This window comes from Nitrobacter winogradskyi (assembly GCF_006539545.1).
In the GTDB taxonomy this organism is placed as follows: domain Bacteria; phylum Pseudomonadota; class Alphaproteobacteria; order Rhizobiales; family Xanthobacteraceae; genus Nitrobacter; species Nitrobacter winogradskyi_A.
In genome coordinates, this window is record NZ_BJNF01000006.1 from 1 (window position 1) to 57,671 (window position 57,671).

Here is a 57,671-nt window from a genome sequence, read left to right on the forward strand (position 1 = left end):
GCTCTAATCGAGCGCGCTGACGATGCGATCGGTGATATCTTTTATGGTCGCGTCGATGTCGACAACAATAGGCCGCTCATCCTCGGTCGGCTCCTCCAGTATTGCGAACTGGCTCGCGAGCAGTCCCTGCGGCATGAAATGTTCGCCTCTCGCCTTGAGACGGCTCCCGATCAGGTCCTTGTCGCCACGCAGGTAGACGATGCGAGTGTCGCTGTGGCCCTGTACGAGAATATTACGATAGGCGCGCTTGAGCGCGGAGCAGGCCATGATCACGCTCGTGCCGTCTGCGCGCCTGCGGCCGATCTCCGCGGCGACGGCGCGCAGCCACGGCCGCCTGTCGTCATCGGTCAACGCAATGCCGGCGCGCATTTTATCGATGCTGCTCTTGGCATGGAAACGGTCGCCATCCTCGACGATCCATCCCAGCCGCCGGCCCAGCGCGCCCGCGATGATGCTTTTACCAGATCCCGACACACCCATGACGATCAGCGCGCAAAAGGCGGCGCTTCCGCCGGCATTCATGCCGTCGATCCTGCGGCCGCGGTATCGGTCAACCAGGTGGTGACGCCGTTGGAACGCGCGCGCGCGCCGGGCAGATCGGCGCCGGCCCTGATCTTCGAGAGGACGCCGTGCTTGGTTTCACCGCTGACGAGAAACAGCATCTCGCGTGAGGAAGCCAGCGCCGGAAGCGTCAGGGTGACACGGGGCACGAGAGGCTCGACGGGCGCGCGGTCTACGCCGACAACCCATCGATCGGTTTCGTCGAGCGCTCGATCTCCGGGAAACAACGAGGCGGTATGCCCGTCCGGTCCAAGCCCCATCAGAACAAGATCGAAAAGCGGTTTGGCTGGATCAAGTCGATCCGCTCCGTAAAACGCTTGCAGTTCGTGCTCGTAAAGCCGTGCCGCCGCATCCGGATCGGATGCGTCCGTTGGCATCGGATGGATATTGCCCGGTGGTGCGCAACGGTTCAGAAAAATCTCTCTGGCCATCGTCATATTGTTGCGTTCGTCGCTTGCGCTCACGAAACGCTCGTCTCCGATGAACCAGTGAACGCGATCCCAGGCGATGCGCGAACGATAGTCCGGGCTGCCCAGCAGCGCATAAAGCGCTTTCGGGCCGGAGCCGCCGGTCAGGCATATCGCAGGCCGCGTCGCATTTTCCGCAATCCGAAGGATGATACGTTCAGCGGCTTCGGTTGCGATCGTCTCGGCGTCCGGCAGCACGTGAAAGCCGCGGTCGGATGCAGCGGAGGTCATGTCAGCTCGCGCCATTGGTTGCCGTCCCGCGCCAGCAGGTCGTCGGCCTCACTTGGGCCTTCGCTGCCCGCCTCGTAGCCGACCAGCCCGTCGGCGCCGGCCTTCTTCCAGGCATCCAGGAAAGGCTGCACCGCCTGCCAGCCGGCCTCCACGCCATCCGCGCGCTGAAACAGGATGTTGTCTCCGGTCATGCAATCGTAGATCAGGGTTTCGTAGCCGGTGCTCGGCGCGGCGTGGAAGTAATCCTTGTAGCGGAACTTCATCTCGACGCCGTCGATCGAGATCGAGGGACCGGGCACCTTGGTGTTGAACTGCATGGTGATGCCCTCGGCCGGCTCGATGCCGATGACCAGATAGTTGTGCGACAACTGGTCCACCGGCGTGCAGCGAAACATCGCGAACGGCGCCTGCTTGAACTTGATGGCCACCTCGGTGCGCTTGAGGCCGAGCGCCTTGCCGGTCCGCAGGTAGAACGGAACGCCGGCCCATCGCCAGTTGTCGATGGTCAGCTTCAGCGCCGCATAGGTCTCGGTGGTGCTGTCGGGCTTGACGTTGGGGGCGCTGCGATAATCGACGACCGCCTCGCCGCCGACCTGCCCGGCGTGATATTGTCCGCGTACCGAATTTCTCAGCGCCTCCGCCGGAGTCTGCGTCTGGATGGCGGCCAGCACTTCCGCTTTCTGTGAACGCACCGAGTGGGCTTCGAATCGCGTCGGCGGCTCCATCGTCACCAGCGACAGCAGCTGGAACAGATGGTTCGGCACCATGTCTCTCAGGGCTCCGGTGGCGTCGTAGAAACTGCCGCGATGCCCGACCGACAGCTTTTCCTCGACGGTGATCTGGATGTGATCGATGTGGTTGCGATTCCAGATCGGCTCGAACATGCCGTTGGCGAAACGAAGAACGAGGATGTTCTGGACGGTCTCCTTGCCGAGATAGTGGTCGATCCGATAGATCTGATGTTCGTTGGCGAACTTGAGTAGCCTGGCGTTGAGGGATCTGGCGGATGCGAGATCGGTCCCGAACGGCTTTTCGACCACCAGGCGGCGCCATATGCCGTTCGTCTCTCGCAGCAGCCCGACGCGGGCGAGTTGCTCCGCGATCGGGGCAAAAGCCGTCGGCGGGACGGCAAGATAGAACAGGCGGTTGCCGCACGTCCCCGTCTTCGTCGCAAGCCCTTCACACACCCCGTTCAGCGCATCGAACGAGGACGGATCGGACGGGTCGGCTTCGATGCACGTCAGGCAGTTGAGCACCTTTTCGGCGATGTCGGTTTTGACAGGCCGCGTGGCGTGCCTCTTCAGACCCTCCATCAGGCTTTGCCGGAGATCCTGGTCCGACATCTGCTTGCGGACGACGCCGACAATGCAAAACGGCTCCGGCAGCAAGCCGGATTCGGCAAGATTGTAAAGCGCCGGAATGATCAGGCGATGGGTGAGATCGCCGGTGGCGCCGAAGATGACGAAGCAGCATGGCTCCGGTTTGCGCGGTATGTTGCTTGCGACCGTCATCAATTCGCGGTCCTTTCCTTTGTGGGGGGATCGGTTTCTCCGGGCTCCCTGTGTCCTCCGAATCCTTCCCGCATTGCCGAAAGGATTTTTTCCGCGAACGTATGTTGTTGACGCGAGCGAAATCGCGCGAACAACGCCGCTGTCAGAACTTCGGCGGGAACGGCTTCATCAATGGCGGCGTTGACGGTCCAGCGGCCCTCGCCGGAGTCCGCGACAAATCCCGAGTAAGCTTCGAGTGTGTCGCTGCGGGCCAGCGCGGAAGCGGTGAGATCGAGTAGCCACGACGAAATGACGCTGCCGCGGCGCCAGACCTCGGCAATATCCGCGAGGTCAAGGTTGAACCGATGATGCTCCGGCAGCGCAGGGATGTTTGCGTTCTTGAGTATGTCGAAACCTTCGGCATAGGCCTGCATCAGGCCGTATTCGATGCCGTTATGCACCATCTTGACGAAATGGCCGGAACCAACAGGCCCCGTATGGAGGTAGCCTTGCTCGACGCGCGGATCGCGGCCATCCCTGCTCGGCGTTCTCGGAATTTCGCCGTGGCCGGGCGCCAGCGCCGCGAAAATCGGATCGAGACGATCAACCACCGCTCTCTCGCCGCCGATCATCATGCAATAGCCGCGTTCGATGCCCCACACTCCGCCGCTGGTGCCGACATCGACATAATGGATGCCCTTCTCGCGCAACGTTCCGGCGCGCCGGATATCGTCCTGCCAGAAGGTGTTGCCGCCATCGATGATGACATCGTCGCCATCAAGCAGTCCGGCGATCGTCGCGATGGTGGCTTCCGTCACCGCTCCGGCGGGCAGCATGATCCAGACGGCGCGCGGCTTTTCGAGCTTGCGTACGAAGTCTTCAAGATCGGTCGCGGCTGTTGCTCCCTCGGCGGCAATCGCGGCGACGGCCTGCTCGCTGATGTCGTAGACGACGGCGTGATGGCCTCCCTTCTTCATCAGACGGCGAACGATGTTGGCCCCCATCCGTCCCAGCCCAATCATGCCTATCTGCATTCGTCCGATTCCTTCTTCGGGCGCAGGCTCGTGGTCTGGACATTCCGCCCGCGGTCCCATGGTCCAATGACGCGTAGGGAAGCATGATGCGTGAGGATCAAGGCGTGGCGCAACACCTCGTATGTTTCATGGAGGTTGGCGAACGGGAATCGTCAGATAAATGAACGGTGAGGGCAGGGTCCGGTTTGACGCAACTGGCGGAACCTCGATCCCCTGGTGATGATCGAAGCAGCGTCACAACTCGACTCGTCATGGCTACGGTCACATCAGAGCCCGGCTGATGGCATCGTCGAGCCGCGACAAGCCTGATTTCAGATTTCCCTTAAGGTGAACGCGAAGCGCTCGTCGTCCCCGCCGCGTGAGCACATCGAAATCGCCGCGCGCCTGCGCCGCCTTGATGATGCTGAAACTCATTTTCCGGCCGGGGATCTTCAAATCGCGTGGATCGTCGGCAGTGATCTGAAGGAAAACGCCGCTGTCCGGGCCGCCCTTGTAGGCTTGCCCGGTCGAATGCAGGAAGCGCGGGCCGAACTCGGCGCAGGTGGCGACTTTCTTCCGATTGCGAACGGCGAGGCGCATCCGCTGCAGTTCGCCGATGTGATCGTCATTGCGCGCGACATAGGCCAGGAAGGCGACATAATCGCCGGCCTCGGCGCGCGAAAGATGCGCCTTGAGCCACGAGGACAGCTCGCCGTCGGCGCCCTTCTCGCGTAACGCGCGCGCATTGTCGGCGTCGGTGTAGAGATCGAAGCCGTCGGCGGATATCGCCGGCTCTTCATCCGGAAGCCTGCCTGTCTTTTCGAAGGCCGACGTCAACTCGCGAGTCCTGACCTTGGCCGCTTCGACATCAGGCTGATCGAACGGATTGATGCCGAGAACCGCGCCGGCGACCGCGGCCGCGATCTCGAACCGGAAGAACTCCTGACCGATCTGGTCGATCGAGTTCATCACGATGCGAACCACGGGATGTCCGGCGTTTTCGAGCGCGCGCAACTTTTCATCATGGGCGGCATCCTCTTCGTCCGCCGTGCGGATATCGATGAAGAAGCGGTCATCGCCGTAGAGGTTCGCATCGCCGAGCGGTTCGCCGTCGATCGGAATCAGGCCCTTGCCCTCCTTGCCGGTCGATTCAGCGATCAGCTGCTCGGCCCATGCGCCGAAATCAGCGATCTTCGGAGACGCCAGGATGGTGATCTTGTCGCGGCCTTCGCGTCCGGCAAGACCCATCGCCAGCCCGAGCTGGACGCCGGGGTTGTCATGCGGCGGGATCTCTGCGCCACAGGATCGCACCATGACGAGTGCGCTCTCAAGCAATCCCGTCACATCGATTCCGGCCGTCGCCGCCGGGACCAGGCCGAAGGGAGACAGGATCGAGTAGCGGCCGCCGATCTCGGGATCGCCGTGGAAGGTGCGCGCATAGCCGAGCCTTGCCGCCTCCGCGTCAAGCGAGGAGCCCGGATCGGTGATCGCGATGAAGCGATGGCCAGCCTTGTCAGCGCCGATCGCCTTGGCCACCCGCGCGTGAAAATAGTCCTTCAGCGCGTTAGGCTCTGTCGTCCCGCCGGATTTGCTGGACACGATGAAGACGGTCCTCGCGATGTCGATCGCGGTTTCAAGCGAACGAATCTCGGCCGGATCGGTCGAGTCCAGCACATGGAGCTTCGGGAAACCCGCCGCCTTCGGAAAAGTCTTCGCCAGCACCTCCGGACCGAGGCTTGATCCTCCCATCCCGAGCACGACGGCGTCGGTGAACTTCTGCTTCTTCACGCGCCGCGCATAGTCCTCGTAGTCGGCCGCCCGATCAAACTCGGCGGCGGGACTCGTCAGCCAGCCCAGCCACTTGTCCTCGTCCGTGTTGGTCCACACGGACTTATCCTTTTGCCATAGCTTGCGGACGGCGCCGGCGGCTCGCCAGTCATCCGCCTTCGCTTCGACGGATTTCGCGGTCGATGAATCGAGCGACAGGGTCTGCTGGTTCGCGGCAGAACCAAGGATCTTTTCCCGCTTCCGGGCGACGGCGCCGAGCAGTTTGTCGGCCGCGTCCTCGAACAGCCTCACGCCCTCTGTCACGAGGTCGCGGGTGATCGCGTCGAGTGAAATTCCGGCGTCCGCGAGCGCTGCGAGCACTTGCCGCGCGTCATCGAGGTTTTCCTCCAGGCTGTCCCGCAGCTCGCCGTGATCGCGAAAACCGTCAAGGGTCGCCGGCGGCACGGTATTGACCGTATCCGGACCGATCAACTCCTCAATGTAGAGAACGTCACGGTAGTCCTTGTTCTTGGTACCGGTCGAAGCCCATAGCAGCCGCTGCGGTCTGGCGCCTTCGGCCTCGAGCTTTTGCCAGTCTTCGCCTGCGAACAACTGCTTGTACTCCTGATAGGCGAGCCTGGCATTGGCGATCGCGACCTTGCCCTTGAGCGCGGCAAGACGCGCTTTCTCCGCGGGATCGTTGGCCTGCGCGATCTTTTCGTCGAGTTGCTTGTCGGCGGCGCTGTCGATCCGGCTGACGAAGAAGCTGGCGACGCTTGCGACATGCGCGGGATCGCCGCCATTTCGGATATAGTCCCGAAGTCCGGCCTGATACGCTTCAGCCACCTCGATGTAGACCTTTTGCGAGAACAGCAGCGTGATGTTGATGCTGATTCCTTCCGAAATCAGTTGCCGGATCGCGGGCAGGCCGTTCGGCGTCGCGGGTACCTTGATCATCAGGTTTTTGCGATTGACCGACTTCCACAGCCTCCTGGCCTCGGCGATTGTCCCCTCGGTATCGTTCGCAAGGTAAGGCGAGACCTCAAGGCTGACGAAACCGTCCGCGCCGTCGAGCCGGTCGTAGGCCGGCCGCAACACGTCGGCGGCGTGCTGGATGTCCTCTATCGCAAGTTGCTCGTAAATATCGGCGACCGACCGGTCATCCTTCTTCATCAGGCTGACGATAGCACTGTCATATTCGTCCGAACTCCCGATCGCCTTCTCGAAAATCGAGGGATTGGAGGTGACCCCGCGCAATCCATCTGTGTCGACAAGCTGTTTCAAATCGCCGTTGATGATGAAACCGCGTGCAAGGAAATCGAGCCAGATGGCCTGGCCGTGGTTCTGGAGTTCTCTGACTGGATTCATGACGTTATTCTCGGTTCGAGGACGCGCCGTTTGGAGAAATTCCATACCTGTCGCAAGCCGCGCTGTGTCAACATGACGAGGAAAAGATGGCCTGATCAAGAGCAGGCCCCGTTGCTAACGTTTGAAGTGGAATATTGATCCGCTAAAGGAATGACCGGCAGATTGAAGCAGGACGGACGCAATTTTGCGACAAATAAAGCCTATTGCAGGGCGGGCCTGTCGTTCGATAAAGAACTTGTGAGAGCGGCTGGCTGGAAAGTCCGAACTAGGCCGTTATGGGTTCGTTCATGCCCCGATATTTCTTCAATACCCGCATCGGAAACGACCTGATACTCGATCCGGAGGGCGAGGAGTTGCGCGATCCCGATCATGCCTGGCGCGCCGCCCGGAAAACGATTCGCGAGATCCTCAAGTCTGACGGCGAACAGCGGGCGATTCTCAATGCGGTGCTGGAAGTTACCGACGCTACCGGTGAGATCGTGCTCGAATTTCCGTTCACCGAGGCGATCCTCAATCCCGTCGCCCGGTCTTCCACGCGGCATTGACCGGCATCGAGTGATCGCTCGGTCGCTGACTGATCGAAAGGTTGTTGAATGGGCAGCGTCTTTGATTTTTCCGCGAACACGCTGGATGGCGAGCCCTGCGAGTTGAAGCAGTTCGAAGGTCGTGTCCTTCTGATCGTGAACACCGCGAGCGCCTGCGGGTTCACGCCGCAATACAAGGATCTTGAAGAGTTGCACCGCACGATGAGCCCGCGCGGATTTTCGGTGCTGGGATTCCCGTGCAATCAGTTCGGCAAGCAGGAGCCGGGCTCCTCCGCCGACATTCAGCAGTTCTGCGCCAGCAAGTATGACGTGACTTTTCCGATGTTCGAAAAGATTAATGTCAATGGCGCGGATGCGCATCCGTTGTTCAGGCACCTGAAGAGCGAGAAGCCGGGTTTGCTTGGCGGGTCGATCAAGTGGAATTTCACCAAGTTTCTCGTGGACCGGCAGGGGAGGGTGGCTGCCCGCCACGCTCCGACCACCAACCCCAAAAAACTAACGGAAGAAATCGAGGCCCTGCTTTGAACGACCAGACCGCGAAGGACCATTTGCCCGACCGCTTGTCCACCGATCCGCGCAGCGCATATTATAATGCCGAACTTCTGTCGCGCGATATCGGCATCCGTTTCAAGGGTGTCGAGAAGAGTAACGTCGAGGAGTATTGCGTCAGCGAAGGCTGGATACGTGTTGCCGTCGGCAATGCCAGGGATCGCCATGGCAATCCGCTGACGATCAAGCTCCGCGGCACGGTTGAACCCTATTTCCGGACCGACAATCAAGCCTAGAGCGTTTTCCGGCAAAGTGGATGACCTGTTTGCGTGAAGAAACGCGTCAGACAAAACCATTAAGCCTCGCTTCTGACGAGCAGAAGCGGAAAGCCTAGCGGGTTATCCGGGTGAACTCGACAAGCTCTGTTCCATTCTTCGGAAGCCGTCTGTAGTCGAGGTCAGGCCAACCGGCGCATTGAACGTGGACACTCGCAACGGCGTCGAGGAAGCGCGTGCGAGTCAGTGGACGGCCGACGGTGACCAGGGCTGCCTCCAGCACAGCGACCAGAGGTGAGGCATAGGCGACGGGATCGGACCAGTCTCCGGCAGGCTTTGCCGCGATCACGTCGGTACCCTGACGTAACAGGTCTTCGATGAGATCCGGATCCTCCGACATCGTATCGAGAGGAGCGATGACCGTCCGCCCTTTGAGGTTTTGCTGGTTCATCCTGACGAACGAGCGTGCCTGCGCGGCGCCGACTGCCAGCACGATACGTTTTGAATGGGGTGGCATCGCGTCCTGGGGCGTGATCGCGCCGGGCGGGCGCGTGCTTTCGCCTCGAGACGGAGCATCGATCACCACCGTCGTTGTCGGGCTGGCCAGACGGAGCAGGGCGTCCATGACCTGATCCCGGCTCGCGCGAACGGAGACGATAGTTCGGGGGAGCTTGATTGGGAGATGGCCTCGTGGTCCAAGGATCGGAAGCCCGGACCGTTGCAGCTTGTCGAGAACGTGCCCGCCGTCATCGAGCTGGGGACCGATCGCAAGAAAGAACGCCGCCGTACGCGCAGGGTCGCCCGACGCAAGCGACTCGACGGGAGCCACGGTGAACAGAACGCGGCGGCCATGGATCGTGGATATCCCACGCGCAGCCCATTGTCGCTCAAGTTCGTCGCGCAGGCGCGCGGCATCCGCGGGATTTCCGGTCATGGCCGGGACGACGATCCGGATTTGATCCGCCGAGACGCCACCGCGATCCTCTTCAGCGATGTGAGCAAGATATTCCCATAGCGAGTCGGATTGAGACGGGGACAGATCGAAACGCGGCATCGCCAACGACAACGTTCGTCCATCGCTTGCGTGGCCTTGCGACACGGCCGCCCGAAAGGTTCCGGCATCGTAAGCCGGACGTCCCGGCGTCGGCGAGGCGAGCGTCGCGCCGTCGATCGGCGGCACACGCGAACGGCCTTCTCCGCCGCCGGCGGCGTTGTATCCGTGGCATCCGGCGCAACTCAGGCCGGGCCGTTCCACGCCAGCGATCCGGGCGGTTGGTGCGTCCGCGAGATAGCCGTGATAGAGCGCCCGGCCGGCATCGTCGGCCCATGTGGCCGGGGCGCACAACGACAGGACGATCGCGAGCGCGAGGCGGCTATCGAAGGGTCGAAAGAACCGCAATGAGATCCTCAGGCTCCGGCAGACCGGCGACCGTTCTGATATCGCGTCCACCCGTTCCGATCAGCAGGAATTGAATGTCATGATCCTGGTTCGGCCCCGGCTGCACTCTCAGCCCCTCGAGCACCGACCAGACATTGGCCGGATCGCCCGACAGGAAGATGCGGTCGCGATGCATCTGGTCGGCGCGCTCGCGGCGAAGGTGTTCGGGCGAATCGGTGAGGGGATCAAGGGTGAGCGTGACGAGTTTCAAATGCTGAAGGCCATCTTTTCCCAGACGTTGCGCGATAACATCCATGATGACATCGCTTGGAGGGCATAGTTGGACGCAGCCGGTGAATGTGAACGACAGCAGGATCGGCTGCTTCGCGATAAGCCCGCTTACGAAATTCACCTCCGCGCCTTGCGCGGTGACGAGAGGCCGATCGACGAGATGGACGGTGCGCGATTGTGTTTCGACGGTGAGGTCCTTGGCAAGCGCTGGCCACAGCGTGGGCGCAGGTGCAGGAAGGTTGGCAAGAACACTGACGGCGAGGCACGCTGTCGCTATGACGACCGCCCGGAGCAGACGTTGCCGCTTCATGGCTTCACATCCACGACAGCGGGAGCGATGCGTCCGCCTGCGGCTTCGACCGACACCGCGTAGCGGCCCTCGCGTGGAAAGGTGAAGGGAAGCGCCATGGCGGAGTCGCGGCCCGGCTTCGCCGCCACACGAGCGGACCAGCCGAACGCCAGATCGTCGATGCGGATGACCAGCCCTCCCGGTAGCGCGCGTGGCCAGTTGTCGAGCGCGAGCGCCAATGTGCCCGGAACATTCGCCGATGGCGGCTTACCCACCACGCGCAATGCGGCGGGCGGAGGCTCGTCGGCTCCAGGACCATCGACGGAGAACCCTGCGCACGTCGTCGTGCCGCCCGCTCCCGTGGTGCTGACGACTTCATAGGCGCCGCCTTTCGCCAGGCGAAGGTTCGCCTCGAAACGGCCGGTTGATGTTTCGACCATACGCTGGTCGAAGCGCGCGATCATGCGCGGCTGGTCGCCCCGGATCGCCACGGCCGCCATCGGCGCGTCACTCAGGCCGCCGCCGGATGCGATCGCGTATGCGACGTTGGATCCGGGCCGCACCGTCAACATGCTGGCCGTCGCGGGCGATACCGCGACGCGGCTCCGGCTTTGCTCGCGGTTCGCGCCGGCGACCAGGGGAAGCCGCACACGGCGCTCGGCGAAAGCCGCCTCCGGCGAGGGCGTGGACGCCAGATCGATGACGATCACCGTCGGCGATGTGCGATGCGTGAGAAAAATGGCGGAGCCGGCCGCCGCGGCCTCATCGACCAGATCGTCTGTTCGAACGACGCCGGCAATACGGGCGCGTGCCACGTCGACGATGACGGCCTTGGGTTCTCGCGCCGACCAGGCGACGAGATAGCGGCCGTCATCGCGAACGAACAGGCCGTCGATGGCGATGCCGACCGGCACGGGGACGGCTCGGTCGAGATCATCCAGCCAGCGCAGCAACACCTCCTGTCGCGGTCCGGTGGAGGCGATCACACCGCCGCCGGCCGCCACCGGACCATTGAGGCTTCCCGCCGCGAGACGGCGCGGCGCCGTGTCACCGGCTGCGATCACGATCGCGGACCCGTCCTTTGCCGCGGCGGCAACGGTGTCGTTGTTCGGACGGACGAGCGCAGAGATCCCCGATGCGATGGAAATGGTAGCGAGTTGAGCACCGCTGGCGTCGAATTTGATCAGCCTTCCTCCGCCGTCATGATCAGCCACGACGATGTGGTTGCCGAGCGGCGCGATCATCGTGGGCTGCGTCAGACCTTGCGCGAAGCGGCTGGCGTGGCCCCAGGGAAGATCGACGGCGAGTATATTTCCCGTGGTCTGTTGAGCGATGAACGCACGAGGCAGAATCGGATGAACGATGAAGTCATCGGCATGGCCACCCAGTGGGGTGACGCTGATCTGGTCTGCGCTCTTCAGCCGATGATCGAGATCGACGACGCGCAAGGTATCGTGGTTGCCGGACAAGTCGGCGCTGCCGATCGAGATGAGATACGATCGTTCCAGCGGAATGTCGTCCGCGGAGATCGCGCCCGTAGCGCGCGCGATCCAGGCGGCGTTGGCGCAACTCGGGCGATCCGGCGCCACGCGCCGCACCCACGCGGCAGGCTTGAGGTTCGCGGCTGGCGTCTTTTGCAGCGCATCCGTAAAGCTCAGGACGATGCGAAAGTCCTCGTTCGCGCCGATCCGCTCGACCTTCCGTCCTTCATGATCGATGAGGCTTGCCGTGACGGCAACGCCGCTTGCGCCGCTCGCGAAGACGCCTTGCGCCATCGCTTCCGGAGTTGCGGCGAGGGTAACCATCGCCAGAATGCAGGGAAACCCGCTTCTCAGTCGAACCGTGGCAAGTTGCACGGGGTCGCTCCTCCGGCTCCGCTATTGCTGACGTGCAGATGCCCCCACACGCCGGCCGCGAAGATCGACTGCGGGCCGTCGCGCCACAGGTAGTCACCGGCGGTGCGCGGCGCGCAGCTCCATGCCGTCATCGCCTTGCCCGGCGCAAGCAGTGTCGAATGTCCTGAGCCGAAGCCGGGGAACAGATCGTCATAGCCGGCGATCATCGACAGGAACGCCCGCTGCCGCGCACGCCCGTCGGGATGAACGACGCGGATCGCGATTTCGTCGGCGGGTCTCGCATCCAGCCGGGGCGTTGAAACGGGAGCGGCGAAGAAGTTCGCGGGGAAACGCACGGCGTTGAGGTCGTCTTCGTCCCGGGGATAGGTACGCAGCCCAAAATCGGCGCGGACGCCGTTGCGACCGGCGACTCGAAAATTGAAAGGAGCCGAGCGGTAGCTGACGCCTTTTTCTCCAAGGTCATAGGAATCGTCACAGACGCGGCAGTCGGGCACGGGGCGGCCGCTCAGGCCGAGATAGCCGCTGGATGCGCGCCGCCAGTGATTGAGGCCATCCTGCCACAACAGGACATGCTCACGGAATGACCCGGCGGGAATCGAAGCCTGCTGGCCTTGCAGCGTGAGCGCGGGCGTCTCGACGGCGACGGTTGCGGCGTGACGGTAGGTGAAGTCGCGCGCCGGCGACTCGCCGGTCGGGACGCCGTTGTCGCCGATCGCCGTGGGTTCGACGATGAGCGTGCCGGTGAGTCCTTTCGCTCCATGTGAGATCACGTCGCCGACGGACCGGATCGGCAGCGCCCCGAAGGCATAGGGGATCGCCCGCATCGCCGCTTTCCGGATGTCTTCGCGCGCGAAGTAGAGGTCGGCGCCGTCCTGCGCGATCCGGCGAACCTGATCCTGCTTGTCTTGCGGGACCGGCACCGAATCGTCGTTCTCATTGCGCGCGTCGATGCACAGATTGACGCCGTAGATCACGACCTGCTGATCGGCGCCGCAAGGCGTCTCGGTGAGCAACTGGAACGTGAGACGGGACGGAATATGCGCTCCGATCCGGTCCTTGATCGCGTTCCAGAACGCACCCTCTCGCGCCAGATCCCTGATAGTGGCGTCTTTTGACCAGAGGAAGCCGGCATAGTGACGGGTGACGCGGAAAACCGGCGATCCGGCTCCGTCCGGCGCGATCGCCGCGATATTGTTTACGCCAACCGGCAGCGTTCCGTCCGGTTTCAGCATCGGACTCGGCAACGGCAACGCCAGGGCAATGTTGCGGGACGGGGTGACCTGAGGGCGAAACTGCGATGGCTGCCCGGTCCACTCGGCAAAGCTCTTTGAGCCGCCATACTGGCGTTCATCGCCATCGATGTTGAGCGGCACGATCTTCGGCATCGGCGCGTCGCCATGCGTGTCCCAAGGCTCACCTTGTCCCGGCAAGGCATTGATCACCATCAGATCAAGGCAATCTCCCGCCCTGACGCGCAGGACGAAGGGAGATCCGATGGCGTCCCCGGCCTTCTTCAGCCTGGCGGCGGCGATGGACTGGATTTGCGCGATGGATTTCGGCAGGGCGCTGTCGTTTCCATAGTCGATGAGCGGTTTGGAGAGACCGAGGTCGCGTGCCTCAAGCGGCACAAGCAGCAGGCCGTCGCGATCGAACATGCCCGCTTTATCGACGATAGTCCCAGGGAAGCCGACGGCGGACTTGTCCAGCACCTTTCCGGCGCGCACCGCGACGGCGATCGCTTCCACCCTCGGCGCTCCGGCAGGACACCAGCTTGTCAGGCGCGATGCCGTCGGCGAAAGCGCCTCGACCGCGTTCTGCTGGCCCGGCTCCGCTGCGGCGGAAGAAGCCCCGCCGACGCGCTGGCGCAATGCCGCAAAGCTTTCGATGCGGTTGCCGATCGGTGGCTGTCCCTGGCCCGCCACGCAGGCGGCGAACGCATCTGACGACGGCGCCTTGCCGAGGCAGGCGCTCAGATCCGGCGCGGCGCTGCTGTCATAGCTCCGCACCAGGCCCCAGGCCCCGTTCCAGAGCGCGTCGGTTGATCCGAAATGATAGAGATGGTCGAGCGCGGGACGGCCCGGCGTCCGCGCGCTGAGAGGCGCCGTAGCGCCGGCGGGCTCCCGCGTTCGCAACGGGGCGAAGACGGCGGTTCCGGATGCGAACAGCGAGCCGACCTCGAAATGCTCGGAAATACCGATTTCCTGTGCGGCTACGAAGCCGAGCGGATTGTCGCAACCCGCCACCAGCCGGTCGAGGCTGGTCCACGCCGGATCGCCGAGGCCGATCGTCGCCCATCCGGGAAAATCGCGAGGCCGGCCCGCGCGAGCGATGTCGCTCGAAGCGCAGCGCGCCGCCCGCGATATGAGGCTTCCGTTCGCGTCGGCGCCAAGGGGACGCTCGCTCGGGAACGGCTGATCGACGTTGCGCCGCGCCGGGCGGCCTTCGACGACGAACGTATGCTGGACTTCCTGAGCGCCCTGAATCAGGCGAGCCACGATGCGGTCGCCGGCGAGACCCTCAAGGACGGGCGTACAGGGATCGCCGTGAATGCGTGACTGGAAGAACTGTGAGAGGTCGCCCTTGTCGCTCAGTGGGCGTTGGCGGACGATACTCTCGCCGGACTCGCTTGCTGCGAAGGACTGCTCCTGTGGTCCCGGGAGCCGGCACGGATTGCCGAGGAACGATGGCGGTGTGCCGTTCGAGGTGGCGCCGACGCGCAATGGAACAGGCTCGTTGCGATAATTGACGAGGTAGGGATCGTGATGCCTTTGCGAGATTGTCTCGGGGCGCGGCGGTGGCGCGACGGGCTTTCCGTAGGCTGTCCGCATGTCTTTCTGGCGTGTTTTCAGTTTCTCCACGTCGCCGGTTGTCGGTGTCAGTCCACGCTCACGCAGGAAACTGGCCGGCGCTGTTTCTTCCGCCTCGTCGTCGGCGCTCGGCGGCGGGTTGCCGGTCGTTGCCTCGAAGATCAGCCGATCGATGCCGTTGGATTCGCCTGCCGTCGCCGGGGTTCCAGTCGTTTTCCTGCCGTCGTAAAGCAGCGCGAAATCCGCGATCGCGATCGCGTATTCTCGCGAGTCGATGTGGACGGGATCGCCGGATACGCCGTCCGGCGTCGCGTCGGGGCGCGGCAGGAACACGTTGGCGCGGACGCCGACGAGATCGCGTGGCGCTGCCTGCGAGAGCTTGTAAGGGAATTCGGGAAGCGCCGTCGCCGCCGGGCCGGTCTGGCAGCTTTTGCCCTCGTGGGTGGTGGAATTGGCTTCGGCCAGGGGGCATATCGCATGCGTCGCGGGCTCGATCAGCAGCGCCGAGTAGAATCCGTGCTGCTGAATGTTGGATGGCGCGAAATGATCGTGTGTGAATACCGTCCGCATCGTGCGGTCGGTGACGCCGGCCACCCCGTTCTCGCCGTTGTCCGACAGGATCGGGTCGGCGAACCAGCGTTGGATGGTGGTCTGGAAATACTTGATGTTGTTTCCTTCAAGCCGCGGAAGGGTCGCGACCTTGTCGATGAAGTCTGGGGCGCATTCCTGCTCGGTGCGGGCGGCGACCGTCTCGCTGACCGACTCATGCGGACGCGGCATCACCGAGCCGCCCGCCGCGGCGCGCGATTTGCAGATTCGCTCCAGCACCTCGTCCGGCGCGAGCGTGCCGTCCTCGTAGTTGAAGCCGTTGCCGCTGCCGTCCGAGGAAGTCACGTCGAACTTCACCAGATGAATGTGCTGGCCGATGGTGTCGGTCGGCACCGCCGTCTGAAAATCGTCGAGCTTGAGCTTCTTCGGCGTCTCGTTGGTATGGTGAAACTCGATGCACTCGCCGGAGAAGGCACGGAAGAAGAATGGCTCCGCATCGGACCGCCATCTGCCCTTGTAGTCATCGGCGACCGCCGACAGCACATTGATCCGCGCTTGCGGATCGTGCCAGCCGGCGCGGTTGACGATCAGTTTGAGCTCGACCGCCGACACGTCGAATCGCCGGAAGCCGATCAGCGCCGGATCAGGAGTCATGATGCTCGGCGCGCCGAAGGCGTCGGCCTGGAAACGGAAAGGTTCGCTTGCCTGCCGCCAGGCGCTACGGAAGGCATCGAATCTGCGCAGCTGTGGTCCGCCTTCGCGGGAGAACAGGAGCGGCGCGGAGCAGGGATCCGCGAACGGCGCGCCCGGCGCGCCCGGCGATCCGTTCACCGCGAAGCGGGCGTCGTCGACGAGGCTCGCGGCTCCGCCGGACGGACCGGCCCGGACGCTGTCGAGCGCGATGGCTTTGACCGGGTAACCTCCGCTGTCGGGATCAAGGCGGGTATCGATCGGTGGTGGAGCCGGGACCGCCGGATCGCCCGTCAGGGTCACCGTGCGTTGCGCGGGCTCGCGGCCGGTCGCGTCGAACACGCGAATGCCGCTGCCGGTGCCATGGAACGCCATGGCGTTCCGCTCCAGAACCGTTCCCTGCTGCGGCAACAGTTCCAGATCGAGATGCTCATATTCCGACGTCATGTCGCCGAGCGCCAACATCCGCGCCAGCACACCCTTCTTGGCGATGACCTCGGCGCGCTGCGCGGGAGCGAGATCCTTCAGCACGGTCGGAATCGCGGCGCCGCCGGTGACGACGTGACGCGGCAGGCCGCCGTCGAGATGAGAACGTCCGTCGAGTGCCGCGATCTGGGCATCGCCGATGCCGGCTGGTTCGTGCTTCTCCGCGCGCGCCATGTCGAGCGGCGGTTGCGGCGAGCGATGACCGGGTTTTCCCGCCACATAGAAGGGGTAGCCGGGCATCGTGTCAGTGTTGAGTGGTTGAGTTGCATCGAGCGCTGCAGCGGCCGCGTCGGAATAGGTGGGCAGCGGCGGCAGACCCTGACCGGGCAGCGGAAGCAGGCCCGGAATCGGCGTGCCGAGGCTCGACGGCTTGCCGCCGGCTACCGTGGCCGGATCGAGCCACTCGCCGGCGCGGCCGACGCTGCCCGGCCGCACCTTGCCCGTCTCTGGATCAGGAAGCACCGACAGTCGCGCCTCCCGCTGTCCGTCGGGAAGAACCCGCGTTCCATCTTCCAGGACATCGTGAACCCGCCAAAGCGACCACATGCCTTGCGCGAAATGCGGATAGAGATGGCAATGGAAGATGGCGTCGCCCGGCGTGCGGTTACGGTTGCCGGAGCCGAGCGAATCCCACCATCCCTTAGGAGCCGCGGCACCCGGACGATCGCTAGCGAACCGTTCCAGGCCGCCATGATAGATGCGGTAGCTGAAGCCCTGTTGCGGACCGATGGTCTGGCTGTCGAGATAGGCGCCACGACCGGCGTCGTTACCGGCGAACCATTGATGACTGTGCAGGTGGAAGACGTGGGTTTCCTTGCCGGCATGAAAATTCCGGAAAACAACTTTATCGTTCAGATAGGAGTGATGGACATTGGAGGGGTCGTCCGGGAAAACTTCGAGCAGGGCGGGATCCCCGTTGGCCCAACTCTCCAGGAAAAACTCCTCATACATGCATTCGGGACAGTTGGCGGCCGGGCCGATGCCGAGCCGATTGGACAGCAGGGTCGAGCCGAGGCCGCTGGCGCCGTAGTTGATGCCGAATCCGTCGCGTACGCCGGAAAGCTGCCCGAAGGCGCCGAGCTGCTTCAATTCGTCGGCGTAGAAGGTCTTCAGCTCGTCGTGGAAAATAACAGTGAACTCGCGGAACGGAGTCTGCGCTTCATGCGCCTGACGCCATTTGCGTCGATCGCTCTCCGACGTCGTCGGCTCGATCGCCGCCAGTTCGGTTGCCGGCGGCACGACGATGGCATTGAGGTCGCCATGTATGATCTCTTCGACGACCGATCCGTTTCGGGCGTCGCACGGCCGCCGGATCGCAAGAACCGGGGCAGCATTGCCGTTCGCGCAGGAAAACGCCGCATTGTTGAGCGGCGCGGCGACACGGCCGGGCGCTTCGGAGTCCGGCACCGTTAAATTGAAATCGACCGCCTCGCTTCGGGCATGGCGGACGGCGTCCTGCCGGCTCGGCCATGCCCGTTCAAATGCGGTGCGGCTCACCTGACTGCGGAAGGCGCGGCTCCCAGCCGGCTCGACGATCAACGCGCCGAACAGGCCATGCCCGAGCGAACCGGCATCGCCTTCGCCTCCCGCCGGCGCGGCAAGGCTGGAGAACAGATGCGTGCCCTCGCGCAGCAACTGCCAGCGGCAAGTGACGGTCTGGCCCGGCTGGATCGCGTCCAGTCCGGTGCAGGCGCCGTGAATCTTCGATGTTTTTCCATCGCGGACCGGGATCGGCTCGACGCCGGGAATGACGAACGAAAGTCCGCGCGTCAGAGGCCAGTCCGTACCGGGTTGGGCAGCCTCATGCGCCTCCTGCTTTTCGTGTGCGGGATCCTTGCGGCACTGCTCCTCGCCGAACGCCGTCCTGACGTCCCGCCGAACCGGCGCGAGGGCTGAGCCGTCTTCCGACCGCCGCTCCTCGCAAAAGCCGGTACCGGTGTTTTTTTCTTCAGAAAAGCTTCCGCTGACGCCGGGCTGATCTTTCCTAAGCAGGTTGGTGAAGGTGATCTCGAGAATATCGCCGGCATTGGCGCGCAGCACCAAAGGCCGCGGCCGCTTGCAGTCCCGCAGGCGAACCTCGCCCGGTTCGAGCTTGCCGTTTCCTGCCTCGGCGCCGGTCTGTTCGGCGCAGCGGTCCGCCGTCGGACGCTCCGCGTCGCTGGCCGAGGTTACGTCGCGGCGCAACGCATAGATCATTCCGAAGGGATTGAAAGAGCCAAAGCGATTGTAAACGAGCAGATGATCGAGCGCGACGACGTCGGCGTGGACGATGCGAGGCGTGTCCGCGCTGAGGGCGTGACCTGCTCCCGGCGTCAGCAGCGCGGTGCAGGCGAGAAGGGGTAATGCAAATTTTCTTCGTCTTCGTTCATGGCTGGATGTCGAACCGGTAACCGCCTCGGCAATCTGATTCCAGGCAAACATGCAACCCTCTCTGATGAGGCAGGCGTGGCCGTCCGATCCAACAATCCGGACGATAATTTAAGCGCGTGAATGTGACAAGACGCCGCCTCGCCTGTAATCAGTCAGCCTGAAGGATTTTAGGTTCGATACATTCTTTTAGAGATAACATTTAGATGCTTGACGATCGCGTCCGTCAGTCGACAGGAGCGATATGTGGGAAGGTTTTGTCCTATGTCAGGGATTGTTGAGGGGCGCTATGCGGGAGCCTTCCAGCCCGGCGGCCTGACGGTCGAAGCCCGCATCGGGCGAAGCCATGACGGCAGGCTGGAAAACCTCAGTGGCGATGTGTTCGCCGGCCTCCGGCATGTTCTCTCGTTCATTGGCCGTGCCGGTGCATTGTCCGAAAGCACCGATGGCGGCCTGAGCGGAATGGTTTCATTCTTCTCAGCTCAAACACTTCATCATAACGGAAGCCCGATCACGGTGTCGCCGAACCGGCAAGCTGCTGATGGAAGCACGTCGATATCGCTGACGCTGGACCCGGGCGAGGGCGAAATCACCGTCGAGCTTGAATGGGCCGGACCTGAGCTGCGCAGCTTGCGGATCGATATCGACGGGCTGTCGGGACTTCCCGAGCCCGATACTTCACTCCTCGACGGGGATCAGGATGGTCAGGATCTCGTCGCCGTGCTGAAACGGGCGTCGATCTCCTCGACCGTTCATCCGTCTCCTTTCCGGCCCGACGCATCGGGGCGGAAACGTCACACGATGGCGGAGCTGCATGCCCTGATGCAGGACTGGAGTCCGCCGCCGCAGCAAGATAACCGGCAGTGGCGGCTGCATGTGCTGTTTGCAAATCGTTTCGACGGTCGCAACGGCGATGATGTGACAGGCATCATGTATGATGTCGAGCCGGGCATGAGACCCTCGCGACAGGGCCTCGCCGTTTTCCTCAACAGCAACACGATCAAAGGCTGCGAGCCCGCGAACGGCCCCGATTGGCGGCGCGAAGTCTCTTTCACGCTGGTTCATGAGATCGGTCACGCCCTGAATCTTCCTCATGCCTTCGAGGATGGCCGGCCGGAGGCGTTGACCTGGATGAACTATCCCGACCGGACGGCGAATGGCGTCGCCGGGTTCTGGTCGCAGTTTCAGGGAGCGTTTGATTCCACCGAACTGGCTTTCCTGCGCCACGCCCCGTTCTGTGACATCGCGCCGGGCCAGTATGACTATGCGCAACGCGACAGCGGCCTGCTTTCGGGTGGAGGGTTTTCGGCGTTTCGCGCGGCCTGTCATCATGAGGCTGCCCCGCAGCCGGCGAAGGCCGTGCTGGCAATCGCACCGCTCAAGCCGGTCTATGCGTTCGGTGAGCCGATCTTCCTGAAAGCATCCGTCACCAACAATGGCCGCAGGCCGCTCGATGTGGCCAAGGCGCTCGACCCGAGCGACGGGTTTCTCTCCATTCAAATTCGCTCGCCGCATGGAAAGGTCCGGCGGATAAGACCGCCTGCGATGCTGTGCCAGCGTACACCGGGTATCACGCTGCGACACAGGCAGTCGGTCAGTTTCGACGGCATTCTCGCCTCGTTCGATGCCGAAGGGCCGATCTTCGACGCACCCGGCCGCTACCAGATCGACGCGACCTTCACCGGCGTCGCAGGCGTTACGCTTGCCTCAAAGCCGGCCTTTCTGCGCGTTCTCCATCCCAGCCGCGCCGAGGAAATCTTCGCCATTTCCATATGGGATGATCCGCAACTGATGCGTGCGATCTATTGCCGGCAACCTTTGCTGGCGCTGGACAGCTGGCAATGCCTTGTCGAGGAAACCGCCCGGGCGCTCTCCGTCGATCAGGGCAATACGAGCCTGTCCTATCTGAAGTACATATCGGCAATGGGTTGGCTCTCGTCCTTCGCGCCGGCATCCCGAACCAAAAAATACCTGCCCCGGAAGCGCAAGGCCGCGTCGCATCTTTCAGTGATCGAGACGCGCGGCCTTCCGAGCGGGGTGCGGTTGCGGCGCGATGAACTCTTGCTTCGCTGAAGTTGCGTATTGTCCGTCAGCCCCCGAGACAGGTTGAGGGGGTCACTCTCGTTCCCTGAAACTCCGATGAACGGAAACCCTGGTAAGCTGGCAACCGATTTTCCTTGCATTCCGCGGACACAGGTTGCGAGCGGTCGGCGCCTTCCCTCCGATCATTCCCGAAAGCCGAAAATCATGCCCATCGCGATTCCGCCGTGGCTCCTGCCGATCCTGATGCTGTTCTGCTCGAATGTTTTCATGACTTTCGCCTGGTACGGGCATCTGAAATTCAAGGAGAGCCCGCTTCCTCTGATTGTCCTGGCCAGTTGGGGAATAGCGTTCTTCGAATAGTGGCTCGCGGTGCCGGCCAATCGCTGGGGCAGCGCGGTCTATTCGGCTGCCGAGCTCAAAACCATTCAGGAAGTGATCACACTTGTCGTTTTTGCCGGATTCTCGGTGCTGTATCTGAAACAGCCGTTGGGCTGGAATCACGGTCTGGGCTTCGCGTTCGTTGCCCTCGGCGCGTTCTTCATCTTCCACAAATGGTGATCGCGCGGTGGCTATAGCGTTTTCGAGCGAAGCATGTCCTCGGGCCTGAGCCCTAAGGATGGAATCCGGTTCGCGTCAAGAAAACGCGTCAAAACATAAAGCTGGAGTCTTTCACCGTTTCCATGAACCGTGAAAGACTCTAGATGAGCTGTGTCCGCTGCAATTCGCTGATTTCCTTGCGCTTGATCGCTGCCTGGTCGGCGAAGCCGCGCACCCGTTGCTCGCAGCGCCAGCCGTTCCCGTCCGGCGTGATTGTGAACAGGTTGTAGGCGGCGGGCGGATAATGCCGATGCGGCATCGCGGAGGCCGACGGCACGCCGATGGCGGGAATGCGGCCCTGCGGTCCGTCGAACCACATGGTCGAATGGATATGATCATGGCCATGCAGGATCAGGTTCACGCCGCGACGCTTCAGAAGATCCAGCAGCGCGTCGGCATCCGTCAGCCGTTTGTGCGAGTCTTTCGAAGACAGCGGATGATGGATCAGCAGCACCCGAAAGTTCGGGTCGCTCTCAAGCTGTGACAGCCCGCGATCCAGCGCATCGAGCTGTTTGGGGCCGAGCCGGCCCGTGGCCATGAATGGACGCGTCGGTACCGACGACGACGCTCCGATCAGCGTCAGCGGCCCTCTGCGTCGCAGGAATGGAAATGAAAGCGGCGTCCCTTCGCGGACGCTATCGCCGCGCATATAGTCTTCCCATTCGGAGATCTGTTTCTGTGTCGGGCGAACATAGGCATCGTGGTTGCCGGGCACGAGGGTGACGTCGTAGGGAGCGCCGACCTCGCTTAGCCATGCGCGCGCCTGCGTGAACTCGTCCGGGAGGGCGAGATTGATGAGATCGCCGGTGACAGCGATATGGTCGGGCGATTGCGCCTTGATATCGGCGACCAGGGCGTCCAGCACATCGCGCCGATGGATGGCGTGCCGGCCGCGCTTCCAGTTCAGATAGCCGATCGCGCGCTTGCCTGCGAGCTGATGCAGTCGCAGCGGAGGCAGCGGTCCAAGATGCGGATCGGACAGGTGTGCGAGCGTGAGTACGGTCATCTGGCGCCGCCGGTCGGAACGCCGGGGACAAACACCGTCGCACCGGCAATGGCGATCCGGTGCGTTGCCCGCCGCGATGGCGTGCCGCTTTCCCTGTCATGAAGCTGCTTCACTTTTACCTCGTATCCGGGAATATTCTGAGGTTTTGGCAAGAGCGCCGCTGTGATGCAAGCGATCATGCGAAAGCAAGTGCTCGCTTCGCGCGGTGTCGGGGGCTTACGATATCATGAACTTTCACCGTTTGCGGCGCTTTGAGGAGTCCGCGCGTCGCCGGCTGTTTCATCTGTATTTTCGGTTCGCCCGCGGCATGACGCTCGGCGTGCGCGGCGTGGTGCTCGACGCCGATAACAGGATTTTTCTGGTCAGGCACAGCTATGTGGCGGGCTGGCATTTGCCCGGCGGTGGCGTCGAGGTCGGCGAGGCGTCGCGTACGGCGCTGGAGCGCGAGCTCATGGAGGAAGGGCGAATCGAAATCTGCGGCGAGCCGGTGTTGCACGGTATTTTTTTCAACAGCCATGTTTCGCGGCGTGATCACGTCACCGTCTATGTCGTCCGCGACTTCCGGCAGGATCGCAAGCCCGAGCCAAACCGGGAGATCATCGATTGCGGTTTTTTCGCCGCCGATGCCCTGCCGGCCGACACCACGGCCGGTACGCGGCTGCGGATCGCGGAAGTCCTTTATCACGAAGCGCCCGTTCCCACCTGGCGCGGGTGACCGGACCGGCCGCAATCAGCGGCCGCGAGCAGTGGCAGGTGATGGACCGCGCCCCTGGCAGATGCTATCCGCCTTCCTCATGTCAGATCTGTCCCTTACCCTCCTGACCGAAACCGCTGGTGACGCGCAGGCCATCGAGCGTCTGCATGAACGCACCTTCGGTCCCGGCCGTTTCGTGCTCAGCGCTTACCGCCTGCGCGAGCATGTCGATCATTTGCTTGAACTTTCCGTGACCGCGCGCATCGGCACGCTGCTGGTCGGCTCGGTCCGGTTGCTGCCGGTCTGCATCGGCGACACGCCGGCGCTGCTCCTCGGTCCGCTGACGGTCGAGCCGCCGTTCCGCGGCCGGGGGATCGGGCACGCGCTGCTTGAGCGCGCGCTCGAAGACGCGAAAGCGAAGGGGCATCGTCTCGTCGTGCTTGTCGGCGATGAATCCTATTACGGTCGCTCCGGTTTCAGGATGATTCCGAAAGGACAGGCCGACATGCCGGGCCCGGTCGATCGGGCGCGGCTGTTGGTGTGTGAGCTGGCTCCTAGCGCGTTCGAGGGCGTGTCCGGCATGATCCGGCCGGACTGGGCGTTCGCGCGGGAGGCCGTGGTAAGCTGAGATAGACGCTCTTTGCTGTTGGCAATCCGCCGTTTGGTGCGGTGATGCCGGGCACAAGCCGGGCATCACCGGGACGCATTCAATACTTCACATTCGCGAACAGCCGCACGTTCAGTCCCGGCAGCAATACCTGGTCCTTGTTGTAGGCGGCGGCGTTGCGAATCTGCTCATTTAGCAGGTTATCGCCGACGAGACCGACGGTCACCGCCTGTCCGCCCAGCCAGTGGTTTCCGGGCAGCATGGTCGTATAGCTGATCTCGGCTCGCAGCCGGTTGTAGCCGGGGGTGGGTGTCTCGACGTCGCTCACGTTGTTCTGCGCGAAGGCATGGAGCAGGTTGATGCGGGCGAGCCAGTTGGCGTCGCGGTAGAAGAAACCTCCGCCCAGGCGCTGCGGCGGAATCCGCGGCACGTTGGTGCCATCCGTGAAAGTCGCGCGGACGATGTCGTACTGCCCCTCGATGCCGAACATGCCGTTCCACAACGGAATCGCGTCGTACTGAAACTGCAATTCGCCGCCGCGGAACGTGGCGTCGCGCTGGCTGTAAACCGCCTGGTTGAGGTGGTGGCCGTGGCCGTGCGCGTCGTCATGGCCATGGTCGTCGTGATCATCGTGATCGTGGTCGTCATGGTCGTCGTGATCGTGATGATCATGGGTGTGGCACGAGGCGAAGTCGTCGTCGCAGAATGCGCCGGTCAGGCGCCGGTAGATGAAGTTGTTGAAACGCGTGTAGTAGCCCGTCGCCTCGAAGCGGAGCGGGCCCTTGGCGCGCCGCAGACCCACTTCGACCGATTGCGCGGTCTCGATCTTCAGGTTCGGATTGCCGATGTCGAAAGTGGTGGTGGCGTGATGGATGCCGCGGGAGAACAGCTCCGCCGGCTTCGGCGCGCGCTGGACAAACTGGCCGGTGACGCTGGCGACAAGGTCACCCGGCAGGTCCTGCAGCAGGCCGACGCTGGCGCTGGCCGGCGTGAAGGAGAGATCGCGCGCGATCGGCAGCTGCGCCGACCCGTCCGGCATGAAACTGGCCGGAAAGTCCGGCATCGTGCCGTTCAGCCACACATGCTCCACGCGACCGGCGATTTGCGCGCGCGTCGTGGGCGCGAGCTGAAACTCGTTGAAGATGTAGGTTCCGATCCGGGAGTTCGAGTTCGGCGCAAACAATCCGTTGTAGAGCGCCCCCGCGTTCTCTGGACTGCTCGCTGCGAGATCCTGATGTCCGCCCTGAATCCCGATCGCGGTGGTGACAGGGATGGCCCCGAGCATGTAGGGCGCGAGTTGGACCTCGAGCCGGCCTTCCTGCGAACGGTCGGTGAAGGTCTGATGGATGCCGTCGCTGGACGGATCGTGGGCGTCTTCCAGTCCGCGTTCGTGGTGCCTGTAGTCCACGGCGCCGAGCCAGATACGCACGGCGTCGATCAGCGCGGAATCAGGGCGATATTCTCCCTTGACGGTCACGCGGTTCTGGCGGCCGTCGATACGCTCCTTGAAGTCGGCGCCGTGATCGCCGGGGATATGGTAGAGGACGTTGTTGTGAGCGATGGAAGCGCCAATGAAGCCGCCATCGAACAGGTACGACGCTCCGACGGATGCGCCCATGCTGCGGTTCGAGGTATTGGCCTGGTAGCGGCCGCCGGGGATCGCATAGTCGTCGGCGCGGCGGCCATAAGCGTCGGCGTGAACCGCCACGTTGTCGGCGCCGGCGTCGATCAGCACGGCCCCTTCGAGACCGTTGTTGACGGACGAAAGCGCCGAGCGGGTCTCGGCATTGAGGCAGCCATTGGCGGTGGCCGGGGGCTTGACCCCGAAACCGTAGGCCTGCCACGGCGTCGGACCGCACGGCATTTGCTCCGGTATGCGATTATTACTGGCGCTGACCACGCCGCCGATGGCCGTCGACCCGTAACGCAGCGCCGCCGGGCCGCGGATCACCTCGACCTGATTGGTCGAAAGCGGATCGATCGGCACGAAGTGGTCCTCGCCGAGATCGGAGGCCCCATTGCTTCCGATGCCGTTCTCCACGATGCCGACGCGATTGACGTCGAGGCCGCGAATGATGGGCCGGCTCGATGCGCCGGGTGCATAGGAGGAGCCGGTGATGCCGGGCTTGTCGTTGAGAAGGTCGCCCAGCGTCGCGGCTCCGTTGCGGCGAATCTCTTCATTCGTCACCACGGTCACGGTCGCGAACTGATCGGTCACGATGGGGAGCGTGCCCCGGAGATCGGGGGAAGCCGGCTGCGGTGCGCTGGCTATCTCGGGTTGCTGCGGCGCGGAAGGCCTCGTCGTGCCGCGGCGGGCTGTGCGCGCTGGTGTCGTTGGAGCCGGCCGTGCGTGGCGCACGATCGGACTGGGCGCGTTGACCACGATTCCGGGCAGGGTTGTCTGGGCGGAAACGTCATCGGGGATTCCCATGGCAAGGGCTGGAAGCGACATTGCGCCGAGGCGCGCCATCGCAAGAAAATGATTGGAAGAAAAAGGCATCTGGCTGGTCCTGACACGACCGACGTTCCGCTCGCAGCGGTCGGGGCCGTCGAAGTCGATAAACAACTTGCGAAATTCGTCGGTCAAAAGCCCCGCGCGGCGCGGCGGCCGTTACCGGATCGACGTCAGGACGAAGGAGGGGCGCGTGGCTGAAAGACGACACGCCGTGATTCGAGGTGATTGAATTCGGCCGCGGCGGTCAGATAGCGGACATGATACGCGTCCGGGAGCGGCAGAACTGGAGGTGCCGAGAACAGTACCGTCCGCGCGAGCGCAAGGACGGCACAAACGGCGCAGTGATCGCTGTCCTGATCCTGGCTCGACGCCGGTTCCGCCGGCCGCGTGGCCGAGGCATTTGCGGGATCACTGAGCGATGCGTCGTGGGTCGCGAGGGTCTTGTCGGTCCCGGCGGCGTCGCTGGCCTGAATCGCGATGGCGGGCGCCGCGAGCGCCACCGCGCCGTGATGATGGCCGAACGACAGCACAAACTGGATCGCGAGCGCGAACAGCGCGAGCCGCGATCCATGTTTGATGTTCGACCGGAACCACTTCATTGCATCTGCCCTATGCCCTCGCGGGATCGTTCCGCAGCGGCTCGGATGTTATAATATAACGCCTGGGTTCCGGCCGGATGTCAACGGCGACCTGCCGGCGGTAGCTCAAGATGTGGCCGCCAATTCGGGAATGTGGATTTTGTGCAACGGATCGCGCGACCGGATCGGTTCAGCGCCCTTCCCGAAGCCAGGTCGCGGCAAAGGCGCCGAGCAGCAGCAACAGGCCGATCAGTCCGGCGAACACCGGCAGCACGCCGACGCCGCGCACCACGCTGGCGTCACGCATCCGCACGCCCAGCCAGCCCTCGCCGCGAAACACGCTGGAGGCATGCACCGGGACGATGCGCGGAACGTCGATGGCGGAGCCATCCGCGATGCGCCGGGCGTCACCGCCGCTGGCCTGCGCGAGCGGCCTGAGCGCCTCGATGGTTGAGGTGACCTCGGAAAACTCCTTTGGATTGGCGGGACCGACGTTGATCAGGGCTTTCAGGGTGCCGTCGGTTGCCTGCCACAATCCGAGTTCGTCCGCCGCCAATGCCGCCTTCCACAAACCGGGTTCCGCGGCCTCCAGCGTGAGTTCGCGGGTCTTGCCGGAGGGCGAGGTGACGGTGACCGGCGTGACGGTATCGGCCATGGTCTGGCGCTGCACGAGGAGGTCCTTGCCCTGCACGGCGAGCCGCAGCGTTTCTTCCTCGAGTTCGGGCTGCTTCATCAGCCAGTGCGACATCCGCCGCAGCAGGTCGAGATGCGGACCGCCGCCCTCGAAACCCCTCGCCCACAGCCAGATGTGATCCGACAACAGCAGCGCCACCCGGCCTTCGTCATAACGGGACAGCAACAGCAGGGGCTGGCCGTCGGCGCCGGTCATGACCGGCGGCACCGCGACGTTGCGGGTGTCGACTTCGCGGAAGAATCGGCTCCAGCGCGGCGGATCGCTCGCGGAGCCTTCAAGCCCCCGCGTGACGGGATGGCGCTTGCCGGCTTCGCTGAGCCGGGCGTGGAACGGCTTTTCAGTGACGCCGACCGGCTCGGCCGGCAGCACAGTGTCCAGCGGCGTCCGCCAGATGCTGGTGGTCGAGGCGTAGTCCGGTCCGGCCGAAACCAGCACCGCGCCGCCCGCGCGCACGTAACGCGCGATGTTGTCGAAATAGGCGGTTGGCAACACGCCCTGGCGCGCATAGCGGTCGAAGATGATGAGCTGAAATTCGTTGATCTTCTCCTGAAACAGCTCACGCGTCGGGAAAGCGATCAGCGACAGTTCGTGGATGGGCGTGCCGTCCTGCTTTTCGGGCGGACGCAGGATCGTGAAGTGAACCAGGTCGACGCTGGGGTCCGACTTCAAGAGGTTGCGCCATGTGCGCTCGCCGGAATGCGGCTCGCCCGATACCAACAGCACCCGCAGCTTGTCGCGGACGCCGTCGATCGGCACCACGGCGCGATTGTTGACCAGCGTCAGTTCGTCCGCGAGAGGCGAGGCTTCGATCTCGACGATGTTCTGCCCGGCATGTTTGATGCCGACCTCGACCTTCACGGTTTCCCCGCTCAGAACGCTACGCTCGCTGATGATGTCGCCGTCGCGGCGCACCACCACTTTCGCGAGTTCGCCGCTGACGCCCTGGTCGTCGAGCCGGTAGGTGACGGTCTGGCTCTGGCCGACGATGCCGAAGCGCGGCGCGGCGACAATAGCGACGCGGCGGTCGCGTTCGTTTGTGTGGCCGGTGATCAGGGCATGGACCGGCGCCTTGAATCCGAGCGCGGCGGCGTTGTCCGGAATGTCGTGAACGCGCCCGTCGGTGATCAGGAAGGCCCCGGCGACGCGGTCGGTCGGCACATCGGACAGGGTCGAGGAAAGCGCCGAGAACAACCGGGTGCCGTCGGTCTCGCCGTCCGCCTGGCCTGCATCGACGACGCGGACTTCAAGTCCCTTGACCTGCTTGAGGCGGTCGACAAGCGCGTCGCGCGCCTTCGCGGCCTGATCGGCGCGGTCCCCGAAATTCTGGCTCGGGCTCTTGTCGACGATGACGGCGGCCACCGATGGCAGCGGTTCGCGCTCCTCCCGGGTGAACGACGGATTGGCGAGCGCGAGCAGGATCAGCGCCAGCGCCGCCACCCGCACCGCCGCGCCGCGCGCGCGGCCTATCAGAAGCAGCACCGTGATCACGGCGATCGCGGCGAAAGCGCTCCACAGCACGATCGTGGGAACCAGCGGCGCGAAGGCGATGCTATACTGCATGCTGCGGTCCTACTGCCCCAGCCGTTCGATCAGCGCGGGCGCATGAACCTGATCGGCCTTGTAGTTGCCGGTCAGCGTATACATCACGATGTTGACCCCGGCGCGGAACGCGAATTCGCGCTGGCGCGGCGCGCCCGGCGAGAGCGGCAGCATCGGCTGGCCGTCGGCACGCATCGCCCAGGCGCCCGCGAGATCGTTCGAGGTGATGATGATCGGCGAGACGCCGTCGCCGCCGCGTGCCGGACGTGAAGCTGCTTCGTCATCCTCGCTGCGCGGCAGGGCCTCGACCCAGGTCTGGCCGGTGGTGAAGCGGCCCGGAAAGCCGTGCAGAAGGTAGAACGTCTTGGCCAGCACATGCTCGTGCGGCACCGGCTCTAGCTCGGGGATGTCGAGCGACGCCAGAATGGTGCGCAGTTGTTGCATTCCGGGCGTTCGGGATTCGCCGTCGGTCCCCGGCAGCGCATCGATCGCGTCGCGGGTGTCGAACAGAATGGTGCCGCCCTGCTTCATGTAGGCGTCGATCCGGTCGAGCGCCTTTTGCGGCGGCTTCGGCGCGCCCGGCACCACCGGCCAGTAGATCAGCGGGAAGAACGCCAGTTCGTCGCGCGCCGGATCGACGCCGACCGGATCGCCGGCTTCAAGCGCCGTGCGCTGCGCCAGGAACAATGTCAGTCCGCTCATTCCCGCCTTGACGATGGCGTCGACGCCGGCGTCGCCGGTCACGACATAGGCGAGCCGGGTCTGCGCCACGGCCTTCATCGCGAAGGTGTCGTTTGCGCCGTCGGCGCGGGACGGCGAGGGTGTTATCGCGATCGCCGGCAATGCGAGAGCGAGAGCCAGCGCCGCCTGGGCCGCGCGGCGGCGCAGCAGCATCGCCAGGCCGCCGCCGAGCAGCGCCACGATGACGGCGTCGGCCAGAAACAGCGCAAGCGCCGACGATAGCAGGATGCCGCGCAGATCAAGCGGTTCGGCGTTGGTGAAACTTGCGCGCCGCGCCGTCAGGTTCGACGTGTCGAGCGGTACGATCCGGTCGGTGGCCGCCAGCGTGTTGACGGCGATCGGCCCGTCGGCCGGGCCGTAGAATCCCGGTGGATGCTCAATGGTGCCACGGCCGCGATCATCGACCGGCAAGGGTTTGACATTGGCGGGCGGCGGCGTGAGAACGCCGAAACCATCGAGCGTCCGCAGCGGCGCGGCGGTTTCCGTCCGGGTGTCCGTGTCGATCCTGCCGATGTTCGCCGTGTAGCCGGAGGCATCGACGATCCGCCGCAGCATCTCGACGAAAGTGCCGGACATCGGCAGATCGGACCAGCGCATGTCGGCGCTGATGTGGAATAGCGCCAGCAGGCCCTTGCCGCGGCGCTCGCCGGTCACCAGCGGCGTGCCGTCGACCAGCGACGCCCAGCTCTTCGTTGCGAGCGTCGCATCCGGTTCGGCGAGCACCTGCCGGCTGACGGTCACGTCATTCGGCACCGGCAGGCCAGCGAACGGTCCGTCCTCGGCCAGCGCCGCCAGATGCTGCGGTTTTTCCCAGGTCAGGCTGCCGCCGAGGCTACGGCCGCCGCGCCGTAATTTGACCGGGACCAGGCCGTCGTCCGCTTGCGCCAAACGCGGCCCCGCGAACCGCACCAGCACGCCGCCACGGTCGATCCAGTCGTCGATCCGATGGCGTAGTTCCGGTGAAAGCGCCCCGACGTCGGCCATGACGATCATCGGCAGCTTCTGATCCAGAAACTGGGTGATGGCCTGCTGCGGGGCGCTCTTGTCGCCGAGCCGGACATCGGCGAACGGCGCCAGCGCGCGGCTCAAATAGAAGGTCGGCGCGAGCAGCGGCTGCGCCCTTTCGGCGCTCGATCCGCTGACCACGCCGATGGCGCGCCTTCGCCAGCGCTTGTCGAGCAACTGCACCGCGCCCGCCGACCGTTCCCCGGCGATCTCCAGCCGGGCGATGTCGTTGCGCAGCTCCAGCGGCAGGTCGAACGCGGCTTCGGTTTCGCGATCCTGAAGCGCGAACGCATATGGCGCTTCGCCGATCGGCGCGCCTTTCTGGTCGAGCGCACGGACCATCCCGGCATCCATGCCGTTCGCGGCGGCGCGCAGCACCTTCACGGTCATCCGGGCGGCCGCATTCTCCGCCGCGGTCAGCGCGCGGGCGGGCGGCGCGCCGCCTTCGATGATGGTCAGCGAACGGTCGCCGATCACCTTGCGAAGTCCATCGACGAGTTCGGCCCCGCGCCCGCTGTCGATTCCGTCGGACAGCCATGCGATGTCGCTGTCGCCCGTCGCCATCAGGAAGCGTTCGAGCGCCGGCAGCGTCTCGACGCGTTCGACGGCGAAGGGTTTTGGCACGAGTTGGCGCAGCGCCACGCGCGCGGTGCCGGTGGGCATCAGCGTGATGTCGCGCGCCGGCTCCGACAAGGGCACGATGGCGACGCCCCGCCGGTCGCCGTCGGCTTCAGTGATCAGTTCATCCGCGGCCTTGATCCGGGTTTCCCAGCTCGATGCCGCGCTCCACCCATCGTCGAGCAGGATCGTCAGGGGTGCGGTGCTGCGGGCCGCGCCGGTTTTCGGATTCCAGACCGGACCGGCGGCCGCGAGAATCACCAGCGCCGCCGCCGCAAGCCGCAACGCCGTCAGCCACCACGGGGTGCGCGAAGGCGTTTCTTCCTTCGGGGCGATATCGAACAACAGCCGTGTCGGCGGAAAATCGATGCGGCGCGGGCGCGGCGGCATCACGCGAAGCAGCCACCACAGCAGCGGCAGGCTGAGCAGGCCGAGCAGCATCAGCGGTTGCAGGAATGACAGCGGAAGGGCCGGCATCATGCGGTGCGCTCCGCTCCGGCCGAGGCGCCGCCGCTTCCCCGGCTCGCCATCATGCCGCTGTGGAGAAACAACAGCAGGTCGGCGGCGGACCGGTCAGTGGTGTGAGTCGAGAACAGCCAGCCGAGTGTTCTGGTCTCAGAGCGAATCTGGTCGCGATGCAGCGCGACGCGCTTGACATAGTCGCCGGCCCATCGCTCGGCGCGGCCGGCGGTGATGACCCGGCCGTCCTCGGGCTCGACGAATTCGACGCGTCCCGAATAGGGGAATGTCTCCTCGGCGGGATCGACGACCTGTAAGAGCGTGCCGTGCGCGCCGGAAGCCGACAGCCCGGCCAGCATGGTCCGGATGTCGGCCACAGGCGACCAGAAGTCCGACAGCACCACGATCTCCGACCGGGCCGATGGCACGAACGAGGGCGGCAGACTGGCGCGGGCGCGATCGTCATGAAGCATCGCCTGGGCGATCCTGTCGATGACGTTGCGGCTCGCGGTCGGATTGATCAGTCCGGGAACGCCGACGCGTTCACCGCCGGCCACCAGCAATTCGGCAAGTGCGAACGTCACGATCAAGGCGCGCTCGAGCTTGCTGTCGCGCGCATCCCGGGAGGCGAAGGCCATCGACGCTGAGCGATCGGGCCAGATCCAGACGGTGTGCGCGGCCTCCCACTCGTGCTCGCGGACGTAGAGATGATCGTCGCGCGCGGAGCGGCGCCAGTCGACGTTCTGCGACGGCTCCCCGGACACGAAGCGCCGGTATTGCCAGAAGCTTTCGCCGGGGCCGGGGCGGCGGCGGCCATGCAGGCCATGAATGACATTGGCGGCGATGCGCCGGGCCTCCAGCACCAGACGCGGCAACGACGCCGCCAGCGTGCGGCTTTCACCATCGGCACGTCTGACGGCTTCGATCTCCTGCCTGACGTGCCCGGCGGCGGCGGCCATCAACCGATCCGTGATTTAAGTTGTTCGATGACGCCGGAGATGGAGCGACCTTCGGCGCGGGCCGAGAATGTCAGCGCCATGCGATGCTTGAGCACGGGCTCGGCGAGGTCGAGAACGTCGTCGATCGACGGCGCAAGGCGTCCGTCAAGCAGCGCTCGGGCGCGCACGGCCAGCATCAGCGACTGGCTGGCGCGCGGCCCCGGTCCCCACGCGATCAGTTTTCCGGTTTCGCCGCTCTCCGGGCCCGGACGCGCCGACCTGACCAGCGAAAGAATGGCTTCGACCACGCTGTCGCCGACCGGCAGCCGCCGCACCAGCCGCTGCGCGGCAAGAACGGCGTCGGCGTTCATCGCGGCTTTCGCGAGGGTCTCTCCGGCGCCGGTGGTCTCGAACAGGATGCGGCGTTCCGCGTCACGATCCGGATAGTCGACATCGATCTCCATCAGGAAGCGGTCGAGCTGCGCTTCCGGCAGCGGGTAGGTGCCTTCCTGCTCCAGCGGATTCTGCGTCGCAAGCACATGAAAGGGTTTCGGCAGATCGTGGCGCACGCCGGCGACGGTGATGTGCTGCTCCTGCATCGCCTGCAACAGTGCGGATTGCGTGCGCGGGCTGGCGCGGTTGATTTCATCCGCCATCAAAAGCTGTGCGAAGACCGGTCCGGGAATGAAGCGGAACGACCGCTTGCCGATGCTGCTCTCGTCCAGCACCTCGGCGCCGAGGATGTCCGACGGCATCAGGTCCGGTGTGAACTGGACGCGCTTGGCGTCGAGTCCGAGCGTGACGCCGAGCGTTTCGACGAGCTTGGTCTTGGCGAGGCCGGGAACGCCGATCAGGAGCGCATGACCCCCGGAAAGGATGGTCACCAGCGTATTTTCGACAACCCTGTCCTGACCGAAGATGACGGTGGAAATCGCGTCCCGCGCCGCGCGAACTTGCCCCGCGACCTGCTCCGCGGAGCGGACGATCACGTCTTCCAGTTTCTCAACGCCTTTGTCGGGGTCTGCGGCGGTCATCCGTCACTCCTTGCGCGTGGCCGCGCATCCGCGCCGTCACGCCATGAACTGTTAAACATACGCGATCGCTGTGTATTCCTCGAATTAAACTATCCCCATGTGATCGTCTGTGATCGTCTGTGATCGTCTGTGATCGTCGGGGAGTTCGAACTCCGGGCGGAGTCACAGATCGGGACCCGGTGTGACGGTTCCGGCATCCGGTGCGCCCATTGGTGTTGCGCCTGTTTTGTGCCAGAACAGGCTGGGCAACCTCAGGGTAAACCATGGCGAAGCAAGGGCAGCCGGAAAGCCGGACACTGGACGCGCTGATGACGGCCGCCCGTGACGCCGCCGGACCGCCTGGCAAGGGCCTGCCGCCGGTGCATCTGTGGAACCCGCCGTTTTGCGGCGATCTGGATATGCGAATAGCCAGCGACGGCACCTGGTTCTACATGCGAACCCCGATCGGCCGCCCGACATTGGTGCGGCTGTTCTCCACGATCCTAAAGCGTGAAGGCGATAGCCACTTTCTGGTGACGCCGGTGGAGAAGGTTGGCATCACCGTCGATGACGCGCCGTTCCTGGCCGTCGAGATGATCGAGGATCGGGATGCAGATGACCGTCTGCTGCATTTCCGCACCAACGTCGGCGACTGGGTGCCATGCGATTCCGGGCACCGGCTGCGTTTTGAGCCCTCGGCGGGCGGCGGATTGAAGCCTTATCTGCACGTTCGGGCTGGTCTCTGGGCCAAAGTGACGAGGGCCTTGTATTACGATCTTGTTGACATGGGCGCGCAACGGATGGTCGATAACAAAATGATGTTCGGCATCGAATCGGGAGGCGAGTTCTTTGCGATGGCGGATGCCGAGCAGGTGAGGGACGCAGGTTGAACGTGCCCATGGTGAGGACAGGCGCCGCCACCACTGTCGGCGCCGGGGAGTTTTTCGACCGCGCGCGGGAGCGGTTGCGTTTCGACATTCCGCCGGGGCTCACCGACGCCGGCATCGTTCCCTTGACCGGTGACGATGACAACGATGCAGTGCTCCGCACGATCGCTCTGGAAACGCCGATCCGGCCGGCGGCGGTGCTGATTCCGGTGATTGCGCGCGAACAGCCGACGGTGCTGCTGACGCAGCGCGCGGCGCATCTCAAGGAGCATGCCGGTCAGATCGCGTTTCCCGGCGGCAAGATCGACGCCACCGATGCCTCGCCGATCGACGCGGCGCTGCGGGAGGCGTGGGAAGAAGTCGGGTTGACCCGCGACTTCGTGGAGCCGATCGGGTATCTTGATCTTTACGGGACGAGTTTCGGCTTCCGCATCCTGCCGACACTGGCGCGGGTGAGGCCGGGATTTGATCTTCGCATCAATACGAATGAAGTGGACGACGCATTCGAGGTACCGCTGTCGTTTCTGATGAACCCTCTCAATCACAAACTCGGCCGGAAGCAATTCCGCGGCAGAACGCGCTCGTTCTACGAGATGCCGTTCGCCGAGCGAAATATCTGGGGTGCGACTGCCGGGATCCTGCGCGTACTGTATGAGCGAGTCTATCTGAAATGATGCGTCCAATTCTAATGGAGCTCGGGATCTTCCTGATTCCGTTCGCCGTTTACGCGGCATATCTCATCGCCAACCGTGTGGACTTCATGATCGCCGCCTCATGGCCGGCGCACATCGTCTTGAGGCTCTCGCTCGCGGCACTGGTGCTGGTCGTCGTCAGTTTCATTTTGCTGGCGAATTTCTCCGGCTCGCCGCCGGATTCGACCTATGTTCCGGCGCATCTCGAAAACGGGAAGCTTGTGCCCGGAGTCGAGAGGTGAACGTGGCCCGCTCGCTATGCGATGCGGGCTGGCTCAAATCAGGTCCGGCGGTACGCGTTCTTTCGCTGCTCAGCGGAAACGGCGAGGAGGCGCGGGTCGTCGGCGGCGCCGTTCGCAACGCCTTGATGGGCCTGCCCGTCGTCGAGATCGATATCGCCACCACCGCGCCGCCCGAGGAAATCATGCGCCGCGCGGCCGCGGCCCGCATCAAGAGCATTCCGACCGGGGTCGAGCACGGCACCGTCACGCTGGTCGTCGAGGGCAAGCCGGTCGAGGTCACGACGCTGCGCGAGGATGTTGAAACCTTCGGCCGCAAGGCCAGGGTTGCATTCGGTCGGGATTGGGCGCGCGATGCCGAGCGTCGCGATTTCACCATCAACGGCCTGTCGGTCGATAGCGACGGCACGGTGCACGATCATGTCGGCGGACTCGACGACATCGCGGCCAGGCGGGTGCGCTTCATCGGCGATCCGGACCGTCGTATCGCGGAGGACTACCTGCGCATTCTCCGCTTTTTCCGGATCCACGCCGCCTATGGCGCAGGCGAGCCCGATCGCGATGGCTATCTTGCCTGCATCCGCGGCCGCGCCGGATTGGCCACGCTGTCGGCCGAACGCCTGCGGGCCGAGATACTGAAGCTGCTTCTCGCCGATGGCGCCGTGGACGCGGCGGTGGCGATGGAGGATGGCGGCCTGCTGCTGGCCGTTTTCGGCGGGGTGGCCTATCGCGGGCCGCTCGCGGTGATGATGGCGGCGGAATCCGCGCTCGAACTTGCGCCCGATCCGATCCGCCGGCTCGCGGCGCTTGCGGTGTCGGTGACTGAAGATGCGCGGCGGCTCGCGCAGCGATTGCGGCTCTCCAATGCCGAGGCGAAACAGCTGGACTCGATGGGACATCGCTGGTGGCGGCTCGGCAGCATGGACGAGGCGACCGCCCGCCGGCGGCTGTATCGTCTTGGCGCGACGCGCTTTCGTGACCGGCTGATGCAGGCCTGGTCAAAGGCGGGGCTCGGCGCCGATCCGGCGCCGTGGCTAAACGTCGCAACCCTGCCGCGGCGCTGGCAGCCGCCGGCCTTCCCTTTGAAGGCCGAGGATTTCATCGTTCGCGGAATCGCGGAAGGCCCTGCGCTCGGACACGTTCTGACGATCGCGGAAGACGCCTGGCTCGCGGAGGACTTCCCGCTCGACTCCGCGCGGCTTTCGGCGATCGCCGATCAGACCGTCGCACGGTTCACGCGTGATCACCGGCTGTGAGCCTGGCCGAAATACTCCCTTAGGGCCATTTCACCTCGGGAGGCATCGAGGAGAGGATCGACTCCACGTTGCCGCCGGTCTTCAGCCCGAAAATGGTGCCGCGATCGTAGAGAAGATTGAACTCGGCGTAGCGTCCGCGCCGGATCAACTGCTCCTCGCGATCCGCCGCCGTCCACGGCGTGCTGAAGTTGCGGCGCACAAGCTCGGGGTAGACCTTGAGCAGCGCCCGTCCGACCTCCTGCGTGAAGGCTAGATCGGCGTCCCAGTCGCCGCTGTCATGCCAGTCATAGAAGATGCCGCCGATTCCGCGCGCTTCCTTGCGGTGCGGCAGATGGAAATACTCGTCGCACCAGGTCTTGTATTTGTCATAGTCGGCCACGGCATGGGCATCGCAGGCGGACTTCATCGCCGCGTGGAACGCGACGCTGTCGGGGTCTTCCTGCGTGCGCCGCCGCATCAGCACGGGCGTCAGGTCGCCGCCGCCGCCGAACCACGCTTTCGTGGTCACCACGAAGCGCGTGTTCATGTGAACGGCGGGAATATGCGGATTGCGCATGTGGGCGATCAGCGAGATGCCCGACGCCCAGAAATTCGGATCATCCGCCGCTCCCGGAATCTGCGCGCGAAACTCCGGCGCGAATTCACCATGCACGGTCGAGCAGTGCACGCCGACCTTCTCGAACAGCCGCCCGTGCATCATCGACATGACACCGCCGCCGCCCGGCTGGCCGGTGTGGTCGGTCCGCTCCCACGGCGTGCGGACGAAACGCCCCGCGTTGCCGGGATAGAGCGAGGCGGGAGCGTCGTCTTCCAGCTTCTCGAAAGCCGAGCAGATATCGTCGCGCAGTTGCTCGAACCAGGATCGCGCGCGGGCCTTGCGATCCTCCAGCGTGCGATCCTCCAACCGGGTTGCCTCCATCGAGGTCTCCTTCACGGGATAAAACCGATTCATTCTTTACGACGGAACATGCGGACCGAAATAGGCGCAGCTTTCGCCGCAGCTGTCGCGATGCACGCTGACGCGGGTCACGGCTCCCGCGTGCTGGACATGATCCCAGATGAAGCGCGCCAGATTCTCCAGCGTCGGCGGGCCAAGTCCTTCGACGTCGTTGAGGAGCTTATGGTCGAGCTTGTTCCGGACCTCGCCCATGCCCCGTTCGAGCAGGCCGAGATCGAGCACCATGCCGCTCGCGGGATCGGGCGTACCGCGCAGGCTCACCTCGGCCCGGAACGAATGGCCGTGGATCTCCATGCTCGCGGCTCCCAATGTCGTTCCCGGCAGCGCATGCGCGGCCTCGAAGCGGAACGATTTCGTCAACTCCCACATTCTGAAGTTCGCCTCCATATGGATGCGCGGGTGGAGCCCGCGTCCGCGCATGACGTCTTTACGCGTTGCCGCTCGTCCATTTCTACCTGATCCCAAGCGTCTTGTGTGTTTGCAGGCTGAGCCGCCACTGCGGATGCCGCAGGCAATAATCGATGGCGCGCGCAGTGTTTTCGGCCGCATCCGGCCCATCCATCGGTTGCAACGAGAACCGATCGAAGGCGAGATTGACAAAATCCTCCGGCCGGGCATCCGCCTGCGGATAGACCAGCTTGAGTTCGTGACCTCGCCTGATGCGCAGATCGGCGCCGGCCTTTGGGCTGACGCACAGCCAGTCGATGCCGTCGGGCGGCGCAAGGGTGCCGTTGGTCTCGATTCCGACTTCGAAGCCGCGGGCGTGCAGCGCGTCGACGAACGCCTTGTCGACCTGCAACAGCGGCTCGCCTCCGGTCAACACCGTGTAGCGATGAGCGGCCGGTCCGGCCCATTGCCCGGCGACGGTGTCGGCCAGCGCATCGGCGGTGGCGTAGCGTCCGCCCAGCGTGCCGTCGGTGCCCACGAAATCCGTGTCGCAGAACCGGCAGGTGGCTGAAGCACGATCTTCTTCGCGGCCGCTCCAGAGGTTGCAGCCGGAGAAGCGGCAGAATACCGCGGCGCGGCCCGCATGGGCGCCTTCGCCTTGCAGCGTCAGAAAAATTTCCTTGACCGCGTAACTCACGGGATCCTTTCCGTCAGGGCCGGTTCTGTCTGCCGCAGAGCCTCGCCCACAGCCATGGCGGCTGCCATGGCGACGTTCAGCGAACGTAACGCGGGCTTCAAGGGTATCACCAGACGCGCGTTCGCGGCTGCTGCCACGGCATCCGGCACCCCGGCGCTTTCGCGGCCGAACAACAGAATATCGGTAGCCGCATAACGATGGTCCAGATAGGGCAGGGCGCCCCTGGTCGTGAACAGGACCAGCCGCCCGCCGTCGCCGGCGCGCCATTGCTCGAATTTCAGCCAGGAATCGTGGCGCACGATGGTGACCTGGTCGAGATAGTCCATGCCCGCCCGGCGGAAATGCCGGTCCGAGACCGGAAATCCGGCGGGCTCGATGATGTGGGCTTCAACGCCGAGGCACGCGCACAGACGCAGGATTGTCCCGGTGTTCTGCGGGATATCGGGTTGAAAAAGTGCGATCCGCATTGGCTCGATGATTGTCCTGAGATGACTGTCCTGAGATGATTTCGCGGCTGCCGCATTTTGTGCGCTGCACGAATGAGACCGATAGCGCACTTGCGCTGATCCGGCGAGGGTGCCAATAAAACGGCCGCTTGCAAGATGCATCCCTGGAATGGTTACACCTCATAGCAACAAGACCGGCAGCGGGTAGGAAAGGGTTGGAATCGTGACGACATCGTCTTCGGCAGGACAAAGCCGCCGTGATTTCCTTTTTGTGGCGACCGGCGCGGTCGCCGCCGTCGGTGCGGCCGCCGCGGCCTGGCCGCTGGTGGCCCAGCTCAACCCGGACGCCTCCACGATCGCCGCGGGCGCGCCGATCGAGGTCGATCTCTCTCCGATCGCCGAAGGGCAGGACATCAAGGTGTTCTGGCGCGGCAAGCCGATCTTCATCAGCCACCGCACCAAGAAGCAGATCGAGGAAGCCCGCAACGTCAATGTCGCGAGCCTGCCTGACCCGCAGCCGGATTCGGCGCGCGTCAAGGAAGGCCATGACCAGTGGCTGGTGGTCATCGGCATCTGTACCCACCTGGGCTGCGTGCCGATCGCGCATGAGGGCGCTTATGACGGCTTCTTCTGCCCCTGCCACGGCTCGGTGTACGACACCTCCGGCCGTATCCGCCAGGGCCCCGCGCCCTCCAACCTTCCGGTGCCGCCTTACGCCTTCATTTCCGACAGCAAGATCAAGATCGGCTAAGGCCCAGCCGTCCCGAACCGAACGCGTCGTCTCATTCGTCAGGATCGCATCATGAGCGGACCCTCCACCTTCCAGCCGAAGAATCCCGTCCTTAAATGGATCGAGCGTCGTCTGCCGATCTTCGGTCTCGTTCATTCCTCGTTCGTCGCCTATCCGACGCCGCGCAACCTGAACTACTGGTGGACGTTCGGCGGCATCCTCTCCTTCATGCTGGGCGTGCAGATCGTCACCGGCGTCATCCTTGCGATGCACTATACGCCGCACGCCGATCTCGCCTTCAACTCGGTCGAAGCGATCGTGCGCGATGTCGATTACGGATGGCTGCTGCGTTACCTCCATTCGAACGGCGCCTCGATGTTCTTCATCGCCGTATATATCCACATGCTTCGCGGCCTTTATTACGGCTCCTACAAGGAGCCGCGCGAGATCCTCTGGATCCTCGGCGTCATCATCTACCTGCTGATGATGGCGACCGGCTTCATGGGCTACGTGCTGCCGTGGGGCCAGATGAGTTTCTGGGGCGCGACCGTCATCACCAATCTGTTTTCCGCCATTCCCTATTTTGGCGAAAGCATCGTGACCCTGCTATGGGGCGGCTACTCGGTCGGCAATCCGACGCTGAACCGCTTCTTCTCGCTGCACTACCTGCTGCCGTTCGTGATCGCGGGCGTGGTCGTGCTGCACGTATGGGCGCTGCATGTCGCGGGACAGAACAATCCGGCCGGGGTCGAGCCCAAGACGTCGAAGGATACGGTGCCGTTTACACCCTATGCGACGATCAAGGATGCGTTCGGCCTTGCCTGTTTCATTCTGTTCTTTTTCTGGTTCGTCTTCTATATCCCGAATTATCTCGGCGATCCCGACAACTACATCCCGGCCAATCCGGGCGTGACGCCTCCGCACATCGTGCCGGAATGGTATTATCTGCCGTTTTACGCGATCCTTCGCTCGATCCCGGACAAGCTCGCGGGCGTGGTGGCGATGTTCAGCGCCATTCTGGTCCTGGCGTTCCTGCCCTGGCTCGATTCCTCCAAGACCCGCTCCATGCGTTATCGTCCGCTGGCCAAGCAGTGCTTCTGGATCTTTGTCGGCGTGTGTCTGGGTCTCGGTTATCTCGGCGCGAAGCCGCCGGAGGGCGTCTATGTGATCGCCGGCCGCATCCTGACGGCGTGCTACTTCGCCTACTTCCTGATCGTGCTGCCGATCCTGAGTCGCATCGAGAAGCCGCGAGCCGTCCCCAATTCGATCGCCGATGACGTGCTGGGGAAGAAGAAAAGTGTCGTGGCCTCGGCTCTGGCGGTGATCGGAGTTGTCGGGCTGCTTGCGCTGGATAGCGGCTCGACGGCAAGAGCGTCCGATCATGGCTCGACTCCGCCCTCGATGAGCTGGTCGTTCGCCGGCCCGTTCGGAAAATTCGATCAGGGCCAGTTACAGCGCGGCTACAAGGTCTACAAGGAAGTCTGTGCGGCCTGCCATTCGATGAATCTGGTGCACTATCGCAATCTGACGGATCCGGGCGGCCCGGGCCTCTCGGTCGCCCAGGCTGAGGCGCTGGCTGCCGAGATTCAGGTGAAGGACGGGCCCAACGACGCCGGCGACATGTTCGAGCGGCCGGGACGCATCGCCGACAAGTTTCCGTCGCCGTTCCCAAACGAGAACGCTGCCCGTGCGGCCAATGGCGGCGCGGCTCCGCCCGATCTCTCTCTGATGGCCAAGGCGCGCGGCTATGAGCGCGGCTTCCCGCAGTTCATCTTCGATGCCTTCACCCAGTTTCAGGAGAAGGGCCCGAACTACATCCACGCTCTTCTGACGGGGTTCGAGGACACCCCGCCGGAAGGGTTCAAGCTGCCGGACGGATCGACCTACAACAGGTACTTCCCCGGCCATGCCATGAAGATGCCGAACGTGCTGTCGGACGATCAGGTCACCTATGACGACGGGACCCCGCAGAGCGTCGATCAGTATGCCAAGGACGTGGCGGCGTTTCTGATGTGGGCCGCGGAGCCGAAGCTCGAGGAGCGCAAGCGGCTTGGCTTTCAGGTCATGATTTTCATGGTCATCCTTGCGGGACTGCTTTACTTCACCAAGCGGGCGGTGTGGGCCGACGCGCACTGAACCGCGTTCGTGCTCAAGTTAAAAAGGGCTCCCTTGCGGGAGCCTTTTTTGTTTGCAGCGAAGCCGATTCAGGCAGCGATGGCATTTCTCTTTCGTCATGTCTGGCTTTATGCCGGGCATTCACGTCTTCTTTTGCTGGTTTCCAAGACGTGGATGGCCGGAACAAGTCCGGCCATGACGGTGATTGAGCGAACCGCCTCTCTCGTATTACGCATTTGTTCGAGACGAACCTCGCTCAGCGCTTGAACAGGCCCATCACCGCGGATTTCGCCAGCGTGTTGAAATGAAGCTGGAACCCGATCACCGCCGCCGAGGTGTCGGCGTCGGCGTTGATGTCGCCGCCGACCGCATGCACGGTGAAGACATATCGATGCGGATGATCGCCTTCCGGCGGGCAGGGGCCGCCGTAGCGCGCGGCGCCGTAATCGGTGCGGGTCTGCAACGCGCCAGCCGGTAGCTTGCCGCTATCGGGATTGCCGGCATCGAGCTCAAGCTCGCTCACCGAGGCCGGAATATTGATGACGACCCAGTGCCAGAAGCCGCTGCCGGTCGGCGCGTCCGGATCGAAACAGGTCACGGCGAAGCTCTTCGTGCCTTCCGGCGCGCCGCTCCAGCGCAGGTGCGGCGAGCGGTTGCCGCCCGCGCAGCCGAAACCGAAATCCGCCGATACGACATGATCCGTGCTGAGGTAGTCGCCGTCCTTGAAACTGTCGCTCACGACTTTGAAGGCCATGATGTTCTCCCGGTGTGGAATTATAGCGTTCTCGAGCCAAGCATGTCCTCGGGCCTGACCCGAGGATGGATATCGGCTTCGCGTGCAGAAAACGCGTCAAAACAACAATTCCAGAGCTTCCGCTTCTGTTCAATCAGAAGCGGAAATGCTTCAGGGGGCATCTCGATCCTGATCCACCTGAGTTGAATCAGGATGAAGCAGGATCCTGTCCCAAAGCGGCGCGTCGCCGGTGAACGCTCTTGACATCGTACCCCCGGAATGATGACTTCGCCGCCATGGATACCGTCGTCCGCCCGCTCCGCTTCTGGCGACCCACCTTCTGAAGGGTGGCTGATACGATTTTGCTTTTAATTCCAATCGTCGAAGGCCGTCATGCAGAGCGACGGCCTTTTTGTTTGTCCTGTGTGGCGCTCTCTCCGCAAGTCTCGTAAGAGGACTGCATGAACAGGACCGTCTTTTCCCTTCCCGCGCAAAGCGAGTACCTGACCGCCGGTGGCCTTTCGATCAGCCGGTCGATCGAACATTTTACCGGCGGCAGCAGGCTCGACGACCTGATCGGTCTGCTCGACAGCCGCCGCGGCGTGGTGCTGTCATCGGGCACGACGGTGCCGGGCCGTTATGAGAGTTTCGACCTCGGCTTCGCCGATCCGCCGCTTAAGCTCGAAACCACGGGATTCAATTTTACCATCGAAGCCACCAATGCTCGCGGCGAGGTGCTGATCGCTTTCCTTGGCGAGACCTTGAGCGAGCCGTGCGTGGTCGTCACCGACAAGACCGCTCGCCGGCTCTCCGGTCATATTGTCCGCGGCGATGCGCCGGTGGAGGAAGACCAGCGTACCCGGCGCGCCAGCGTGATGTCGCTGGTGCGGGCGCTGGTAACGGCTTTCGCGTCGACGGCGGATCCCATGCTCGGGCTGTACGGCGCGTTCGCCTATGACCTCGTGTTCCAGATTGAAGATCTGGTGCAGAAACGCGCGCGCGAAGGCGATCAGCGCGACATCGTGCTGTTCATTCCTGATCGCCTGCTCGCTTATGATCGTGCCGCCGGCCATGGCGTCGTACTGTCGTACGATTTCGCATGGAAAGGCCGCTCCACCGAAGGGCAGCCGCGCGATACCTCCGAAAGCGTCTATACGAAGACGCAGCGCCAGGGCTTCACCGATCACGCTCCCGGCGAATATCAGGCGACGGTGGAAACGGCGCGCGCCGCGTTCGCGCGCGGCGACCTGTTCGAGGCGGTGCCCGGGCAGTTGTTCGCCGAGCCCTGCGAGCGCTCGCCGGCGGAGGTGTTTCAGCGACTGTGCCGGATCAATCCGTCGCCCTATGGCGGACTGGTCAATCTCGGAGACGGCGAGTTTCTTGTCTCCGCCTCGCCGGAAATGTTCGTGCGCAGCGACGGCCGCCGTATCGAGACCTGTCCGATTTCCGGGACCATCGCGCGCGGCGCCGACGCCATCGGCGACGCCGAGCAGATTCGCGAATTGCTCAACTCGGAGAAGGACGAGTTCGAACTCAACATGTGCACCGACGTCGATCGCAACGACAAGGCGCGCATCTGCATGCCGGGAACGATCAAGGTGCTCGCGCGCCGCCAGATCGAAACCTATTCGAAGCTGTTTCATACGGTCGATCATGTCGAAGGCATCCTGCGGCCCGGCTTCGATGCGCTCGATGGATTTCTCACCCACGCATGGGCGGTGACGGTGACGGGCGCGCCGAAGAAGTGGGCGATCCAGTTCGTCGAGGATAACGAACGCTCGACGCGGCGCTGGTATGCCGGCGCGTTCGGCGTCGTCGGCTTCGACGGCTCGATCAACACCGGCCTGACCATCCGCACCATCCGCATGAAGGACGGCCTCGCGGAGGTGCGCGTCGGCGCTACCTGCCTGTTCGACAGCAAGCCGGAGCTTGAGGACCGCGAGTGCCAGACCAAGGCGGCGGCGCTGTTCCAGGCGTTGCGCGGCGATGCGCCGAAGCCGCTCTCGGCCGTGGCGCCGGATGCGACCGGCTCGGGAAAACGCGTGCTGCTGATCGACCACGACGACAGCTTCGTGCACATGCTGGCGGATTATTTCCGCCAGGTCGGCGCGCGCGTCAGCGTGGTGCGCTACGTCCACGCGCAGGACATGCTCGACAGGCAAAGCTATGATCTGCTGGTGCTGTCGCCCGGTCCCGGCCGGCCCGAGGATTTCGGCATGGCCCGAACCATCGGTCTCGCGCTGGAGAAGAAGCTGCCGGTGTTCGGCGTTTGCCTCGGCCTGCAGGGGATCGGTGAGTATTTCGGCGGCCGTCTCGGTCAGCTTGCGCAGCCGGCGCATGGCAGGCCATCGCGCGTGCAGAATCGCGGCGGCCGGCTGATGCGCAATCTGCCGAACGAGATCGTGATCGGCCGCTATCATTCGCTCTATGTCGAGCGCGACCGTTTGCCCGATGTGCTGGAAATAACGGCGACCACCGACGACGGGGTGCCGATGGCGATCGAGCACAGGTCGCTGCCGGTTGGCGGCGTGCAGTTTCATCCGGAATCGCTGATGTCGCTCGGCGGCGAGGTCGGCTTGCGGATTGTGGAGAACGCGTTCCGGTTGGGAAGGGAGCGACACGAAAATAGCAATGATCTCGTATGATCGTCATGGCCGGGCATAGCCGTTCGAAGAACGGCGTCGCTTCCGTTCGCCTATGTCCCGGCCATCCACGTCTTCCTTGGTAACCGAGGACGTGGATGCCCGTGCCAAGCACGGGCAGGCCGGAGAGGCCTTTATTGATAGGAAAACCTTGATGACTTTCGAAGATGACCTGCAGGATTCTGTCCGCACCATTCCGGATTACCCCAAGCCGGGGGTCATGTTTCGGGACATCACCACGCTGCTCGGCGATGCGCGCGCGTTCCGTCGCGCCGTCGATCAGCTCGTGCATCCCTGGGCCGGCTCGAAGATCGACAAGGTCGCGGGCATCGAGGCGCGCGGCTTTATCCTGGGTGGCGCGGTGGCGCATCAGGTCTCCGCGGGTTTCGTGCCGATCCGCAAGAAAGGCAAGCTGCCGCACCAGACCGTACGGATGGCCTATGCGCTGGAATACGGCACGGACGAAATGGAAATGCACGTCGACGCCATCGCCCGGGGCGAGCGCGTCATTCTGGTGGATGATCTGATCGCCACCGGAGGCACCGCCGAGGGCGCGGTGAAGCTGCTGCGCCAGATCGGCGCTGACGTGGTGGCGGCATGTTTCATCATCGATCTGCCGGATCTCGGCGGCGCCGCCAAGCTGCGCGCGATGGATGTCCCGGTGCGGACGCTGATGGCGTTCGAGGGACATTGATCCCTTCATCAAGGGTGGGATCAAACGACCGTTCACGGCTGATGAAGATCAGGAGCGATGGCTCCACGGGCCGGGAACAGGCGGCGGCGGCGCGGCGTCAGGTGTCGTGGCGTTCGGTATCGGGGGCTTGCTCCAGGGTCCCGGCGGGAGATCGGGTAATTCTGGATCGGTCACGGCGCTCTCGGTGGGCAACTGCATCGGTCCGGGATCGCGGCCGCCGGCATATCTCACCAGCGCGCGCACGCGGGTTTCAACGGACGGATGGGTGGCGAACAGGTCGGCGAAACCCTGACGCGGGTTGTCGACGCACATTTCCATCACCGACGAGGTGACGCCAGGCAGTTCGCCGCGGTTCTCGATCTTGCGCAGCGCCGAGATCATGGCGTCCGGATTCTTGGTCAGTTCAACCGAGCCCGCGTCCGCCATCAGTTCGCGCGAACGCGACAGCGCCATCCGCACCACCTGCGACAGGAACCAGGCCAGCACGATAAGCACCATCGCCAGGATCACGGCGATGACGGCGCCGCCGCTCTTGCCGTTGCGGGAGGATGATGAGCGCGAGGTCCGCCCGCTGCCGCCGCTCAGTCGTGCGCCGCTGCGCAGGAAGGTACGGAAACATAGTTCCGCGACGAAGCCGACGACGCCCGCGATGATGACGGCGACCACCATCAACTGCACGTCGCCGTTGCGAATGTGGGTCAGCTCGTGGCCGAGCACCGCTTCCATCTCTTCGTCGTTGAGCCCGTTCATCAAACCGGTGGTGACGGTGATCGCATACTGACGGCGGTTGAGGCCGGTTGCGAAGGCGTTGAGCGCGTCGGTGTCCATCACCTTCAGCTTGGGCATTGGAATGCCGCGCGAAATGCAGAGGTTTTCCAGCAAGTTGTAGAGTCGCGGTTGTTCCTTGCGGCTGACGTCATGGCCGCCGGTGACCGCGTCGATGATCGACTGGTGGAAAAAATACGCGATCACGATCCACAGCACTGATCCTGCCGTGGCCCAGGGGAGGGCGGCGATCAGGTCATGCCAGGCTTGTCGGATGTAGAATCCCGCGGGATAGTCCGCGCCGAGCCGGAACACTTCGGCGATCAGCGCGCCGGCGAAAACCATCACGTAGATCAGCACGAACAGCCCACCCAGCAGAAACATCGAACGGATCTTGTTCGATGCGATGTGGGTGTAGAGACCGTAGGCTGCCATCAAGCGAATCCGTTCGCAGCGCGCGGCGCGCGGACGATCCGTTTCCTCGCCCGTAGGGGGGCAGAGAGCCTGTCCTGTTGGTGCCGGTGCATCGCAAGAACCTCAGAACTTCACCTGTGGCGTCTGTTCCACGGTGGCGCGGCTGGCGCCGAGATCGAAAAACTCCTTCTGCGTGAAACCGAACGCGCCCGCGAACAGTGCTGCCGGCAACTGCTGGATGGCGGTGTTGTATTCCTGCACGGCGTTGTTGAAGAAGCGGCGGCTCGCGGCGACCTTGTTTTCGATGTCGGACAGTTCGCTGGCAAGCTGCTGGAAATTGGCATTGGCCTTGAGGTCCGGGTAAGCTTCCGATAACGCGATCAGCCGGCCAAGCGCGCCGCTCAACTGGTTCTCGGCGGCGCCGACCTGCGCGGGCCCTTGCGCGGACATCGCGATGTTCCGGGCCTTGATCACGTCATCCAGTGTTCCGCGCTCGTGCGCGGCGTAGCCTTTCACGGTTTCAACAAGGTTCGGGATCAGATCGTGACGCTGCTTGAGCTGCACGTCGATGTCGGCGAAGGCCTGTCCGACGCGCTGGCTGAGTGCGACCAGCCGGTTATACGCGACGAGCGCGAACACGGCGGCGGCAACGATGACGCCGAAAATAATCAAGCCGGTCGACATGAGAAGAGCTCCTGATGAGACGACGCGAAAGCGGTCACCGTAGACGAAATTCCGCGCGAACGGCAGGCTTCGCCCGAAGGCAGCGGTTTTTGGTCGGGAAAACGGTTAGAAAAGTTCAAGTTGTCCGGTATTTTGTTCTGTGTGAAGCTAGGATGTGGATGTGGCGGATCAGGATGGCGAACGAATGATAGCGGACGACCCATCTTTCGGCTCGGGTGTGGCCGGCGCCTTGGATTCGCGTGTCGGCACGTCGCGGATGATGCGCGGCGTTTTTCTGGTGGCGGGCATCTTTTTCGTCGCGCTCGGGTTTATCGGCGCATTCCTGCCGGTGCTGCCGACGACGCCGTTTCTGATTCTGGCCGCCGCCTGTTTCACTCGTTCCTCGCCCCGGCTGGAGAACTGGCTGTTGCAGCACCCGCGTTTTGGGTCGCTGCTGTGTGCCTGGCGCGAGCGCGGCGCGATCCCGGTAAAAGCCAAGCTGATGGCGCTTGGCGGCATGGCGATCGGCTTTGCGGGGTTCTGGTTCGGCAGCCATCCTGGCCCGTGGCTCACGGCGGCGGTGGCGCTGCTGATGCTGACCGGGCTGGCCTACGTCTTTACGCGGCCGTCCTGATCTTCAAATGATCACGTCTCGGTTGGGTTGACGGCGTCGCCCCATCCGATCCGGCGCACGCGGGCATAGCTGGCCTTGTCACGACGGGGGAACGTCGTGAAGCCGACGCTGCCGTTGGGCCGGCACAGCTTGAGCCGCATCGCGGCCTTGGTGACCATTGGCGGCGCCAGCACCCGTGCCGGACGCGCCCGGTCAGGCGTTCGCGCCAGCACGACGTAGCTGAATTTTTCATCCTCGAAAGGAAGTTCCGCGCCCTTGATATGCTTGTGCGCGCGAGATCTCGGTAGCCGCTGCACGAAATGGCACCAGTCCGGCGTGGCTTTCTGGCGGGATGCGTTTTCCCGAGGTGGAGCGGTGCCCGTTTCGTCCGGGAACGCGGCGAGCGGACACTCGCCGTCGTGCGGGCAGGGCGCGATCACATGCGCGCCTCGCGCAACCAGCCGACGCCGCAAGTCGATGATACGCTGGTAGCCGGCGGGCGTGCCGGGTTCGACGACGACCAGCGTGTCGCGTGTCGCCGTCCACATCAACTCGGCGAGCGCGGCCTGCCGCTCCATCTGCATCTCGCCGAGGACATAGCTGGCGATGACGAGATCGGCGCTTTCAGGCGCATCGCGAAGCCCGGCCGACGCTTCGCGTTGCGCATAGCGGAGCCCGGCGAGACGTAAGTCATCACGCACGAGATCGAGCGCGAGCGACCGCAGCGCCGGATTGGCGTCGATCGCCGAGAACGCGTCGAGGGATTCGAACGCCTGTACCGCGGCCCATGTCGCTGTTCCAGGTCCGGCCCCGATGTCGAGCAGGCTGACCGGCGTGAACTTGGGACATATTTCGCGGAGCGCATTGAGGCTGGCCACCACGGCCGCATAGGTCGCGGGCATCCGCGCCAGCGCATAGGCAAGCGCGTCGGATTCGCTTCGGATCGTGCTCGAACCGCCGCCGCTCCGATAGGTTTGCGAGATCGCGGCCGCGCGGGCAGCGGCGTCAATGCGGGAAAGGCCCTGCGCATGTTGCTCAAGCGCGGCGCGCAACGCGGCGGGAAGGGCAGGAGCGATCATTTCGAGATGGATGCCATCCATGAAATCTGCAACGCGAAGACAGTCATGCCGACCTTGCCGCCGCGCATCCACGTCTTCCCTTCAAGGGCGATCCGACAAATCAAGACGTGGATGGCCGGGACAAGCCCGGCCATGACAGATGCTCGTGACGCATGCGGATCCTTCCAGAGGGAGAGGAGCGCTCGCCTTACGCGACGTGCTGGTCGAGAATCTTCACCGCGTTTTCGAGATCGACCGACACCAGTTGCGAGACGCCGCGCTCGGCCATGGTCACGCCGAACAGCCGGTTCATCCGCGCCATGGTGATCGGATTGTGGGTGATGATGATGAAGCGCGTCTCCGTGGACGACGTCATCTCGTGCAGGAGATTGCAGAAGCGTTCGACGTTGTGGTCGTCGAGCGGCGCATCGACTTCGTCGAGCACGCAGATCGGTGATGGATTGGTGAGGAATACCGCAAAGATCAGCGCCAGTGCCGTCAGCGCCTGTTCGCCGCCGGAGAGCAGCGATAGCGTCTGCGGCTTCTTGCCGGGCGGCTTGGCGATGATCTCGAGACCGGCTTCCAGGGGATCGTCGCTCTCGATCAGATGCAGCGCCGCCTCGCCGCCGCCGAACAGATCGGTGAACAGCCGCTTGAAATGCGTATTGACGGTTTCGAACGAGGTCAGGAGCCGCTCCCGCGCCTCACGATTGAGGCTCTGAATGCCGGTGCGCAGCTTCTTGATGGCCTCCACCAGGTCGTCGCGCTCGGTGGCGAGCGAGCCGTGCTGGGTGTCGACCTCGCGCAGTTCCTCCTCGGCGCGCAGGTTGACGGCGCCGAGACGGTCGCGGTCGCGGCGCAGCTTTTCGAGATCGGCCTCGATCTCCGGCAGCGGTGGCAGATCGACGCCGGACTGAATTTCAGCCAGTGAAGCCACCGCGTCGGGTTCGACCTCAAGCATGTCGCGGATTTCCCGCTCGGTATCCTCGAGCCGCCGCTTGCTTCCGTCCATGCGTTCCTCGGCGCGCGCCGTCGCCTCGCGGGCGCTGGACAGCGTTTCCAGCGAGACTCTCGCGGCGCGATCGGTTTCCGCCATCACGGCCTCGGCGGCGGCAAGCGCGTCTGCCGCCTCCCTGCGATCCTTTTGGGCGTGCTCGATTTCGCTGATGACCGCGCTGCGCTTTTCCGCAAACAGCGCCGGAGCGTTGTCGAGATCGGCGCGCTCGGCCTTGACCTCGGTCAAGCGCGCCTCGATGGTCGCGATCTGCGAGGCCGCGCTCTGCTTGCGGGTTTGCCATTCGTTGCGTTCGGCCGATATCGCCTGCAGGCGGCGATCCGCGAGTTCGGCTTCGCGCGCCAGCGCCTGCGCCTCGGCGCGCACCTGGGCGGCGGCGCGCCGATGGCCGTCGATCTCGGCCCGCACCTCGCCGAGTTTGGTCTCGGTGTCGAGGCTCGGCGGCAGTTCGCCAAGAGCGGCCGTCGCGGCTTCATGGGCGCCAGCGGCCTCGAGCCGATCATTTGTCAGCCGGCTATGCGCCTCCGTCAGCGCCGAGCGCCGCGCCGCGTGACGATTGATCTCGCGCTCAGCCCGCGCATGACGCTCGCGCGCGGCGTCGACCTCGCGCTGCGCCGCGCGCCAGGCGTTGCGCGCCTCGCTTTCGGTCGATGCGGCGGCGGTGACGACCTGGCTCGCGGCGGCGACGGCCTGCTGCGCCGCCTCCAGCGCCTGACGCCGCTCGGAGACCTCAGCGCGCGCGCGCTCGATCTCGCTCTCGATATCGGCCAGCCGCGCGCGCTCGGCAAGACGCCGCGCCGCGCCGGTCGGCGCATGGGCCGCGGTCACAAAGCCATCCCAGCGCCAGACGTCGCCGTCGAGTGAGACCAGCCGCTGGCCGGTCTTCAGATGGGCGACCAGTTCCGCGCCGCGCTCCCTGGCGACGACGCCGATCTGTTCAAGGCGCCGGGCCAATTCAGGCGGCGCCTGCACATGGGCCGCAAGCGATTCCACGCCTTCGGGCAGCACTGGGTCGTCCGCCGTCACAGCCGCGCCGGTCCAGCGCATCGGCGCGGACGGGTCCACGGGGGCGTCGAGGTCGTCGCCGAGCACGGCGCCGATCGCCTTCTCGTAACCCTTGTCGACGCTGACGCCGTCGATGATCGGCGGCCACAGGTTCTTGCTTTCGCCGTTGAGAATTTTGGCGATGGTCTTGGCTTCGGTCTCGAGCCGCTGCGCGCGCTTGTCGGCGTCCTGCAGCGGTCCGCGCGCCGCCTCGACGCCGGCGCGGGCGGCATCGAGCTGGCCTCGCGCGGCCGCATGTTCGGCCTCGCGCTCGCGGCTTGAACTTTCCGATTGCGCCAGCGTCTGCTGCGCGTTTTCGATCGCCGCGGTCAGCGCGTCGAGATCGCCAAAGCCGCTGGTCTGCTGCGCCAGCGCTTCGGTCTCGCGCTGCACGTCCGTGATCTGCTGATCAATGCGCGCCAGACGGTCGCGATGGGTCCGCACATTCGCTTCAAGCTGATTGCGTTTGGCGGTGAGGTCGGCCAGCACCCGCGTCAAATCGGCGAACGTGGCCTCGGCCGCGGCGAGCGTCGCTTCCGCCTGCGCCGCGCGTTCATCGACGCCGCTGCGCGTCTCGACCCGCGACTTGATTTCATCCTTCAGCTCGGTGTCCTCGACATCGAGCCGCTGCAAGGCGGCATCGGCGTCGGATGACTGCCGCTGCTCGCGTTCGACATCGGAGGCAAACTGCGTCAGCCGGCGATCGAGTTCGGCGGCGCGCTCCTTCGCGCGCTCCTCTTCGCGATCCAGCGTCTCGCGCGCGTTGATAAGGCGCTGCAGACCGGCGGCGGCGCGGGCTTCCGCCTCGCGCAGCGCCGGCAGTTCAGCCGCGCGTTCCGCCTGAAGGCGGGCGGCTTCGGCCTGCTCGCGGGTGCGTTCGGCCAGTTCGCGGACATTGAGGTCGTGAGTCCGGGCGGCTTCCGCCACCTCGGCCTGGGCTTCGAGCCAGCGCAGGTGGAACAGCGTCGCCTCCGCCTTGCGCACCTTCGCGGCGACGTCCCGATAACGGATCGCCTGCCGCGCCTGCTTCTTGAGCCCTTCCATCTGGCCGGCGAGCTGGCCGATCACGTCCTCGACGCGCGTGAGATTGGTCTCGGCGGCCTTCAGCCGCAACTCGGCCTCGTGACGGCGCGCATGCAGGCCAGCCACGCCGGCGGCGTCTTCCAGCACGCGGCGGCGCTGTTCGGGCTTGGCCTGGATGATCTCGCCGATCTTGCCCTGGTGCACCAGCGCCGGAGAGCGCGCGCCGGTGGCGGCGTCGGCGAACAAAATCTGCACGTCGCGGGCGCGCACGTCCTTGCCGTTGATGCGGTAGACCGAACCGGACTCGCGTTCGATCCGGCGCGAAATCTCAAGCGCCTCGGATTCGTTGAAAGCGGAAGGCGCGGAGTGATCCGAGTTGTCGATCGACATCACCACCTCGGCGTGGTTGCGCGCCGGACGGTTGCCGCTGCCCGCGAAGATCACCGCGTCCATGTCGGCGGCGCGCAGCGATTTGTATGAGGTTTCGCCCATCGCCCAGCGCAGCGCCTCGACAAGATTTGACTTGCCGCAGCCGTTCGGCCCGACCACGCCGGTGAGACCCGGAGCGATCACGAAATCGGTGGGTTCAACGAACGACTTGAAACCGTGAAGGCGAAGGCGCGTGAGTTTCATGGACACTCTGCTGCTGGCAAGACGCGAATCAGCCCACAGTCACAATATCATATGTCCTGTCGGCAGCTTTGGGCCGCGCGCCTCGCGAGGTTCGACAATGGCCATGGCGGCGAGCCGGGGCAACCGCGAAAACAGGCTTTTCCAGAGGCTTTTTCAAAGGTTATGGCGTTTTTCGATTGAGGCGTGCCCTCGCGCCTGACCCGGAGATGGATGCCGGTTGCCGTGAAAACAGCGCGCCAGATCGAATCGTGGAGTTCCGCTTCTGAATTTCATCGGAAGCGGAAAGAACTCTGGAAACCCCAACCGCTGTCTGCCGCGCGCCTGCTTGCTGATCTCATTTTTTCAACAGCGGATCGATCTTCTTCTTGAAGTCCTCGAATGCGATCTCGCCCTTCACCATATCGCCGTTGATGAAGAACGACGGCGTCGAATTCACCTTCAGAACCTCATTGGCGTATTTCTGGTCGGCTGCGATCTTGTCGAGCAGGGCCTGATCCTTCAGGCAGCTTTCAACCTCGCCTTCCGTCAGCCCGGTCTGCTTGCCGATCAGTTTCAGCGATTCCGTGGTTTTCGCTCCCGTCCATGTGTCCTGCGACTTGAACAGCGTGTCGATCACCGCGAAGTATTTTCCGGCGTCGTCCTTGGCGATGCAGCGGGCCAGCATCGCGCCGGCGGCGGCCTTGATGTCGAGCGGAAACTCGCGGAATACATAGCGGATCTTGTTGGTGTCGATGTATTCCGTCTTGATCTTCGGGAACACGTCTTCCGCGAACCGCGCGCAATGCGGACACGTCATCGAGGCGTATTCGGTGATGGTGACGGTGGCATCCTTGGGGCCGAGCGCCATGTCGGGCAGCGAGACGGGCTTCGCCACGTCGGCGGCGATGGCGGTGGCGTCCTGGGCTTGAGCCTCGCCGAGCAGGCGCCAGGGCGAAAGACCTGCGACGGCGGCGAGGCCGGTCAGCGAGAGGGCGGCATTGAAGGCGCGGCGCGTGATGATCAAGGGTCTGCTCCCGAAACGGCGCAATCGCGCCTGAAACATGTTTCTTCGCTAGCTTGAAACCAGAATTGTGGCAATGGCGCGCTGGCGGGAGGCGCGGTCCACCGTCGCGTCAGTTCCGCTTGATCGAGGCTCCCAGACGCGCCAGCGCGGCGCGCAGGTCGTCGTCCTCGATCGAGGTCAGCGTTCCGGCCACCCTCGCCACGTCGGCCGCGTCAGGCCGCCGGGCGCTCTTCCGCGAGGTCTTGCGCGACAAAGGGGCCTGGCGCAGGGCCAGCCGGCCGACCGCGTTCCAGCCGAAGAAGCGATTGACCCTCTGCAGGATGACATCGGACGAATGCTGGATCTCCAGCGCGACCGGACCTTCGACCCGCAACACCAGCGTCGCCGGTTCCTGCCGCTGCCCCTCGACCGGGCGAGGCCACTGGATCTTTATCGGTTCGGAATGCGCGGCGATCTCGGGTCCGGCGATGGCCGCCCAACGGGTCACCAGTTCGCGTGAGGCAAATCCCTGCCGCGCATAGGCGTCGGAGAAGACACGGCCGAGCAGGGCGGACAGCGGCTTGGCTGAGATCGGGCCGGGCTTGGACATTCGCATTTTATAGCATGCCGCAATCTCGTTTGGGACACGATTGACGTTTGGGACGCAACCGACGTTATGTCGTCGTCATGGCCGGATTTATTCCGACTGCCCCACCTCTTTTGCACGTCTTTTGCGGCAACTCACAAAAAAGACGTGGATGCCCGGCACGAGGCCGGGCATGACGTGGAGAGGTTGATTCCATCGACGAGAATGGCGCGATGGCCCGGGCGGCAACGACGATACGTCACACGCACAAGATGGAAGGCGGAGACCGCGACCGCCCGGTGTTGCTGCTGGAGTGGTACGACCGCAACCGCCGCCTTCTGCCGTGGCGCGCGCTGCCCGGCGAGACGGTCGATCCCTATCGGGTCTGGCTGTCCGAAATCATGCTGCAGCAGACCACCGTGAAGACGGTCGGACCTTATTTTGAAAAGTTCCTGGCGCGCTGGCCCGACGTTGAGGCGATGGGACGCGCCTCGCTCGATGACATCTTACGGATGTGGGCCGGGCTCGGCTATTATTCGCGCGCGCGCAATCTTCATGCCTGCGCCGCCAGGGTGCTGCGCGATCATGGCGGGCGGTTTCCTGATACGGAAGCGGACTTGCGTGCGCTGCCGGGGGTCGGTCCCTATACCGCGGCGGCGATCGCCGCCATCGCCTTCAATCGCCGCACCATGCCGGTCGACGGCAATATCGAACGTGTGGTGTCGCGGTTGTTCACCGTGGACGAGCCGCTGCCGAAGGCGAAGCCGCGCATTCACGCGCTCGCCGCGACCCTGCTCGAGCCATCACGATCCGGGCGCGACGGCGAGAGCCGCGCTGGCCACGACGGCAAGAGCCGCGCTGGTGATATCGCGCAGGCGTTGATGGACCTTGGCGCCACCATTTGCACGCCGAAGAAGCCTTCTTGCGTGCTGTGTCCGCTGGGCGATGACTGCGCCGCGCGGGCGCGCGGCGATCAGGAGACCTTTCCTCGCAAGACTCCGAAGAAGGCGGGCGAGTTGCGGCGCGGCGCGGCCTTCGTCGTGAGGCGTGGCAATGAGGTGCTGGTTCGTACACGGCCGGCAAAAGGCCTGCTCGGCGGCATGACCGAAGTTCCGACATCGACGTGGCTCGCTGCGCAGGATGATGCGGCCGCCCTGAAGCAGGCGCCCTGCCTTCAAAGCGCGCCGCGCTGGCAGCGCAAGGCTGGCGCCGTCACGCATGTTTTCACGCATTTCCCGCTGGAGCTTGCTGTCTATACTGCCATCGTCGCTGCGCGGACCGCCGCGCCCGAGGGGATGCGCTGGGTTCCGATCGCCCGGCTGAACGATGAAGCGCTGCCCAACCTGATGCGCAAGGTCATTGCACACGGCTTGGGTGATGAGATGGAAATCCATGCGCTCGCAACCCGTCGCAAGCAACAGGAAGACCCTCCGTCATGAGCCGGAGGGTCCGTTTTGCTCACGAGGCGAGGGATCAGGACGCCTTCGTCTTCATGTGACGGTACAGGAAGCCCAGCGCTTCCTCGTCGTTTTCCGTCTTGAAGGTGAACTTGTCCTTCAGTGCAATCGCTTTCGCCGCCGCCGGACGCGCCGAAACCTCATCCAGCAGCCGTTTGAAGTTCGGATATTTGGCGACGCTGTCGCCGATCACGCGGGGCGCCATGCGGGCCCAGCCCCAGAACGCCATATCGACGATCGAATAGGTGTCGCCGACCATGTAGCGGTTGCCGGCAAGATGGTCGTCGAGAACCTTGTAGTGACGATGCGCTTCGAACTGATAGCGGTTGAGCGCGTAGTCCAGACCTTTCGGCGCGTAATCCTTGAAATGCACGGCCTGTCCTGAATACGGCCCCAGCCCGCTTGCGATGAACATCATCCACGACAGCAGTTGCGCGCGATGGGCCGGGGTGTTTTCCGGCATGAACTTGCCCGTCTTCTCGCCGAGGTAAAGCAGGATCGCGTTGCTGTCGAAGACGAACACGCCGTCGTCATCGATTGCGGGGACCTTGCCGTTCGGATTCACTTTCAGGAATTCCGGTTTGAACTGATCGCCCTTGCGGGTGTCGATCGGCACGAGTTCGAAAGGAAGACCGGCTTCTTCCAGAAACAGCGCGACCTTGTTGGGGTTCGGCGCGCCATTGAAATAGAACTTGATCATCGGAAAACTCCACTGTCCGTGCTTGAGTAGGGCGAGACCTGAACCGGGGATGACCGGAGGGCGTTCGCAAGACAGCCACTCACTGCGTGGATTCTGTGATCAATGCAACGGGCGCTCGGCGCGTATCCGCCCGGCATTATGCCGGGTGCGACAGGTGATCAGTCAGTCGCCATCTGGCTGCGGATTTCGGCCCGCAGTTCGTCGATGAGCTTGAGGCCCTTGCTGGTTTCGATGTGCCAGAAGGTCCAGCCGTTGCAGGCGCCCGCGCCTTGCGCCACGGCTCCGATGCGGTGGATCGAGCCGACCTTGTCGCCGAGCATGATGGCGCCGTCGGCG

At 64.2% G+C, this 57,671-nt stretch carries 46 protein-coding genes and 1 pseudogene (1 of these 47 running past the window's edge); 17 read left to right on the forward strand and 30 right to left on the reverse strand.

The annotated features are described in order from the left end of the window. Positions 1–3: 3 nt before the first annotated feature. The 5 genes from NWI01_RS01600 to NWI01_RS01620 form a co-directional block, all read right to left on the reverse strand. Positions 4–522, reverse strand: a complete 519-nt coding sequence (locus NWI01_RS01600) for a gluconokinase (protein WP_141382067.1) — start codon at positions 520–522, stop codon at positions 4–6. Further along, positions 519–1,274, reverse strand: coding sequence for a 6-phosphogluconolactonase (pgl, locus tag NWI01_RS01605; protein ID WP_141382069.1), 756 nt, complete (start codon positions 1,272–1,274; stop codon positions 519–521). The genes NWI01_RS01600 and pgl overlap by 4 nt, the downstream gene beginning before the upstream one ends. Further along, positions 1,256–2,770: a glucose-6-phosphate dehydrogenase gene (gene zwf, locus NWI01_RS01610; RefSeq protein WP_141382070.1), complete on the reverse strand. Its 1,515-nt coding sequence runs from the start codon at positions 2,768–2,770 to the stop codon at positions 1,256–1,258. The genes pgl and zwf overlap by 19 nt, the downstream gene beginning before the upstream one ends. After that, a complete protein-coding gene (gnd, locus tag NWI01_RS01615; protein ID WP_141382072.1) occupies positions 2,770–3,783 on the reverse strand; it encodes a phosphogluconate dehydrogenase (NAD(+)-dependent, decarboxylating) in 1,014 nt (337 codons plus the stop codon). Before gnd ends, zwf begins: the two co-directional genes overlap by 1 nt. A gap of 261 nt (positions 3,784–4,044) precedes the next feature. Continuing rightward, positions 4,045–6,897, reverse strand: a complete 2,853-nt coding sequence (locus NWI01_RS01620; protein ID WP_141382074.1) for a bifunctional transaldolase/phosoglucose isomerase — start codon at positions 6,895–6,897, stop codon at positions 4,045–4,047. A gap of 287 nt (positions 6,898–7,184) precedes the next feature. On the opposite strand from NWI01_RS01620, the gene NWI01_RS01625 reads away from it, so the two are divergent. From NWI01_RS01625 to NWI01_RS01635, 3 genes are read left to right on the forward strand one after another with little or no spacing between them, the layout of a single operon-like run. Continuing rightward, positions 7,185–7,442: a DUF6894 family protein gene (locus NWI01_RS01625; protein ID WP_011315843.1), complete on the forward strand. Its 258-nt coding sequence runs from the start codon at positions 7,185–7,187 to the stop codon at positions 7,440–7,442. Positions 7,443–7,490: 48 nt separating this feature from the next. Continuing rightward, positions 7,491–7,967 (forward strand): glutathione peroxidase, encoded by a 477-nt coding sequence (locus NWI01_RS01630; RefSeq protein ID WP_141382076.1) that lies wholly within the window; start codon positions 7,491–7,493, stop codon positions 7,965–7,967. Next, the gene (locus NWI01_RS01635; RefSeq protein WP_141382077.1) at positions 7,964–8,227 is read left to right on the forward strand and encodes a DUF3297 family protein; all 264 of its coding nucleotides are present in this window, start codon (positions 7,964–7,966) and stop codon (positions 8,225–8,227) included. Before NWI01_RS01630 ends, NWI01_RS01635 begins: the two co-directional genes overlap by 4 nt. 94 nt (positions 8,228–8,321) lie before the next feature. On the opposite strand, the gene NWI01_RS01640 is transcribed toward NWI01_RS01635, so the two are convergent. From NWI01_RS01640 to NWI01_RS01655, 4 genes are read right to left on the reverse strand one after another with little or no spacing between them, the layout of a single operon-like run. Beyond that, a complete protein-coding gene (locus NWI01_RS01640; protein ID WP_141382079.1) occupies positions 8,322–9,605 on the reverse strand; it encodes a cytochrome c in 1,284 nt (427 codons plus the stop codon). Further along, entirely contained in the window at positions 9,580–10,185 is a 606-nt protein-coding gene (locus NWI01_RS01645) for an SCO family protein (protein ID WP_141382081.1), read from the reverse strand. Before NWI01_RS01645 ends, NWI01_RS01640 begins: the two co-directional genes overlap by 26 nt. Further along, entirely contained in the window at positions 10,182–12,020 is a 1,839-nt protein-coding gene (locus NWI01_RS01650; protein WP_141382082.1) for a hypothetical protein, read from the reverse strand. Before NWI01_RS01650 ends, NWI01_RS01645 begins: the two co-directional genes overlap by 4 nt. Then, positions 11,996–18,973, reverse strand: a complete 6,978-nt coding sequence (locus NWI01_RS01655; RefSeq protein ID WP_141382084.1) for a hypothetical protein — start codon at positions 18,971–18,973, stop codon at positions 11,996–11,998. The genes NWI01_RS01650 and NWI01_RS01655 overlap by 25 nt, the downstream gene beginning before the upstream one ends. A gap of 210 nt (positions 18,974–19,183) precedes the next feature. On the opposite strand from NWI01_RS01655, the gene NWI01_RS01660 reads away from it, so the two are divergent. Together NWI01_RS01660 and NWI01_RS01665 are read left to right on the forward strand one after the other, a co-directional pair. Next, positions 19,184–20,992 (forward strand): hypothetical protein, encoded by a 1,809-nt coding sequence (locus NWI01_RS01660; RefSeq protein WP_141382086.1) that lies wholly within the window; start codon positions 19,184–19,186, stop codon positions 20,990–20,992. Positions 20,993–21,166: 174 nt separating this feature from the next. Further along, positions 21,167–21,520 (forward strand): annotated as a pseudogene (locus NWI01_RS01665) (DMT family protein). A 139-nt stretch (positions 21,521–21,659) separates the two neighbouring features. On the opposite strand, the gene NWI01_RS01670 reads toward NWI01_RS01665, so the two are convergent. Further along, positions 21,660–22,565: a metallophosphoesterase family protein gene (locus tag NWI01_RS01670; RefSeq protein ID WP_141382088.1), complete on the reverse strand. Its 906-nt coding sequence runs from the start codon at positions 22,563–22,565 to the stop codon at positions 21,660–21,662. 226 nt (positions 22,566–22,791) lie between these two features. Between NWI01_RS01670 and NWI01_RS01675 the strand changes: the two genes are divergently transcribed. Together NWI01_RS01675 and NWI01_RS01680 are read left to right on the forward strand one after the other, a co-directional pair. Further along, complete coding sequence (locus NWI01_RS01675) at positions 22,792–23,280, forward strand: NUDIX domain-containing protein (protein WP_141382090.1); 489 nt, start codon at positions 22,792–22,794, stop codon at positions 23,278–23,280. A gap of 79 nt (positions 23,281–23,359) precedes the next feature. Then, the gene (locus tag NWI01_RS01680; RefSeq protein ID WP_141382092.1) at positions 23,360–23,887 is read left to right on the forward strand and encodes a GNAT family N-acetyltransferase; all 528 of its coding nucleotides are present in this window, start codon (positions 23,360–23,362) and stop codon (positions 23,885–23,887) included. 79 nt (positions 23,888–23,966) lie between these two features. Here NWI01_RS01680 and NWI01_RS01685 read toward each other — a convergent pair whose 3' ends face one another. The 6 genes from NWI01_RS01685 to NWI01_RS01710 form a co-directional block, all read right to left on the reverse strand. Further along, complete coding sequence (locus NWI01_RS01685) at positions 23,967–26,366, reverse strand: TonB-dependent receptor domain-containing protein (protein WP_141382094.1); 2,400 nt, start codon at positions 26,364–26,366, stop codon at positions 23,967–23,969. Between the two features lie 125 nt (positions 26,367–26,491). Next, positions 26,492–26,920, reverse strand: a complete 429-nt coding sequence (locus NWI01_RS01690) for a DUF2946 family protein (RefSeq protein WP_141382096.1) — start codon at positions 26,918–26,920, stop codon at positions 26,492–26,494. A 169-nt stretch (positions 26,921–27,089) separates the two neighbouring features. Next, on the reverse strand, positions 27,090–29,153 hold the full coding sequence (locus tag NWI01_RS01695; RefSeq protein WP_141382098.1) for a hypothetical protein: 2,064 nt from the start codon (positions 29,151–29,153) through the stop codon (positions 27,090–27,092). A 9-nt stretch (positions 29,154–29,162) separates the two neighbouring features. Beyond that, entirely contained in the window at positions 29,163–31,973 is a 2,811-nt protein-coding gene (locus NWI01_RS01700) for a DUF4159 domain-containing protein (RefSeq protein ID WP_141382156.1), read from the reverse strand. Further along, complete coding sequence (locus NWI01_RS01705; protein ID WP_181410333.1) at positions 31,973–32,914, reverse strand: DUF58 domain-containing protein; 942 nt, start codon at positions 32,912–32,914, stop codon at positions 31,973–31,975. The genes NWI01_RS01700 and NWI01_RS01705 overlap by 1 nt, the downstream gene beginning before the upstream one ends. Further along, entirely contained in the window at positions 32,914–33,927 is a 1,014-nt protein-coding gene (locus NWI01_RS01710; RefSeq protein WP_141382102.1) for an AAA family ATPase, read from the reverse strand. The genes NWI01_RS01705 and NWI01_RS01710 overlap by 1 nt, the downstream gene beginning before the upstream one ends. 263 nt (positions 33,928–34,190) lie before the next feature. On the opposite strand from NWI01_RS01710, the gene NWI01_RS01715 reads away from it, so the two are divergent. The 4 genes from NWI01_RS01715 to NWI01_RS01730 are packed head-to-tail and all read left to right on the forward strand — an operon-like array spanning position 34,191 to position 36,980. Continuing rightward, positions 34,191–34,796 carry a DUF1285 domain-containing protein gene (locus tag NWI01_RS01715; protein WP_141382104.1) on the forward strand — a complete coding sequence of 202 codons (606 nt, stop codon included), beginning with the start codon at positions 34,191–34,193 and terminating at the stop codon, positions 34,794–34,796. A gap of 8 nt (positions 34,797–34,804) precedes the next feature. Beyond that, on the forward strand, positions 34,805–35,467 hold the full coding sequence (locus tag NWI01_RS01720) for a CoA pyrophosphatase (RefSeq protein WP_181410334.1): 663 nt from the start codon (positions 34,805–34,807) through the stop codon (positions 35,465–35,467). After that, positions 35,464–35,727: a DUF6111 family protein gene (locus NWI01_RS01725; protein ID WP_141382108.1), complete on the forward strand. Its 264-nt coding sequence runs from the start codon at positions 35,464–35,466 to the stop codon at positions 35,725–35,727. Before NWI01_RS01720 ends, NWI01_RS01725 begins: the two co-directional genes overlap by 4 nt. Then, positions 35,724–36,980 carry a CCA tRNA nucleotidyltransferase gene (locus NWI01_RS01730; RefSeq protein ID WP_141382110.1) on the forward strand — a complete coding sequence of 419 codons (1,257 nt, stop codon included), beginning with the start codon at positions 35,724–35,726 and terminating at the stop codon, positions 36,978–36,980. The genes NWI01_RS01725 and NWI01_RS01730 overlap by 4 nt, the downstream gene beginning before the upstream one ends. A gap of 19 nt (positions 36,981–36,999) precedes the next feature. Here NWI01_RS01730 and hemF read toward each other — a convergent pair whose 3' ends face one another. The 4 genes from hemF to NWI01_RS01750 form a co-directional block, all read right to left on the reverse strand. Continuing rightward, a complete protein-coding gene (gene hemF, locus NWI01_RS01735) occupies positions 37,000–37,899 on the reverse strand; it encodes an oxygen-dependent coproporphyrinogen oxidase (protein WP_141382112.1) in 900 nt (299 codons plus the stop codon). Positions 37,900–37,935: 36 nt separating this feature from the next. Further along, the gene (locus NWI01_RS01740) at positions 37,936–38,307 is read right to left on the reverse strand and encodes a 6-carboxytetrahydropterin synthase (protein ID WP_011315823.1); all 372 of its coding nucleotides are present in this window, start codon (positions 38,305–38,307) and stop codon (positions 37,936–37,938) included. 82 nt (positions 38,308–38,389) lie between these two features. Continuing rightward, positions 38,390–39,022, reverse strand: coding sequence for a 7-carboxy-7-deazaguanine synthase (gene queE, locus NWI01_RS01745; protein ID WP_141382114.1), 633 nt, complete (start codon positions 39,020–39,022; stop codon positions 38,390–38,392). After that, positions 39,019–39,489 carry a tRNA (cytidine(34)-2'-O)-methyltransferase gene (locus NWI01_RS01750; protein ID WP_141382116.1) on the reverse strand — a complete coding sequence of 157 codons (471 nt, stop codon included), beginning with the start codon at positions 39,487–39,489 and terminating at the stop codon, positions 39,019–39,021. The genes queE and NWI01_RS01750 overlap by 4 nt, the downstream gene beginning before the upstream one ends. Positions 39,490–39,691: 202 nt before the next feature. Between NWI01_RS01750 and petA the strand changes: the two genes are divergently transcribed. Then, the gene (gene petA / locus NWI01_RS01755; RefSeq protein ID WP_141382118.1) at positions 39,692–40,219 is read left to right on the forward strand and encodes a ubiquinol-cytochrome c reductase iron-sulfur subunit; all 528 of its coding nucleotides are present in this window, start codon (positions 39,692–39,694) and stop codon (positions 40,217–40,219) included. Positions 40,220–40,270: 51 nt separating this feature from the next. Next, positions 40,271–42,334, forward strand: coding sequence for a cytochrome c1 (locus NWI01_RS01760; RefSeq protein ID WP_141382120.1), 2,064 nt, complete (start codon positions 40,271–40,273; stop codon positions 42,332–42,334). Between the two features lie 235 nt (positions 42,335–42,569). Here NWI01_RS01760 and NWI01_RS01765 read toward each other — a convergent pair whose 3' ends face one another. Continuing rightward, a complete protein-coding gene (locus tag NWI01_RS01765; RefSeq protein ID WP_041345122.1) occupies positions 42,570–43,067 on the reverse strand; it encodes a YbhB/YbcL family Raf kinase inhibitor-like protein in 498 nt (165 codons plus the stop codon). Between the two features lie 440 nt (positions 43,068–43,507). Between NWI01_RS01765 and NWI01_RS01770 the strand changes: the two genes are divergently transcribed. After that, complete coding sequence (locus tag NWI01_RS01770) at positions 43,508–45,691, forward strand: anthranilate synthase component I (RefSeq protein ID WP_141382121.1); 2,184 nt, start codon at positions 43,508–43,510, stop codon at positions 45,689–45,691. Between the two features lie 151 nt (positions 45,692–45,842). After that, complete coding sequence (locus NWI01_RS01775) at positions 45,843–46,382, forward strand: adenine phosphoribosyltransferase (protein WP_141382123.1); 540 nt, start codon at positions 45,843–45,845, stop codon at positions 46,380–46,382. 48 nt (positions 46,383–46,430) lie between these two features. Here the strand turns inward: NWI01_RS01775 and NWI01_RS01780 are convergent, their stop codons facing one another. Together NWI01_RS01780 and NWI01_RS01785 are read right to left on the reverse strand one after the other, a co-directional pair. Continuing rightward, entirely contained in the window at positions 46,431–47,582 is a 1,152-nt protein-coding gene (locus tag NWI01_RS01780) for a M48 family metallopeptidase (protein WP_141382124.1), read from the reverse strand. Between the two features lie 102 nt (positions 47,583–47,684). Next, the gene (locus NWI01_RS01785) at positions 47,685–48,245 is read right to left on the reverse strand and encodes a LemA family protein (RefSeq protein ID WP_141382126.1); all 561 of its coding nucleotides are present in this window, start codon (positions 48,243–48,245) and stop codon (positions 47,685–47,687) included. 259 nt (positions 48,246–48,504) lie between these two features. On the opposite strand from NWI01_RS01785, the gene NWI01_RS01790 reads away from it, so the two are divergent. After that, positions 48,505–48,858 carry a YbaN family protein gene (locus tag NWI01_RS01790; protein ID WP_244613605.1) on the forward strand — a complete coding sequence of 118 codons (354 nt, stop codon included), beginning with the start codon at positions 48,505–48,507 and terminating at the stop codon, positions 48,856–48,858. 11 nt (positions 48,859–48,869) lie between these two features. Here NWI01_RS01790 and NWI01_RS01795 read toward each other — a convergent pair whose 3' ends face one another. The 5 genes from NWI01_RS01795 to NWI01_RS01810 all read right to left on the reverse strand — a co-directional run bounded on the left by NWI01_RS01795 (position 48,870) and on the right by NWI01_RS01810 (position 55,202). After that, positions 48,870–49,916, reverse strand: a complete 1,047-nt coding sequence (locus tag NWI01_RS01795) for a small ribosomal subunit Rsm22 family protein (protein ID WP_141382130.1) — start codon at positions 49,914–49,916, stop codon at positions 48,870–48,872. Then, a complete protein-coding gene (locus tag NWI01_RS18745; protein WP_181410335.1) occupies positions 49,913–50,050 on the reverse strand; it encodes a hypothetical protein in 138 nt (45 codons plus the stop codon). Before NWI01_RS18745 ends, NWI01_RS01795 begins: the two co-directional genes overlap by 4 nt. Before the next feature lie 53 nt (positions 50,051–50,103). Then, positions 50,104–53,610, reverse strand: a complete 3,507-nt coding sequence (gene smc / locus NWI01_RS01800) for a chromosome segregation protein SMC (protein WP_141382132.1) — start codon at positions 53,608–53,610, stop codon at positions 50,104–50,106. Positions 53,611–53,944: 334 nt separating this feature from the next. Then, a complete protein-coding gene (locus NWI01_RS01805; RefSeq protein ID WP_141382134.1) occupies positions 53,945–54,613 on the reverse strand; it encodes a DsbA family protein in 669 nt (222 codons plus the stop codon). Between the two features lie 109 nt (positions 54,614–54,722). Further along, entirely contained in the window at positions 54,723–55,202 is a 480-nt protein-coding gene (locus tag NWI01_RS01810) for a DUF721 domain-containing protein (RefSeq protein ID WP_141382136.1), read from the reverse strand. Positions 55,203–55,411: 209 nt separating this feature from the next. Here NWI01_RS01810 and NWI01_RS01815 point away from each other — a divergent pair, with 209 nt between their 5' ends. Further along, a complete protein-coding gene (locus tag NWI01_RS01815) occupies positions 55,412–56,617 on the forward strand; it encodes an A/G-specific adenine glycosylase (protein WP_141382138.1) in 1,206 nt (401 codons plus the stop codon). 34 nt (positions 56,618–56,651) lie between these two features. On the opposite strand, the gene NWI01_RS01820 is transcribed toward NWI01_RS01815, so the two are convergent. Together NWI01_RS01820 and NWI01_RS01825 are read right to left on the reverse strand one after the other, a co-directional pair. Beyond that, positions 56,652–57,335 (reverse strand): glutathione S-transferase family protein, encoded by a 684-nt coding sequence (locus NWI01_RS01820; RefSeq protein ID WP_141382140.1) that lies wholly within the window; start codon positions 57,333–57,335, stop codon positions 56,652–56,654. Positions 57,336–57,493: 158 nt separating this feature from the next. Beyond that, positions 57,494–57,671, reverse strand: partial view of a site-specific DNA-methyltransferase gene (locus tag NWI01_RS01825; protein ID WP_141382142.1) — the end only. 953 nt of this gene lie beyond the right edge of the window; only the last 178 of its 1,131 coding nucleotides appear in the window; its start codon lies beyond the right edge, outside the window; the stop codon is at positions 57,494–57,496.

Bases quoted from the DNA above. Each gene is read 5' to 3' on its own strand.
- NWI01_RS01750 (WP_141382116.1), bottom strand. From the start codon at position 39,489: ATGCGGATCGCACTTTTTCAACCCGATATCCCGCAGAACACCGGGACA.
- NWI01_RS01705 (WP_181410333.1), bottom strand. From the start codon at position 32,914: ATGGCCGCCGCCGCCGGGCACGTCAGGCAGGAGATCGAAGCCGTCAGA.
- NWI01_RS01690 (WP_141382096.1), bottom strand. From the start codon at position 26,920: ATGAAGTGGTTCCGGTCGAACATCAAACATGGATCGCGGCTCGCGCTG.
- NWI01_RS01760 (WP_141382120.1), top strand. From the start codon at position 40,271: ATGAGCGGACCCTCCACCTTCCAGCCGAAGAATCCCGTCCTTAAATGG.
- NWI01_RS01810 (WP_141382136.1), bottom strand. From the start codon at position 55,202: ATGTCCAAGCCCGGCCCGATCTCAGCCAAGCCGCTGTCCGCCCTGCTC.
- NWI01_RS01785 (WP_141382126.1), bottom strand. From the start codon at position 48,245: ATGTCGACCGGCTTGATTATTTTCGGCGTCATCGTTGCCGCCGCCGTG.
- NWI01_RS01780 (WP_141382124.1), bottom strand. From the start codon at position 47,582: ATGGCAGCCTACGGTCTCTACACCCACATCGCATCGAACAAGATCCGT.
- NWI01_RS01740 (WP_011315823.1), bottom strand. From the start codon at position 38,307: ATGTGGGAGTTGACGAAATCGTTCCGCTTCGAGGCCGCGCATGCGCTG.
- hemF (WP_141382112.1), bottom strand. From the start codon at position 37,899: ATGGAGGCAACCCGGTTGGAGGATCGCACGCTGGAGGATCGCAAGGCC.
- NWI01_RS01680 (WP_141382092.1), top strand. From the start codon at position 23,360: ATGTCAGATCTGTCCCTTACCCTCCTGACCGAAACCGCTGGTGACGCG.
- NWI01_RS01675 (WP_141382090.1), top strand. From the start codon at position 22,792: ATGAACTTTCACCGTTTGCGGCGCTTTGAGGAGTCCGCGCGTCGCCGG.
- pgl (WP_141382069.1), bottom strand. From the start codon at position 1,274: ATGGCGCGAGCTGACATGACCTCCGCTGCATCCGACCGCGGCTTTCAC.
- NWI01_RS01655 (WP_141382084.1), bottom strand. From the start codon at position 18,973: ATGTTTGCCTGGAATCAGATTGCCGAGGCGGTTACCGGTTCGACATCC.
- NWI01_RS01770 (WP_141382121.1), top strand. From the start codon at position 43,508: ATGAACAGGACCGTCTTTTCCCTTCCCGCGCAAAGCGAGTACCTGACC.
- NWI01_RS01775 (WP_141382123.1), top strand. From the start codon at position 45,843: ATGACTTTCGAAGATGACCTGCAGGATTCTGTCCGCACCATTCCGGAT.
- NWI01_RS01620 (WP_141382074.1), bottom strand. From the start codon at position 6,897: ATGAATCCAGTCAGAGAACTCCAGAACCACGGCCAGGCCATCTGGCTC.
- zwf (WP_141382070.1), bottom strand. From the start codon at position 2,770: ATGACGGTCGCAAGCAACATACCGCGCAAACCGGAGCCATGCTGCTTC.
- NWI01_RS01790 (WP_244613605.1), top strand. From the start codon at position 48,505: ATGCGCGGCGTTTTTCTGGTGGCGGGCATCTTTTTCGTCGCGCTCGGG.
- NWI01_RS01600 (WP_141382067.1), bottom strand. From the start codon at position 522: ATGAATGCCGGCGGAAGCGCCGCCTTTTGCGCGCTGATCGTCATGGGT.
- NWI01_RS01685 (WP_141382094.1), bottom strand. From the start codon at position 26,366: ATGCCTTTTTCTTCCAATCATTTTCTTGCGATGGCGCGCCTCGGCGCA.
- NWI01_RS01715 (WP_141382104.1), top strand. From the start codon at position 34,191: ATGGCGAAGCAAGGGCAGCCGGAAAGCCGGACACTGGACGCGCTGATG.
- NWI01_RS01630 (WP_141382076.1), top strand. From the start codon at position 7,491: ATGGGCAGCGTCTTTGATTTTTCCGCGAACACGCTGGATGGCGAGCCC.
- NWI01_RS01725 (WP_141382108.1), top strand. From the start codon at position 35,464: ATGATGCGTCCAATTCTAATGGAGCTCGGGATCTTCCTGATTCCGTTC.
- NWI01_RS01670 (WP_141382088.1), bottom strand. From the start codon at position 22,565: ATGACCGTACTCACGCTCGCACACCTGTCCGATCCGCATCTTGGACCG.
- NWI01_RS18745 (WP_181410335.1), bottom strand. From the start codon at position 50,050: ATGGCCGGGCTTGTCCCGGCCATCCACGTCTTGATTTGTCGGATCGCC.
- NWI01_RS01710 (WP_141382102.1), bottom strand. From the start codon at position 33,927: ATGACCGCCGCAGACCCCGACAAAGGCGTTGAGAAACTGGAAGACGTG.
- NWI01_RS01815 (WP_141382138.1), top strand. From the start codon at position 55,412: ATGGCCCGGGCGGCAACGACGATACGTCACACGCACAAGATGGAAGGC.
- gnd (WP_141382072.1), bottom strand. From the start codon at position 3,783: ATGCAGATAGGCATGATTGGGCTGGGACGGATGGGGGCCAACATCGTT.
- NWI01_RS01765 (WP_041345122.1), bottom strand. From the start codon at position 43,067: ATGGCCTTCAAAGTCGTGAGCGACAGTTTCAAGGACGGCGACTACCTC.
- NWI01_RS01720 (WP_181410334.1), top strand. From the start codon at position 34,805: ATGGTGAGGACAGGCGCCGCCACCACTGTCGGCGCCGGGGAGTTTTTC.
- NWI01_RS01820 (WP_141382140.1), bottom strand. From the start codon at position 57,335: ATGATCAAGTTCTATTTCAATGGCGCGCCGAACCCCAACAAGGTCGCG.
- NWI01_RS01700 (WP_141382156.1), bottom strand. From the start codon at position 31,973: ATGCCGGCCCTTCCGCTGTCATTCCTGCAACCGCTGATGCTGCTCGGC.
- NWI01_RS01625 (WP_011315843.1), top strand. From the start codon at position 7,185: ATGCCCCGATATTTCTTCAATACCCGCATCGGAAACGACCTGATACTC.
- NWI01_RS01795 (WP_141382130.1), bottom strand. From the start codon at position 49,916: ATGATCGCTCCTGCCCTTCCCGCCGCGTTGCGCGCCGCGCTTGAGCAA.
- NWI01_RS01660 (WP_141382086.1), top strand. From the start codon at position 19,184: ATGTCAGGGATTGTTGAGGGGCGCTATGCGGGAGCCTTCCAGCCCGGC.
- smc (WP_141382132.1), bottom strand. From the start codon at position 53,610: ATGAAACTCACGCGCCTTCGCCTTCACGGTTTCAAGTCGTTCGTTGAA.
- NWI01_RS01645 (WP_141382081.1), bottom strand. From the start codon at position 10,185: ATGAAGCGGCAACGTCTGCTCCGGGCGGTCGTCATAGCGACAGCGTGC.
- NWI01_RS01695 (WP_141382098.1), bottom strand. From the start codon at position 29,153: ATGCAGTATAGCATCGCCTTCGCGCCGCTGGTTCCCACGATCGTGCTG.